Genomic DNA, 57,671 nt, shown 5'->3' on the forward strand with positions numbered 1-57,671 from the left:
TGTTTTAGGATAAACCGTTCTCAATTTAAAACAAGTATTTTTCATAAATCCATAGAAAGAATGGTGAATGCAAAACCGATTTATCAAAAAAACATAAAACAGATATTAAGTGTATAACTCAAAAAATATATTGTAAAAAATAACGACATATATTAGATTTGAGTTATGGACTAGTTATACCGAAATTACGCAGATAAAAACAATCAGAAAATAAACATTTATTTCCGCAGAAAATATACAAAAGAGAAGGTTGAAAGTTGGATTTTGCCAACAGAAGCGTAAAAACTTTACGGTTTAATTGTAATTTCGACAAAACAACCAGCCCATAACACACGTCTCTAGCCTTTTTAAAATTGCGACATATCCTAACTGACGGTTAAACAGAATTTAATTTTTTAGACAATAATAATACTAAAACAATTTTTTAATTTTATGATGCGTAAAATACTTCCTAACACTAAAATACACAAGTTTACTTTTTGGCTTTTAGTTTCTTTTTCGTCTTTGACCTTCGCCCAAACTCCTAATGAAATATATGTGTGTTCTCCTTGTGGTCTTGATTGTGATAAACTAGTTTTTGATAAGCCTGGTATATGTCCTAAATGTAATATGGCAATAGTAAAACAGACAGAAACCCTAAAAGAAAAGAAAACTGGAAAAGTCGCTATTTTGTTGTTTGAAGGAGTTCAAATAATTGATTTTACAGGACCTTTTGAGGTTCTAGGTCAAGCCGGATATGAAGTCATAACTGTTTCTGCTAATCTTTCAGTTAAGACAAATATGGGATTGAAAGTCAATTCTGATTTTACGTTTACGAATTGCCCAGAAGCGGGCATTTTTATTATACCAGGTGGAAATATTTCAAAAACAAGACAATCTGCTGAAGCTATAAAATGGATCAAACAATATTCTGAAAAATCAGATGTAGTTATGTCTGTTTGTAATGGAGCCCTTATTTTAGCAAAAACGGGATTGTTAGATGGATTAACGGCTACTACTTATTATAATGCTATTCCAGAACTTGAAAAAAATTTTCCTAAAATAAAGGTGGTTTCGGATCAACGATTTGTAGATAATGGAAAGTTTATTACAACTGCCGGTCTCTCTTCTGGAATAGATGGTGCATTGCATATTGTTGAAAAACTAAAAGGAAAACCCCAAGCTCAAACTGTTGCAATGAATCTGGAATACGATTGGAAACCAGAAGATAATTATGCTCGGGCTTCTTTGGCAGACAAGCATTTAAAAAAAATATTTGAGGGAAATGATGAACCTCATCCTTCTATATCTTCTGCAAAACTTTTAAATACAGAAGGCAATAAAGACAAATGGAAAGTACAATATGAATTGACTGCAACTACAACTGCTGAAGAGATTGAAAAAGTGATGGAAAAGATGATTATGCAAAAGGTGGATTGGAAGAAAGAGAAGAATATTCTCCCAACAAACAGCAGCTGGCAGTTCACTTCACCGGAAAAGGAAAACTGGAATGGATTTTTGGAAGTAAAGCAAGTTTCTTCAAACGCTAACAGTTTCATAGTGACATTGAGAATAGATAGAACAAAGAAAAACGGCTTATAACACAACCTTTGCAAAAATGGCGGGTGACGTGGTTCTCGAAATTTTCTACATTTAATTAACTTTTGCGTCAGGCGAAAATGAAGTGCTTTCTATCCGCCATCTTCGCAAAACCCTAAACGTTAATTGACTGCTAAGTATGACGAAAAATAACAACTCAAAAGATTAATTTAAACAAATAGTAATAGTATGAAAAAGTTACAATTCAAAGTAAGTATCAATGCAGCTGTGACCAAGATTTATGATTTTATGCTTGGCATCAACAGCAAATCAACTTATGAGCAATGGACTTCTTTGTTTAACCCAACATCTACATACGAAGGAAATTGGGATAAGGGAAGTAAAATTCTATTTATTGGAGTGGATGAGAAAGGAGAAAAGGGAGGTATGGTTTCCAGCATAGCTGAAAACATTCCCAACCAATTTGTTTCGATTCAACATTATGGTCTTCTTAAAGCTGATAAGGAAATCACAGAAGGATCAGAAGTGGAAAAATGGGCAAACGGATTTGAAAACTATACCTTCGAAGAAAACAATGAAACTACAACCGTTACGGTTGACTTAGACACCTCTGAAGATTTTTTAGATTATATGAACCAGAACTTCCCAAAAGCACTCGATAAGTTGAAAGAACTTTGTGAAAAATAATAATTTCAATCCCGATAGCCCTGTCTGCCGACAGGCAGGTATCGGGATTAAAAATACACAGCCTATAATATCGATTTGCTAATATGGTGGCTGAAGTGCTTCTATGAAATCCGCCACATCGCCAAGCCAAAAAAGGTTATGTCCCAGCTTAAAAAACCAAACTAACTAAAAACAACTCGAACTTTAGTTTCTAATTATAGAAACTTTATTTACCTTTGTAACGTTTAATAAGAGAGTATTGAATGAAATATTTTGAAACACGATTTTTAGAAGAAGCTGACAAGTTCATTTCAGAACTTGACCCTAAAACTATCAAAAAAATCTTTTACAATATTGATCTTGCTGAACAAACGAATGATCCAAAACTTTTAAAGAAACTGCAAAATGATATTTGGGAGTTTCGTACAAAATACGCAGGACTTCAAATTAGGCTTCTTGCATTTTGGGACAAAACAGATAACAAAGAAACTTTGGTAATTGCGACACACGGTTTTATAAAGAAGGTTGACAAAGTGCAAAAAAACGAAATCGACCGAGCAGTTAGACTAAAAGACAATTATTTCAATAGCAGACAAAAAAAATAATCCTATGGCAACTAAAGAAATCAAGACTTATTCGCTTGCTGAAATGAAGGATAAGTATATCGGCAAAGTTGGAACCACTGACCGTGACGAATACGAATATGAACTTCGCATGGATGTTTTGGGAAAAATGATTAAAGCAGCAAGACAAGAACGCAATTTGACACAAGAAGAACTTGGTAAACTTGTTGGCGTACAGAAAGCACAAATTTCCAAACTTGAAAGTAGTGCTAACAGTGCAACAATTGATACTATTTTGAAAGTGTTTAAAGCATTAAAAGCCGAGATAAACTTTAACGTAAAATTGGAAGACAACTTTATTAAACTCGCCTAACAAAAAAGAAAGCCGAACATACAGCATATCTGTTTTTGAACTAACGAGTGATTAGTCGAATTACATTTTTTTAATCCTCTTTTCGTTTAACCAAAAACACTCGTTTTCATAAGTTGCAAATGGCTTGTAGCCTCGGAACGTTACCGACAAGTGACAGCCAATATCGTAAAAATAAAACCATGACAAAAAAATATAGAATAAGTTTGAAAGTTTACAGTAGCTTCTTAATTTTTGCTATTCTATTTAATTTAATGCTTTTGTTTGCAAGTGGTCACAGAGTTAAACTTTCTATATTTTATTATTTAATTCCGATTTATGCAATTTTAAGTTTTTTACTTTTAACAATATATCCAAAAACATCAAATAACAGAAAGTTAATATTGATTTCTATATTGTTACTATTAGGTGTTAGTTTATATTTTGCCTTTGGAGGATTATATCTTATTTTTACTGGAGATTTAATTATTGAATTTGTCATTCCTGCGCTAATATTTATTGGAATATTTATAAGCTCAATTGGGGTATTATGCTCAGAAATTTTAAAATTAAATAAAAGCACCAGCCATTAATAGCATTTTTAAAATCACCTAAGTAGTCAATTAGAAACAGACAGCTTTTAAACTCTCAACAATCGAATATCTACTTCCCTATCTACATAATTCCATTCTTCTGTTTTTCGTAAAGAATACAATAACTCTTCGAAAGCGTATTCGTCTGCCGGAGCGTATTCGAACCAGGTTAAAAAATCAAAAGCTTCACCAATATCCCTGCTGTGAAATAATTTTCGGGCTATGGCTGGTAAATATTTTAGTCCTGTTTGTGTATGCTTAGAACTCTCTTCCATGATTTTTCTTCTTTCATCCTGAGCGAGATTCCACCATTCAGCCGATTTTCGCAAGGGAATAAATGCCGCATGAGTTGCCGATTGTCGTCCTAAATCTTCCTGAATAGCAATTAGTTTTTCTTTTTCGGCTTTCTCCGTATATCTAAGGTTACTGACAATACCTTTTAAAGTCCAAATGCCTTCATTACCCTTAATCAGTGAACTTGAAGTTTTATCAATATGACTTATCTCTGCCAGAGCATCTCCTTTTAAGGTGGTCATTTTTATTACTTCCCATTCTCCTGTTTTTCCGCCAACAAAGTCAAAAATTGTATTGCTCATATAGATTTAATTTTAAGTTATAAATTGGAAATTAAATATTTAAAAAGTACTGAAAAATCCCTATCGCACGACTACGATAGGGATTTAAAAACAAACAAAACAAATTAAACTAACTTTTGTATTCCATTCCAAAATCCTCGATAGAGCATTTTGAAAATATTTTTTATCCCGTTTTTTTCAAACCTTTATTGGTATTATATGGATAAGACGACTTCGTATAAAAATCAATTTTATTAAAAAGAGTCTCCGGATTGAATGGTTTACTGATATAATCATTCATTCCTGATTTTAACACATCAGCTTTCACATCACCTACCGCCGAAGCTGTAAGGGCAATAATGGGAAGTGCCTGGTATTTATTCCCTTTTAGTTTTCTGATTGCCCGCGTGGCATCATAACCATCCATTACAGGCATCTGCAAATCCATCAGAACTAAATCGTAATCTTTTTGCTTGACTTTTTCTACGGCAATTAATCCATTTTCGGCCTTATCGCTTTCAATATTCCATAATTTGAAAAACTGTTTGACCAATAACACATTAATCTTATTATCATCAACTATCAGTATACGCAATCCTTTCAGCGTTTTTTGAACAATTAGCTGATTAGATTCATTCGCTTCAACATAGGTAGGAGTAACTAGATAAGTGGCGCTGATACCCATATTTAAATGGAAAGAAAAGCTACTTCCTTTTCCGAGCTCACTATCCAGTTGAATACTACTTCCCTGAAGCTCTATTAACCGTTTAGATATTGCCAGTCCTAATCCTGTGCCTCCATATTTTCGGCTAGTCTCAGAACTTGCCTGAGTGAATGATTCAAAAATAAATTCCTGTTTATCTTTAGGGATACCAATACCGGTATCATTCACTTCAAAGACAATATTCATACTATTTGATTCTTTACTTTGAGAAACAACTGAAGCACTAATAATAACTTTACCAGTCTCGGTAAATTTAACTGCATTGCTGGCAAGGTTAGTTAAAATTTGCCCTAACCGAACTGAATCCCCCATGACCATTTCCGGAAGCTTATCATCTAAACGTACTTTTAACAAAATCCCTTTGTTTCTGGCTTTTTCAAGTAGTGCTCCCTGAATATTGTATATCAATTCTTTTATATTAAAATCTACTTTTTCAAAATCGATTTTGCCAGCTTCAATCTTGCTGAAATCTAAAATATCATTTATTAATACCAATAGATTATCTCCTGAATACTTAATCAATTTTAAATGTTCAATCTGGTCTTCCCTTGCATTTTGAAGCAATATCGTAGTAAAGCCAAGTACTGCATTCATGGGAGTCCGGATTTCATGACTCATAGTCGAAAGAAAATTAGCTTTTGCAATAGCGGATTGTTCCGCACGAATCAATTCCTCCTTAACTTCTTTTTGTTCAGTGATTATCTCCGTAAACATAACCAGACCGCCAATTTTTTCCTGATCTTCATACCAGGGTCGGATTTCCCATTTCAACCATTCAACACTTCCATCTGAACGGATAAAGGAATCTTCATCATTCCTAACTATTTCTCCCGCAAGACATCGCTGATAATGCGCCTTCCAATAGCCAGCTGTAATTTCAGGAAATAATTCATTATGACTTCTTCCAATGACATGCTCTTCTTCCAATTTATAGGTTGTTTTCCAAACCTTGCTGACTGAAATATACCTCATATCCATGTCCAGCATAGCAATAGCTACAGGTGTATATTCGATAAAAGTTTTAAGTTGATTTTTTTCATAAAGGATTTTCTCCCCTGCTCTTCTCTTTCTTTGTTTATTTTTTTCGTAAAGATTTCTTCGTTGTATAACCAACCAGGCATTTACAATTACTGCAGCTATTGATATGCAGCGATTAGCAATTACCATCCAACTAGTTTGACTCGTGTAAAAAATGGCTAGTTTTAAAAAAATTAAAAAAGAAACAACAATGGCAAAAGTGACAATGGTCTTTTTTGTTTCCCTACTGATTAATAAAAAATTAAACATGTACAAAACGCCAATAACTACACCAAGTGGAAGGGAAAGATCAATACAGAAAACAATTGCTGCACCAGCTGCTCCGTAGAGTTGAGCTTTGTTCATTTTAAAATTGATTCCCATTTTTTATAATTTCCTTTTAACAGAAACACTATTTTGTGTTTCTAAAAACTGATTTATAGAAATCAAGGGGGAAAAATTAAGTCTATAATGCCAAACTTAATTTTTCAGCCCTTGATTTGTATTATCCTTTATAGACCATTCCCATATCTTCGATAGAGAATTTATCTGTTAACAAATGCAACAATTTATCTCTAAGGTCAATATATTCAGGCATTTTTACAATTTCTATTTTATTTCTTGGTCTTGGCAAATGCACTTCGACAATTTCTCTGATAGTTGAAGATGGACCATTATTTAAAACAATAATTCTATCTGACAAGAATAAAGCTTCTTCGATATCGTGAGTAATCATTACGATGGTTTTTTCACGATTATCTAAATTCCACAATTTTAATACTTCTAATTGCATAGATCCTTTAGTCAAAGCATCCAATGCTCCAAAAGGCTCATCCATTAATAAAACTCCCGGATTGATGGCAAAGGCGCGAGCGATAGCCACTCTTTGTTTCATTCCTCCTGAAAGCTGTCCTGGTAATTTGTCTTTATGTTCGAATAAATTAACCATTTTAAGGTTTTTCTCTACAATTTCATGCTTTTCTGTAGCAGTACCTTCCATTACTGAATCTACTACTTGAAATATGTTTTGATATACGGTTAACCAAGGTAAAAGAGAATAGTTTTGAAAAACAATTCCTCTGTCAGGACCCGGTCCTTTGATGCTTTGATTGTTTAATACTACTGAACCTGCTGAAGGTGTTAACATTCCAGCAATAGCATTTAAGATAGTTGATTTTCCACAACCTGAATGTCCGATTATAGATATGATTTCGCCCTTTTGGATTGATAAATTAATATCTCTTACGGCTATATATTTTCCTTTTGGTGTTGGAAATGAAATTTCCAAATCTTTGATTTCTAAATAACTCATGATATTCAATTTTAGATATTAGACTATTGATTTTAGATTTCAGGCTGCACGTTTTTTAAAACTTAGAGTCTTAGCGACTCAGCACCTTAGTTTCTTTGTTTTACGCTTTGTAAGCCACTTTGTTTTCTATGTAAGTAAATAATTTATCAAAAAGTAATCCTACTACACCAATGATAATAATGGCTGATATTACTTTTTCAAGACTTAAGGCATTCCAGCTGTCCCAAACAAAAAATCCAATTCCAGCTCCTCCAGACAACATTTCGCCTGCTACAATTACCAACCAAGCCACACTAATACTTAAGCGTAAACCTGTAATGATATGAGGTAAACTAAATGGAATTAAAATTTTAGTTAAATATCTCATTTTAGAAAATCCAAATGCTTTGGCTACATTTTTATGATCTTGAGGTAAAGATGCAATACCAAAAGAAGTATTAATTAATGTTGACCATAATGACGTTATAAACACAATAAAAATCGTTGCTAAACCTGTGTCTTTGAACACTACTAAACCAATTGGGAACCAAGCTAATGGCGAAACCGGTTTTAAAAGTTGTACGATAGGATAAAAAATTTGTTTGCAAATAGTACTTGCTCCCATTAATATCCCTACAGGAATAGCTACTAATGAGCCTAAAAAGAAACCTAATAATACGGTTTTTATAGAGTTGAATAATTGTAATCCGATTCCCTTGTCGTTAGGGCCGTAATCGTAAAAAGGATCACTAATCATATCATATAAAACCGTTAATGTCGCAATTGGACCTGGTAAAGCATCTTTAGTAATGCTACTCAATAATTCCCACAGGCCTCCAAAAATAACCAATCCTAATGCTGCTAAAAGCAATGATTTTGATTTTGCTAAAAGCATTTCACCAAATACAATTAATTTTTCGTTTTTGGTTTCTTCACTTTGAGAAGTTGCTACTGAAGCTATTTTTACCTCCTCAAGAGTATCTATTGTTAATGTTTCTCTTTCTGACATGATTCAATCTGTTTTAGTTTAACTTTCTTGTAATGTTTTGTTTCAATTGTTTTTGTTTATTCTGGCAAAACTTTTTTAAATATCCCTCCCTTTCGAGAGGGATTATTTACTGCTTTATTTTATTATTTTCTTACTACTTTAAGGTAAGCTGCTGGATTTGAAGGATCAAAAACTGTTTTGTCCATTGTAAGTGAGAATGGTTTCATATCGTCATTTGGAACCTTCACTTTCATACTTGCAGCTACTTCTTTATACAAATCATCTAAAATCAATTTATCAGCAATTGCATTATAGTTTGGAGCTTCTTTTAAATATCCGAATCTTACATACTGTGCCATTGCCCAGATAGCATGCGATTTACGAGGGAAGTTTACAGCACCACCTTTGTAGAACAACATATAATCTTTATCATACACTTCAACACCTTGATTACATCCTAGGTTATAATCTCCCATTAAACGTCCTTCAATTACATCTGCAGGAGCATTAACATAAGGAGCTCTACCAATAATTGCTGCTGCTTTTTTACGATTTGCAGGTACATCTAGCCACATACAAGCTTCTAAAACCGCTTTCATCACTTTTTTAAGATCTTCTCTTCTTTTTACACTAAAATCTTTGTTTACTACCAATGCTTTTTCAGGATGATCTTTCCAAATATCTTGTGAAGCTATTTGAGTAAATCCAACTCCTTGCTTAACTGCAACACCACCCCAAGGTTCTCCTACACAGTATCCATCCATATTACCTACTTTCATGTTTGCTACCATTTGTGGAGGCGGAATAGTGATAATTTTAACCGCTTTTTGATTTAAACCTGCAATAGACATCCAGTTTCTCAACCATAAATCATGCGTTCCTCCAGGAAAAGTCATTGCAAAAGTTACTTCTTTCTCTGCTTTCAATTTAGCAGCAACTACTGGAGTTACTTTATTCATTTGTTTGAAACCTACTTTTCCACAAAAGTCATTTGATAATGTAATTGCCTGACCATTTACATTCAACATCATGGCAATTTTCATTTCAGAACCTGCCTTACCACCTACTCCTGTATAAACTGAGAAAGGCATTGTATACAAACAGTGTGCTCCATCTAATTCGCCTGTTAAAATTTTATCTCTAACATTAGCCCATGAAGACTCTTTAGTTACTTCTACATTCACTCCGTATTTTTTGAATAAGCCTAATTCTTTAGCCATTACAATTGGTGAACAATCTGTTAGAGGAATAAACCCTAATTTTATTGGTTCACCTGACTGTGCATTTGTTTTCATTGCAGTAAGAGAACACACTGTTACTGTAGCTGCCAGCATCATTTTTGAAAAGAGCTTTGCTATTTTTTGAGTTGATTTTTTCATCTTGATTATTTTAATTGTTTAACCTTGTTTGTTTTATTTTTTAGCTAAAAAGTCTGGCTTAATGTTCAACATTAGATAAGCAAATTGAGGAGATAAATTAGGAGTAGTTACATTTTTAACTGCTGCAGAAGCCATAGAATTTGTCGCTTTCATTATACAATATCCTGCTTCAACATTAATAATCTTAGTTACATTGTATTTAACTGTTAGGTCAAATTCTGTTCCTAAATACTTGCTTAAAGTTCCTCCAGCACCATCAGATAATTTATTTCCAGCTTCAAATCCGTGAACATCTAATAAGAAAGTCAAATTATCTTTAGCATTGTATTTTGCTTTAAAGAAATAGTTTAACAAACCTTGATTTCCAAATCCATTAGCTGCATAGAAGTAATCCATATATCCCCAGAATTTATGTGGTGTTCCGTATAATGGATCAAAACGATTGTTTTGTGTCGCTGCTTTAGTACCATTATTTCCTGATAAAAAGTCAATTCCAGGTCCTATAAATAATTTTCTACCAGCTTGATAAGTTGCTGTTATAGAAGCCATTTTAGAACTTATTGAATTTGCGTCTTTATCATGACCTCCTTGATAATAAGCACTACCTGTTAAGTTAATTTTTCTGGTAGGCATTACGTTAAAGTAAAGTCCTGTAGTATTTCTACTCCAAACGCCTTCTCCATAAGTTTTAACCCCGGCTATAGTACTATATTGGTTGAAATCGTCTTTGAAAAATAAGAAAGAAACATCTCCAAAGAAGAATTTTTTACCTAAATAAGCATATTGAAAAGACTTATACATAGTTCCAATTCCGTTGGTTCCTGCAGCGTAAGTTGTAGTTGTGGCTGGAGCTGTACCCGCAGTATTTGAACCATTGTAAACTGTTCCTACGTTTTGCATTTTATTTTGGTTAAAAGCTAAACCTGCATCAAAAATCCATCCTTTGTTAGAATATTTGAAGACAATCGCATCATGTCTTCTTCCTTGTTGTAACCAATCTAATCCTCCTAAAACTTTTTGATCATCATAAGCAATTTCCTGACGACCAATTTTTAACGAAATATTTTGTGCTTTATTGATAGTATCTTTAAGAGATAAATCTAACCAAGCTTCATTTAACATGATACCGTCATTAGCATCTACAGTAACTTGATTAATAGAAGAAGCATCTTGTCCAAATACACGAACATCTTGTAAGGATACAAAAGTTTTAAATCTATAACCTGCATAACCAATATTTAATCTTGTTCTTTGAGAATTAAATAGTCCTGCTTTTTGACCATCTTTAGACAATGTACCTTGCCCATCTCTTACCTCAGTTCTTTCTCTTAATTGTCCAGTTGCAGTTAATTGAGCCTGAGACTCATTATAACCAAATACTGTAAGAGCAATACCTAAAAAGATAGATTTTGAAAAGTTTACCTTTGTAACATTCACTTTTTGGATTCCTTGAAAAAAAAGTGCTTTTGCTTTGATCAATTCCATAATTATTTATTATTAAGTTTTGTATGAAGCAAATTTACGTAAGTACTAATACGTAAAAACCATCTAAAAACCAGTCCAAAACAGCTTTTTAACACAACTAATCAAATCATAAAAATCACATTAAACCTTGCTAAAACGCAGCAAACAATAAAAAAAACCCGTAAACACTGGGGTTAACTAGACTTAAATACGTAGTTTAAAAAACTAAGTTGCCTTTTTCAAAGCATAAAAAGCATACTTATTCTTAAAAAAAAGAAATACAAAAGAGAATAATTCCAGTAAATAGTACCGAAAAAAATAATTCAGATACTATACTATATTAATGTATAAGTAGAAACACAGGAAACTTAAAAACTCATTTTTTGTTTAGGCTTAAAATTTACTGTCTTTTATTTATCCAATAAAAAAATCAAAACTTCTTTTAGGTAATTAAATAGCTCCGTCCTAAAAAATAGAGACATCTCTTTCAATCCTAATTAATAGTATATAGAATGGTATAATCTACTGCATAGATTACAAAACAGTGTTGTATTGCTTTGTCTCAAAGGGATGAGAAACAGTAACAATAAGAAATTACATAAGAAGTATTATTAAGGAATTTATTTAAATTCTGCAACGATCTTAACTTCTACTCCATTACTATTTTCTTCAATAAAATCAAAAATTAACACTGAGCTAAATGTTATTTTTTTGAATTAATAATTGTTTTTTGAGCCAAAAAAAAAATAAAAAGCATTATTTTAGACTTCTTTTATCTATTTGTCAAACTTGAAAAATAAATTAAAAAAAATACGTATTTTTACTTAATTAATACGTATTTTTACATTTTAAAACTTTTGTTAAACAGTTTGAAAAAAGATTTCGCAATTAAAAAATACAGAGGATAATGCAAAATTCAGAAATCAAAACTACGTGTTCATATTGTGGAGTAGGATGCGGAATCATTGTAAGCAAAGATTCTAGTAATGGAGTTACTGTAAAAGGAGATATTGATCATCCTGTAAACAGAGGAATGCTCTGTTCTAAAGGAATGAATCTACATTATGTAGCTAACGACATTTCTGACAGAATTCTTTATCCTGAAATGCGTTGGAGTAAATCGCACCCTATGGAACGTGTAAGCTGGGACGATGGTTTAGATCGTGCTGCAGCTGTATTTTCTTCAATAATAAAAAAACATGGCCCTGATAGTGTGGGCTTTTATATCTCTGGACAATGTCTTACTGAGGAATATTATTTGGTAAACAAACTGGTAAAAGGTTTTCTAAAAACAAATAATATCGATACTAATTCGCGTCTTTGCATGAGTTCAGCTGTAGCTGGCTACAAGAAAACTTTCGGAGAAGATTCAGTTCCGATAGCTTATGACGACATTGAATTAGCAGATACTTTCTTAATCACAGGAGCAAATCCAGCTTGGTGCCACCCTATTCTATTCAGACGTTTAGAACAACACCGTGAAAAAAATCCAAAAGTAAAAGTAATTGTAATTGATCCTAGAAAAACAGATACTGCCTTAACTGCCGATTTGCATTTACAAATTCTGCCTGGAAGTGATATTATATTATACCATGCTCTGGCCAAAAGAATTATCGAAAAAGGCTATGCCGATACTAATTTTGTAAAAAAACATACTGAAAACTTCGAGGCTTACAAGGATTTAGTACTATCTACTTCATTAGAAAGAGCATCTCAACTCTGCGGAATCTCCATCAAAGAAATTGATTTGGCAGCTGATTTAATTGGTAAAGCCGAAGGATTTCTTTCACTTTGGGCTATGGGATTGAATCAAAGTGCTGTTGGTGTGGATAAAAATACAGCCTTGCTTAATATCTCATTATTAACCGGGCATGTAGGAAAACCAGGTTCAGGACCTTTTTCTCTAACAGGACAACCTAACGCCATGGGCGGAAGAGAAGTAGGTGGAATGGCTAATTTACTAGCTGTCCACAGAGAATTAGCGAATCCTGAACACCGTCAGGAAGTAGCCGATTTTTGGGGAGTAGACGGTATTTCTGAAAAACCAGGTTTGACCGCTACAGAAATGTTTGACGCCTTAGAATCCGGAAAAATGAAAGCGATTTGGATTATCTGTACCAATCCAATGGTAAGCTTACCCGATTCCAGAAGAGTGGAAAAAGCCTTGCAAAATGCCAAATTTGTAGTCGTTCAAGAAATATCACATAAATCCGATACTGCTAAATTTGCCGACTTACTGCTTCCAGCAGCGGCATGGTTAGAAAAAGAAGGTACGATGACCAATTCGGAAAGACGAATTTCCTATTTACCTAAAGGAATTAATGCTCCTGGTGAAGCGCTACCTGACGTTGAAATCCTAACTCGATTTGCAAAAAAAATGGGATTCAGTGGCTTTAATTTCAATACTGCCGAAGAAGTCTATAAGGAATATTGTCAAATGACAAAAAACACCAACATTGATATTTCTTATCTTAATTACAACCGATTAAAACACGAAGGTACTTTTCAATGGCCTGTACCAGATTATGGACATCCTGGGACACCACGTCTTTTTGCCGATAAAAAATTTTATACGCCTTCCCAAAAAGCAATTTTCAATCTGCCAACTTCGATCGAAAATACTTCGGAACAACCTAGCGATAAATACCCATTTATCCTTACCACTGGTCGAATTAGAGATCAATGGCATACGATGACTAAAACTGGAAAAGTATCCCGATTACTATCACACATACCTAATCCATTTTTAGAAATCAATCCTATTGATGCCTTTAAATCAGGAATAGAAAATGGTGATATTGTTGTTGTTAATAGTAAAAATGGTGAAGTTCGTGTCAAAGCTACTGTGACTGACTCTATAAAAGAAGGTGTTGTTTTTCTACCAATGCATTGGGGGAAACAATTAGATAACGACTTAAACAGAACTAACAATCTAACCAATACACTTGTTGACCCTGTTTCGAAAGAACCTGATTTTAAATATACTGCTGTTGCTGTAAAAAAATACGAAAAGCCATTCGAAAAAATAGCCATTGTAGGTGCTGGAGCGGCTTCTTTTAGATTCATACAAAATTATAGAGAACTTAATGCAACAGATGAAATTATTGTTTTCTCTAATGAACCCAATCCATTTTACAATCGCGTTCTTTTACCTGAATATGTTACCAATGAATTATCATGGGAGAATTTATTAAAAATAAGAGATAAGGACGGTTTAAGCAAACTGAATATCACTTTAAAATCATCGGTAGGTATTGAAAACATAGATACTACCAATAAAACTATCAAAGATAGTCGTGGCGACACACATACTTTTGACCGCTTGATTCTTGCTACTGGAAGCCGTCCTTTTATTCCTGAAAATGCACAATTGCATCTTCCCGGACGTTTTACTATGCGTAGAAAAGAAGATGCTGATAAATTAAAAAACTATTTAGACAATACTAATTTAGCTCCCGAAGACCAACATGTGGTAATTGTAGGTGGTGGCTTATTAGGTCTCGAATTGGCAGCAGCCTTAAAGCATAAAAAAGTAAAAATTACTATCATACAAAGGGCTTCCCGATTAATGGAACGCCAATTAGATCGTATTTCTTGTAAATTATTAGCCGAAGAAGTACAGCTTCGTGATATTCAAATTTATTTTGATAATGAAGTAAGTACTGTTTTCGAATCTGATAATGACAATGAACTGGAAATTGCACTAAAAAGTGGTAGAATACTAACTGCAAACGCCGTTGTTTACGCCATTGGAACAGTACCAAATATAGAAATTGCCAAAGAATCTGGAGTTGCTTGTGGTCGCGGAGTGAAAGTAAATCAATATTTACAATCTTCAAATCCTGATGTTTTTGCCATTGGCGAAATTGCGGAATTCAACGGAAAATTATTCGGAATTACCTCTGCTGCTGAAGAACAAGCCGATGTTTTAGCCAACTATTTTGCTGGAGACATTAGTAGTTTTTACAAAGGATCCGTATTGATGAACATCCTAAAACTAGAAGATATTAATCTTTGTAGTATTGGCGAAGTTGAAATTCCTGAAAACGACGACAGTTATGAAGAAATTGTCTTTGCCGATTTGAAAAAACGCTATTACAAAAAATGTATCGTTAAAGACGATTTGTTAGTAGGCGCTATTTTGATGGGAGATAAAAATGAATTTGCCGAATTCAAAACCATGATTGAAAGCAAAATCGAATTATCAGACAAACGCAATCAACTTTTAAGAGGAAGCGGTGCTGCTGCCAAACCAGTTGTAGGTAAATTAGTTTGCTCTTGTAGCCAGGTAGGAAGCGGAAATATCGAAGAAGCAGTCAAAGCAGGAACAACTAATTTCACTGAATTATGTAAATCTACCGGAGCTGGGTTAGGCTGCGGAAGTTGTAAAACCGAAGTGAAAGAGATTTTAGCTAAATGCAAATAAGTTTGTTGTTGTTCGTTTATAGTCAATTGTTCAAAAACTATAAACATCAAACTACAAACCATAAACTTTAAGAACATGGAATTAACACGATTAATAGTAAAAGGAGGCGTTATTTCGCCAGGCGAATTACGCAGTATTGTTAACATGAGTTTAGCACAAGGACTAAAAGACATTTCCTTTGGTTCCAGACAAGATATTATTTTTCCAAATGGATTTAAATATTCAGAAACGGAGAATAGTGGCAAACTACACATCGTTTATCCTAATGAACAAAGCGGAAATAATATTGTTTCTTCTTATGTTTCAACCGATATTTTCAGAAATACATCTTGGCTTACAGGTAATAAATTCTTGTATATTTTAGAGCAATTTAAAGAGCAACCTGTTTTAAAAGTCAATATTACCGACCCAAAACAGCAATTGGTTCCTTTATTTACAGGACACATCAATTTTATTGCTTCTGAGCATGAAGATTATTGGTACTTATACATTCGTTTACCAAATTGGCAACGTATGGAAGTATATCCTGTATTAATTTACAGCTGGGATATTTCCAAAATTTATTACGAAATCGAACGTATTGTTAGCGAAGAATCAATTGGAATAGACATGATTTTTAATCTTGTCAGCGAAAATTTGGACACTAACAACCGAACGATGGACAAAGCCCTGAATGTTCCGTTTTATCCTTTTCCATATTACGAAGGAATGAATCGTTTAGGAATTGACCAATATTGGCTTGGCTTGTATTGGAGAAATAATCTTTACGATTTAGAGTTTCTAAAAGAAATGTGCGATTTGTGTTTTGATTGCAAAATTGGAAAAATAAGCATCACGCCTTGGAAATCCTTCATCATAAAAGGAATTCCGAAAGACCGAAAATTAGACTGGGAAAAATTCCTTGGGAAAAAAGGAATTAATGTGCGTCATTCGCTTTTAGAATTAAACTGGCATTTGCCTGTAGCAACCGATTGGTCTTTGAACCTTAAAACATTTTTGGTTAGAACCTTAGATCAATTTGATATTAGTACCTACGGACTTACTTTTGGAATTTCCGATTACAATCGTGAGGGACATTATTTTACTTCGATTGTCATCGAAAAAAATAAATTACCAAAAGACTTGGAATCCATCAAAATTAGAGATACTTACAACGTTTTGTATGCCAGGCATTTTGACCCCAACACCCGTGAATACATCATTCATACTCAAGATATTGACAAACTGGAATTGCCAAGTATTTTAATCGAATTAAGTAAAAAATACTTTAACGAATTAGGGAGCAATACTGCAGTTGAAAATAATGATGCTACCACTACAAAGAAAGAAAAACAAGAACATGATGTTTACCAATGTTCTGAATGTCTTACTATTTATAATTCTGAATACGGTGATGCTGTCCAAGGAATAGAAAAAGGAGTTTTGTTTAATGATTTACCCGTTGATTATTGCTGTTCTTTATGCGAATCGCCAAAATCTAATTTTGTACTTTTGACGGCTGAAAAACAAGACATTTAAAACCCTAATTATCAATAAAACTACAGCTATGAATACCGAATATAAAACCGTCGATTCTTCAAAAATAACAATCTCGGAATTAATGTTGCCTTCGCACACTAATTTCAGTGGAAAAATTCATGGTGGTTATATTTTATCCCTAATGGACCAAATTGCCTTTGCTTGTGGTTCTAAATTTTCAGGAAACTATTGTGTAACAGCTTCGGTCGACACTGTAAACTTTTTGAAACCTATTGAAGTTGGTGAATTAGTTACGATGAAAGCCAGCGTAAATTACGTTGGAAATAGCTCTATGGTTGTGGGTATTCGCGTAGAAGCCGAAAACATTCAAACAGGAGTGATTAAACATTGTAATTCCTCTTATTTTACGATGGTTGCGAAAGATAAATTAGGACAAAACGTTTCGGTTCCAGGTTTAATTTTGACCACGCTTAAAGAAGTAAGTCGTTTTCAAAATGCATTGAAACAAATTGCATTGAAAAAAGAGAAAGAATATCAAAAAACAATAGCTTCATTTGGATCTATTGAAACCATTTTAAAATCTAATAATTACAAAGTTAAAGTAGACTTTGAAAAATAGATGTCATTATAAACTCGACCGTTTTTTAAAACGGCCGAATCTATAAACAACATCTAAAAACGCAAAAAGCACAGTGTAATACTGTGCTTTTTGTATTTACAACAAATTGAAATTGAGTTTTTTATAAATTAAGATTGTAAACTTTGTTAAAAAGTATCAAACGCTTTTATATTACGTGATTATTTTATAATTTTACACGTAAACTATTTGTTATGAATACGAAATTAACTTTAAATATCGACCAAAATATAATTGAAGAAGCCAAGTCTTATGCTAAAAACAATAGTGTTAGTCTTTCAAAGCTTATTGAAAATTATCTGCTATCCATAACTGCAAAAGAGTCTAAAAAAACAAAAATAAGTCCTCTTGTTGAAAGTCTTACGGGAGTTATTTCTCTTGAAGATACAGATTACAAAAAAGAATATACCGATTACTTATCTAAAAAATACTCTTAATGGATAAAATACTTGTTGACACCAATATCGTTTTAGATTTACTTTCTAAACGGGAAGAGTTTTATCAGGAAGCACAAGAGTTATTTACATTATCAGATTATAACAATGTAAAACTCTATGTTTCATCCTTAAGTATTGCAAACGTTCATTATATATTATCAAGAAATCTAAAATTAGATGAAGCGAGGAGAATTTTAATTAAATTCAAAGTACTAGTTGAAGTCTTGCCAATGGATGACAAGATTTTAGAACTTGCATTAGTATCTGATTTCAAAGATTTTGAAGATGCTATTCAATATCATACAGCGCTAGAAAATGAGTTGGATTTGATTTTAACCCGTAATAAAAAAGATTTTAAAAAATCAGTTCTTCCTGTATTTACTGCTAAAGAATATTTAAAAAAATAAACCTATCCCCCAATCGCAATCATAGAACGATTGTCTTGATTTAAAAGAGGATTATCAACATCTTCAATAGTTGTCATTCCTGCTCTTACTTTCTTTTTATTTTTAATCGCTGAGGCAATAATACTTTCAACAGCTTCTCCGTTTCTGTAAGGAGTCAATAAATCGGTTTCTGAATTGGAAAACAAGCAATTCTTGATTTTTCCATTTGCAGTAAGGCGAATTCTATTGCAGCCATCACAAAACGGATTCGTAATTGAACTAATGATTCCAAAGCTTCCCAAATAGTTTTTTATCTTGAATTCTCTGGCTGTTAAGTTTTTTTCATCTTCTAGTTTCTCCAAATTAGATTCTGAAAAATGAGAAGAAAGTTGGTCCAAAATCTCCGCTTGAGAAACCATTTTGCTCCTGTCCCACTGGTTTCCGGCAAAAGGCATGAATTCGATAAAACGAATCGAAATAGGTAGAGATTCTGTTAGATTAATAAAATCAATGATTTCGTTATCATTAAAACCTTTAATCAAAACCACATTTACTTTGACCTTAAAATCATTATTAAGCAGCAAATGTAAATTATCAATTACCTTTTCAAACTGATTGCGAAGTGTAATGGTATTGAATTTAGAAGCAACTAAAGTATCCAAACTCAAATTGATTTTTTTGACTTTAAATTGCTTTAAAACATCGATATGTCTGTCAATTAAAATTCCGTTTGTAGTTATCGAAATTTCGGTTTCTAATTGAGATAGTTTTTCTATAATTTCAGGAAAATCTTTTCGCAATAGCGGCTCTCCTCCTGTTAATCTTATTTTGTTAACTCCATTATTTACAAATGTTTGGGCAATAGCAAAAACCTCGTCAGCGGTCATCAACTCTTTTTTAGGAGTCAATGCAATTCCCTCTGCCGGCATGCAATACGTACAACGCAAATTGCATTTCTCTATTAAAGAAATACGTAAATAGTTGTGTTTACGACCAAAATCATCCGTCAATATGGTGTTATTTGGTATCATGATTACTCCCTTTTAGGATGTGAAAAACATGCAAAACATGCGGAAAAACAGCATCCATAGATTCTCTTGCTCCATTAACAGAACCTGGCAAAGCCAAAACTAAGCTATTACCAATAGTTCCAGCCACAGAACGTGAAAGCATCGCATACGGCATTCGGTCTTGTCCATAATTACGAATGGCTTCTTCAATTCCTGGAATTCTATTTTCCAATAATGGTTCTAATGCTTCAGGAGTAACATCTCTTGGCGAAAGCCCTGTTCCTCCAGTAAAAATAACCAATTGGTTGTCCTGAACGTATTTTTTAGTTCTGTCTTGGATAAAATCAACTTCATCAGGAATAATTTCGTAATGAGTAGTTTCTACACCGTAAGATTCTAATTTTTCAACTATAACTTTTCCTGAACTATCTTCTTTATCTCCCGCATAAATAGAATCGGAACAAACAAAAACAGCCGCTTTTAAAACATCACGGAATCTATTTTTATAAGACGATTTTCCGCCTTTTTTCTCCACTAATTTAATAGTCGAAATTTCGATGTTTTTGTCAATGGGTTTCAACATATCATACATCGTCAACGCCACAATAGACGCGCCGTGCATGGCTTCCACCTCTACTCCAGTTTTATAAACGGTTTTTACCGTAAAAAGAATATCAATCGTTAAATCCTTAATTTCATAAGCCACAGCCGTATATTCAATCGGCAATGGATGACAATCAGGAATGGATAAATGCGTGTTTTTTACAGCAAATAAACCCGCTGTTTTAGCCATTTCAAGCACATTGCCTTTGGGAACCAAATTTTTCTCAATAGCTTCAATCGTTTCCGGCAAACTTACTTTTACAGTTGCCATGGCTGTTGCCGAACGTAACGTACTTATTTTATGGGTAATATCAACCATTATTATTTATTTTGCTTCCAAATGAAATCTTCATTTTCAAATATTTCTTTACCAAAGATAGGCACATCGGTCTTAATCCAATTCACAATAGCTTCTGTAGCTTCATAAACCTGCGTTCTATGTCCCGCTGAAACAAAGACAAACAAACAAATTTCGCCTGCTTTAACCACGCCTAAACTGTGGTAGATGTGCATGCAAACCAAATCAAATTCGGCGAAAGCCTTCTCTCTAACTGCTGTTAAAGCTTCGTTTGCCATTTCTTCATAAGCGGTATATTCTATTGCTTTTACCACATTTTCGTCATGAACATCGGCACGAACCTGACCTAAAAAAATATTGTGTGCCCCAATCGTATGCTTCCCTTGGTGTTTAGCTATCGATTCGGCTATGAATTCAGGAGAAATTGCTCCTTCTATAAAAACTTTTTTGCTCATGATTTTTATTTTTTAAGAAACAGAAACAGCATTAGTAGCTATAATTCCTTGCAGTTTTAAAGCACCGCCTGCAATACTTTGTACTTTTAAAAATTGATGTTTTTTTAGTATTTCCGCTGCTTTTTTACTTCTGATACCCGATTGGCAATACACTAATATCGTTTTATTCGAATCCAACTGATCTAAATTTTCTTCTAACTCAGAAAGTGGAATTTGGATTGTATTTGGCAAACTTATTTTAGGTAATTCCTCTTCATTTCTAACATCCAGAAATAGAACATCAGGATTTTCCATTTGTTCCAAAGCTTCATTAGCTGTTATTTCTAAAACTGTATTTTCGACTACATTGTATTTTTTTTCGAAATCCAATCGATTTAATGCAATCGCATTGGTTCGAACCAAATCAAATTTTTGCTGGTCGTTATTGAGCATATTGTAAATCAACAATTCTCCCGAAAGAACATTACCAATTTCTAAAACCATTTTCAAAACTTCATTGGCTTGAAACATCCCGATAATTCCTACAGAAATTCCCATTACTCCTGAATCAACACAATTTTTACTGTTTGAAGATTCGTCCGGAAAAAGGCAACGGTACGTAGGTCCGTTTTGGTAATTAAACACCGAAACCTGACCTTGAAATTTATAAATAGAACCATAAACAAAAGGTTTATTGGTTACAACACAGGCATCGTTAATCAAATATTTGGTATGTAAATTATCAGTCGCATCGACCATAACGTCATAATATTCAAATAAAGGAATGGCATTTTTAGCATTCAAAGTATCCGTAATGGCATTAACTTGTATGGAAGGATTCAAAGACAAAGCCATTTCTTTAGCTTCTAATGCTTTGGATTTCCCTATAGCATCACTTTTATAGATTACCTGGCGTTGTAGATTGCTGATTTCAATGGAATCATCGTCAATAATTCCTATTTCTCCAATTCCGGCTGCTGCCAAATACGGCAAAATGGCCGCACCCAAACCACCGGCACCAATAATCAATACCTTAGCATGGCTTAGTTTTTCTTGACCTTTTTCGCCAACTTCAGGAAGTATAATTTGTCGATTGTATCGCATAATTGCTACCGAATTAGAAAATTATTGTTTTTTAACCTCCAGCAAATGGAGGCAATAAAGCAACAACATCATTACTTATTAACATGTAATTATTTGTGTCTTGCACAATTTTTTGATTGACTGCAATGCTGTAAGATAGTGAACTTAAATCGTATTTTTGCTCTAATGCATCCACTAATTCCTGTAGAGATGAATTAGAAAAAGGAATATTTTCTTCCTGTACTTTTATTTTCTCGGCTACAGCACCAAAATATTTTAATTTTAACATTATTCGATTACGTTTAAATTTTGAAAAATAAATTCGTCCTCAGTGTAAGCTGCTTTAGTAAAAACAGCTAATTCAGAAGCATGCTTAACCACCTCTCCTATCACAATAATTGCTGGCGAAGCCAATTTATGTTCGACCACTAATTTACTAATAGAACTTACCGTTCCTATTACTTTTTTCTGTGTGTCTTTGGTTCCGTTCTGAATGATGGCAACCGGTAAATCATCGGTTCTATTGTTTTGATAAATAGATACAATTTCGTCCAGTTTATTCATTCCCATCAAAATCACTACAGTAGCCGACGATTGCGCTGCCAAACTAACATCCATAGATAATTTATGTGCCGAAGTGGTTCCTGTAATTACCCAAAAACTTTCTGAAATTCCGCGTTGTGTTAAACTGATTCCATTAGAAGCCGGAACTCCTAAAGCTGAAGATATTCCCGGAACGATAGCCGTTTGTAAACCATGTTGCTGAGCAAATTCAATTTCTTCACTTCCTCTACCAAAAACAAATGGATCTCCACCTTTTAATCTAACCACATGACCGTGTTTTTTAGCCATAACCACAATCAATTCGTTTATTTGATCCTGAGTATAGGCGTGACAACCAAAACGCTTCCCTACAAAAACAATCTCAGTTCCTGCAGCAGCATATTGCAATAAGTCCTCATTCACAAGTGCATCATAAAGCACTACATCAGCATCTCCTAAAGCTTTTATGGCTTTTATGGTAATTAATTCCACATCGCCAGGTCCAGCCCCTACAATTGTCAACTTTGGTGTGTTAGCATTTTTCATAATCTTCAATATTTGGTATTCAGTTCATTTAATTCGGTAAGTGAATTGACATTTCTAAATTGTTCACTTCGCTCTCCTGCAACTTCAATTATTTGGTGATTCACTTTTTCTAACAAGCGCATCATTTTTAAATCATTTTCATCAATAGCCTTTTTCAAAATCGGAATTATTTTCTTCGAATAAATTCCTATCAAAGGATGAATTTTATTGGCTTCTGAAAAAACAGAAACTTCAAAATCTGTCTTGTGTTTTGCAATTAATTCCGATAATAATTCGGTCGAAATTAAAGGAATATCACAACTTAATATCACATTGATTTCAGACTCTGAATGAACCAAAGCCGAATAAATTCCGCCAATAGGTCCTTTATCTAATTCAATATCTTTTATTTTTTTATAGGACAAATAATCGTAATCGAATGTATTAGTCACTAATTGTATTTCATTACTAATGGGTAAAGCCGCTGCAATAATATGCTCAATAAATGGTTTCCCCTGAAAAAGCACCAATCCTTTCTCCGACTGCATTCGGCTACTTTTGCCTCCACAAAGAATTGATATGCTTACTTTTTTCATTTTTATTTCAATTAAAAGGCAAAACTACAACTTCTTCATTTGCTTTTATAGCTGTAACATCATGAGGCACAACAATAAAACCATTTGCAATCGAAAAAGTATTCAACATTGCCGAACTCTGACTCTCTAAAACAGTCACCTTTTCATCCTCATACAAGGCTTTTAAAAACAAGGTCTTTCCAGATGTATTCTTAAAAGCAGTACTTATTTTTCGCTTCATTTCCGGCAAATGTATCGCTTCAAATCCCATTAATTTTTTCAAAGCAGGTAAAGCATATACATAAAAGCAAGTCAGTGACGAAGCAGGATTTCCCGGTAAGGCAAAAACAATTTTATTTTCTTTTCGTCCAAAAAACAAAGGCTTACCCGGTTTTTGATTAATCTTATAAAACAACTCCGTCACTCCGTTTTTCAATAAAGCTTCTTTGACATAATCATAATCACCAACAGAAATTCCGCCTGAAATCAACACTACATCAAAATTAGCAAGACAGCTTTCTACCGCTTTTGTTGTCTTTTTTAAACTATCTTTTACCTTAAAAACTGTCGGTTTATTTATCCCAATTGTTTTCAAAGCTGCTTCCAGCATCAATGAATTACTCTCGTAAATCTTTCCTTTTGGTAATTTATTTCCGCCAGCAACCAATTCGTTTCCAGTAACCAAAATAGCTACTTTTGGTTTTTCATACACTTTGATTTTTGTAATTCCCAAACAAGCTAAAAAACCGACAGCCGCTGGAGTAATTACTGTATTTACATCAAAAACCAATTCGCCTTTTTTAATTTGCTCTCCTTTTGCTCTTACATTGGCACAAGCCTCAGGCATTTTTTCTATTTGAAGCAAATTATCAGTTACAGTTGTGTGCTCTTGCATCACCACAGTATCGGTATCATCAGGAACAAAAGCACCTGTAAAAATGCGAACTGCTTGATTTTTTTTGATTTCATCATCTAAAAAATCTCCCGCCTGAGCAATTTTCACCACTTCAAATTGTGTCAATTCGCCGTGAGTAAAAGCGTATCCATCCATCGCCGACTGACGGAAAGGAGGCATATTTATTGGAGAATAAATAGCTTCTGCCAAAACATATCCCAGTGATTTACTCACTTTGATTTTCGCAATTGGCATTTTAGAACTATTCTCAGCTATAATATTTAAAGCTTCGGCTACTTGAATCATAAAATCATTTTTTAAAACTAAGTATAAATACTTATGCAAATATACGTAATTTTGATTTGTATTGTTATAAATTAACGGTTTTAAAGAGCGAAATGCAATAAAAAAAAATTACTCTGTATAAATTGCGAAAAAACAAATAATTAGTTGTTTTTTGTTATAAATTCTTAAAGTAAAATATTCGAATAACAAACAAAATTTAACATTTCACTTCACAAACAACCCTAAAACGCTACTCAAAAGGCAAAACTAAGGTGGATGTAACTTGCTCTAAAATCTCAAAAGCAGTTTCAGCCATTTTATTTCCTTTAGTATCTACAAGCGGATTGATTTCGCAAAATTCGATGCAAATTACCTTTCGTGACATAATGATTTGATTAATCATCGCAATCACCTCGTATTGATCAAAACCTTTTGAAACCGGAGTTCCTGTCCCGTTAGAAATCAAATCACAATCTAAAGAATCCACATCAAAAGAAATATAAATCATATCGCAATTAGCCAATTGTGACAAGGCTTTTTCAACACAATTTTCTAAACCTTTGTAACGCACTTCCTCTACTCTGAAATTTTTAATACCCAATTCAGCCATTTGCTTATCTTCTGCCTCTTCAGTATCGCGAACACCAAAATAGATTAAATGCTCCGGATCAATTTTAGCAGCTTCCAAACCTATGTGTTTCATCTCCTCCCAATGCTGTTGGGTTTCGGGAATCACTTCATTAATTTGGCATTTCAAATTATCCAAAGCTAAGGCTGCAGCCAATGGCATTCCGTGAATATTTCCCGATGGAGAAGTATAAGGCGAATGCAAATCGGCGTGAGCGTCAATCCAAATCACACCTAAGGTTTTATGCGGATAAACGGCTTTAATTCCGCTTATAGTCCCCAATGCCGAAGAATGATCCCCTGATAAAACGATAGGTAAAAAATCTGCCTCTAAATTTCGTTTAATGGTAAAAGAAACCCTGGTACATTGCTCTAAAACAAATTCGATTCGCTTTGCAAAAGTGTTCCTGTTCTTATCATAAATACTTTCGTTATGCGTTTTTACATCTTCAAAAGTAAATTGGTTAAAATACTCACTCCCGCGATTAATGGCAGCCACTTCTAATGCATCAACCCCCAAATCAGAACCACGGGTTCCACCACCAATATCCGATCGATTTTTAATTAATTTAACAACCCGATCCATAGTGTTTTATTTAAAATCGTTTAACGCTTTTTCGATAATAGAAAGACAATCCTGAATTTGATCTTCGGTGATTACCAATGGTGGTGCCAAACGAATTTTGTTTCCATGAGTTGGCTTGGCAAGCAAACCATAGTCTCTGAATTTCAAACAAATTTCCCAGGCTAAATCCGATTCTTCATCACAATCAATCACAATGGCATTCAATAATCCTTTTCCTCTTACTAGAGAAATTAAAGGATTTCTTGTAGCAATAGCATTCAATCCGTCTCTTAAAACTACTCCTAAACGCTCTGCGTTTTTGGCTAATTTTTCTTCTCTTACCACTTCAAGCGCAGCGATAGCAACAGCTGCTGCCACAGGATTTCCGCCAAAAGTAGAACCGTGTTGTCCCGGTTTAATCACATTCATAATGGCATTATTAGCCAAAACTGCCGAAACAGGATAAACACCTCCCGAGATTGCTTTTCCTAAAATCAAAATATCGGGTTGCACATTTTCATGGTTTACAGCCAATAATTTTCCGGTACGCGCAATTCCGGTTTGTACTTCATCAGCAATAAATAACACATTGTGCTTTTCGCATAATGCTTTGGCTTTCGCCAAATAACCTTCGCTTGGAACATAAACTCCTGCTTCGCCTTGAATAGGTTCTACCAGGAATCCCGCTATATTTTTAGATGATTCCAGTACTTTTTCCAAAGCATCCAGATTATCGTACTCTATTTTAATAAAACCTTCGGTAAAAGGACCAAAACTCTTACGAGCCGTTTCGTCATTAGAAAACGAAATAATAGTAGTCGTTCTTCCGTGGAAATTGTTTTCGCAAACAATAATTTGCGCTTGATTTTCATGAATTTTTTTTACTTCATACGCCCATTTTCTACATAATTTCAAAGCGGTTTCCACTGCTTCGGCACCTGTATTCATTGGTAATACTTTGTCAAAACCAAAATATTTAGTCACATACTCTTCATAAACACCCAATTGGTCATTATAAAAAGCACGAGAAGTTAAGGTCAGTTTTTGCGCTTGTTGCACCATTGCACCCACAATTTTAGGATGACAATGTCCCTGATTTACTGCTGAATAAGCGGATAAAAAATCATAATATTTCTTTCCATCAACATCCCAAACAAATACTCCTTCGCCTCTATCAAGAACTACAGGTAACGGATGATAATTATGCGCCCCATAATTGTTTTCTTTATTAATTAAGGCTTCTGATTTTGAAGAGAGAATTTGTTGTATTTGTTCCATGGTATCTATATTATATTCTAAGATTACAAAATTACGTATATTTTATTGCCTATCAAAACCTTAGTCGAAGAGTTCGAACACCAATAAAAGAAGACAATTGCACTGTTTTTCAGTCGATAAAAAAGAAGTTTTACTAAGAAATAGTTAATTCTTATTTATTAAATTAATTTTCAGATATTTGTAAATATGCCCTTATTTAATTGTTAGCATTTATAAGATGAAAAAAATAATTTACTTCCTTGCCTTTAACTGTATGGCATCTTGCCAAAGTATCAAAGAAACCGCTACTAAAAACCTGTTTTTACCAACAAAATATAGCAATACCATTACTGCCAATGAACTAAAAACACATCTGTACATTGTAGCCAGCGATTCCATGGAAGGAAGAGAAACGGGTTCTATTGGACAAAAAAAAGCGGGTAAATACCTCATTAGTCAATATCAAAAAGACAAAATCCCTTTTCCTAAAGGAACTCAAAATTATTACCAGCACATTCCTGCGGCATATCTGAATGCTAAAAATAATGAAAACTTACCCGATTCTGAAAACATTTGGTCCTACATAGAGGGTACTGAAAAACCAGACGAAGTGATTGTTATTTCTGCACATTATGATCATGTAGGTAAAAAAGACAATAGTATATTTTATGGCGCCGATGATGATGGTTCCGGAACTGTGGCTTTGCTCGAAATTGCTGAAGCTTTCCAATTAGCTAAAAAAGAAGGACACGGTCCAAAACGTTCTATTTTATTTTTGCATGTTACCGGCGAAGAACACGGCCTGCATGGTTCGCGATATTATAGCGAAAATCCATTATTCCCTTTAAAAAATACTGTTGCCGATATTAATATTGACATGATAGGTCGTCGTGACGACGCTCATCCAAATTCTAACAACTATGTTTATTTAATTGGAGCCGATAGACTATCGACTGAATTGGATCAAATATGTACCACCGTTAATGAAAAATATGTTCATTTGAATTTAGATTATAAGTACAATGCGTTAAACGACCCTAATAATTTCTATCGCCGTTCAGACCATTATAATTTTGCAAAAAACGGCATTCCGTCTGTTTTTATTTTCAACGGCGTACATGCTGATTATCACCGAAAAACAGATACTCCTGATAAAATAGAATATGATGCTTTGGCAAAAAGAGCCCAACTTGCATTTAACATTGCCTGGGAATTAGCCAATAGAGAAAACAGAATTGTGGTTAATAAAAAATAATAGAGTTTTAGTTGTTACACAAAGATGCACTAAGAAGACACAAAGATTCGCTAAGTTTTTTTTTAAAAAATTTAAGATAGCCCACAGATTATAACGACAATACAGATAAATACTGATTCTTCAATATTAACTTCTTTGAGATTCTCTGTGTTTACTTTGTGAATCTTAGCGAAAGTTTAAAAAATCTGTGTAATTAAAGTTTGGCTACATTCAAATTTGTGATAATTAGTAAAATCTGTGTAAAACTTTTTTTATTTTAAACTTTGTGAACTTAGCGAAAAACTTAGCGAACTTTGCGGTTAAAATTATTACGCAATATCAACATAAAAAAATGAAATTTAAAGCAGTACTATTCGACCTAGATGGAACTCTGGTTAACTCACTTATAGACATCGCCGATTCGATTAATAAGGTGCTTCAAGAACGCCACTTCCCTACTCATAGCTATGCCGTTATCAATGATTTTATAGGCAGCGGACTTCGGAATTTGGTTACCAAAGCACTACCTGAAACCCATAAAGACGAAGCAACTATCGAAAGTGTTTTTCAAGCCATGATGGTAAATTATCGTGAGAATTGCACCAACAAAACCATAGCTTACGACGGAATTATAGAACTTTTAGATGAGCTAAAATCCAGAAATATTAAACTGGCCGTATTATCCAATAAAGCCGATGAGCTGACCAAGAAAATTGGACTTACATTATTTCCTGATTATTTCGAAATTGTAATGGGTTTAAAAAGCGAGGCAACAAAAAAACCAAATCCTGCAGCTGCAATTGAAATAAGTAGTGATTTAGGATTTTCTTCTGAAGAAGTTCTCTATGTTGGTGATTCCGGTATTGATATGCAAACAGCAAAAAATGCCAATATGCATGCAGTGGGTGTGCTTTGGGGTTACAGACCAGAAGAAGAATTAAAAGCTGAAGGCGCTCAATCAATCATCAATCATCCGTTGGAATTATTGGAACTTTTATAACTTGAAAGAAACTATGAAATACAAATGCATCATTTTTGATTGTGATGGCGTACTGGTAGATAGCGAAGAAATTTCTATTGGTACCTTAGTCAGCATGGCAAAATCACATGGAGCAATCATCGATGAAAACCATGCGCATCAATTATTTTTAGGAAAATCACTCAAATTTTGTTTCGCCTACATTGCTGATTTGGCTAACAAAAAATTGCCAGCAAATTTTGAAGAGGAATTCAGAGAACGCACTTTCGAAGCCTTTCAAAAACATTTGAAACCGATAAAAGGAATTCATGAATTATTAGCCAAAATCAACGTTCCAATTGGCGTAGCTTCCAATGGTCCTGCCGATAAAATAAGACTCAATCTAACCACCACTCAATTAATTGATAAATTTGAAGGAAATATTTTTAGTGCTTACGACATCAACAGTTGGAAACCCAATCCCGAATTATACCTACATACTGCCAAAACTATGGGATTTGAAGTCCAGGATTGTGTTGTTATCGAAGACAGTCCAGCAGGCGTTCAAGCAGCTTTAGCTGGAGGTTTTGACGTTTTTGGTTTTACAAATCACGCTAATTTTGACGCTTTACAGCAAATGAATATTCCTTTATTTGATGATATGGCGCAACTCAATTTACTTTTACAATAATTCAATTATGACTACACACCTAGCTTTACTTCGCGGTATCAACGTTTCAGGACACAACATGATGAAAATGGATGCTTTGCAAAAAACGTTGGAAAACATTGGTTTTACTAACGTAACAACTTACATCCAAACCGGAAATGTATTTGTAACAACCGAAGAAGAAAATCCAGCCGCAGTAGGTTTTAAAATCAAACAGGAAATTTTTAAAGCCTTTGGTCATGATGTTCCTGTAGTGGTAATTAATAAAGCCGATTTAGTATCTTGCCTGAACAACAATCTCTTTCTAAAAGAAAAAGAAGTTGATACTAAAAAACTGTATGTGGCTTTTGTATCGATGGAATTACATAAAGACCGAATTCACGATCTGAAAATGAGTGCTGTAAAACCTGATGAAGTACATATTGATAAAAACAGAATTTTTATTAAATATGCTGTTTCTGCTGGCAAAACCAGATTAGATCAAAAATATATCGAAAAAAGATTGAATCTCATAGCTACAATTCGCAACTGGAATACCGTAAATCAGTTGTTAAAAATGTATGAAGAATTCGAATAAGAATAAACAGCAATAACAATCTCACATATTTTTAATCTAAAAATCCGAATTCTGCAAAAAGTAGAACTCCTATTTCTAAATCGATAAAAAACACTTGAATCTAAGTAATTTTGATTTAAAAATACGTATTTATACTTATTTTAATCTTACATTTGTTCTATTCAAAACTTGAGTTCAACTCATCAATCAAAGAACAAATGAGAGGAATTACTACTGACTGTACTAGCTGTATCAATGCTAATTGTTTTATCAAAAAACATTTGCATCTGGAAAAGATGCAGGATTTTGTTTTAGAAAAAACCAATTATACCTGCAAGAAAGGGCAACAATTCATGATTGAAGGTGCTCCTATTCAAGGACTTTACTTTATATACAAAGGAAAAGTAAAGGTTCTAAAAACAGGTATTTACGGCAAAGAGCAAATCGTTCGTCTTACCACTGATGGAGATACACTGGGTTTCAGGGGGTTTGGAACCAGCAATCGTTACTTGATTGCTGCTTCAGCTATTGAAGATACCGTTTTATGTAATTTTAGTAATGATGTTATGCATTCCATTCTAAAATCGATTCCTGAATTCACTTATGACATGATGCTTTTTTATGCTGAAGAATTGAATAAGAGTGAAAACAGAGTGAAAAAAATCGCCCAAATGAATGTGCGTGAAAGAGTTATCGACATCTTATTGTACTTGCTTAAAAAGTTTGGACATACTAACAACTTACTGAATATCAACCTTTCTCGAAAAGAAATCGCCGATTTTGCCGGAACTACAGATGAGCAAGTAACCCGTATTCTTTCGAGTCTAAAGAAAGAAGGTGCTATCAAAATAATCAATAAAAAAATAGGCTTACTACAAGTAGATAAATTGAATGCTGAAATTATAGAGCACAAATAATAATTATTCTAAAGCCTTCAAAATGGCTTTTCGCTTTATTTTTCCGCTTTCGGTTGTGTCAAATTCCGGAATAAAAAATATTGCTTTGGGTTTTTCGTATTTGTCCAAAATAGTAAAAATAGATTCGTCCAGTTCTTGTTTTGCTCCTTCAATAAGCAAAACTAATTTTTCGCCTAAATCGGTATCCGGAATTCCTCCTACAAAAAAACGAGCTGGAATTGCATCGGCTAATTTTTCTTCTATTTTTTCAGGAATCAGTTTGATACCACCGCTATTCACCACATTATCAATACGTCCCAAAAGCACAAATTGATTATCATTGATTATTTGTACCAAATCATTGGTAAACAAACGTTCCTCGCTCACTTGTGGCGCATCAATAACCAAACAATCATTTTCATTTTGAGAAATGCTTACATTGGGCAAAATAGAAAAAGCCTGCTCTCCTATTCTCTTAGCCGCAATATGCGTAATCGTTTCAGTCATTCCATAAGTTTCATAAACTTTTGTATTAATCCCTAAAAGCTTTTCCTCTAATGAACTATCCGTTTTTGCACCGCCAATAATGAGTTTTTTAACCTTATACAATTCGTTCAATGAATTTTGAACCTGCAAAGGAACCATGGCAACAAAATCATATTCTTTATCAATATTAGCCAAAGGATATGAATTTGGCGAAACAAAATCAACTGCCAAACCTAAAATCAAACTTCTTACCAGCATCATCTTTCCGGCAATAAACTGAACAGGTAAACAACACAAAGCGCTGTCTCCAGGTTTTAATTCGAAAAAATCTCCCGTTGCTAATGCCGAATTAACTAAAGCCTGTTTGCTTTTTCGAATTATCTTAGGCGATCCTGTAGTTCCAGAAGTTTGCAAATCGATATAAGCATTGGCATCAAACCAATCGAGCAAAAAATCGCCTATGGCTTTTTCGTGCTCATCACCTTCTTTTATCAAATAATAAGCGGCAATTCGCAATCCATTACTATCAAAATGAACGCCATTGAATTTAAAAAAATTGTGAATGTTTTTATACGTAACTTTTTTCATGAATTAATTCTTTACATCGATTCTTCCAGTCAATTTTTCTTTCCAATCAGTCCATTGGTATTTTCTACTAAAAATAAATAAAAGTACAGGATAAACCAGCACTACCGGCATAATAATATCAAATCCTGCCTGAGGTTCGGATAGATCTTTAAAAACAGAATGGGTTTGAAAAGCCGACCAATCGGAAGTAATCAATAAAGCGCCAATGAGATTATTAGCAGCATGAAAACCTAAAGCTAATTCGAGACCTTCGTCCATCAAAGTAATGATTCCTAAAAACAATCCTGTCCCAATATAATAGACAAAGATGATATTCCCCATTTTTTCCACTTCGGGATTAAAAAGATGCATCGCTCCAAAAATCAACGAAGTCATCAACAAAGGGAACCATTTATTCCGTGCCAAATTCCCAAAACCCTGCATCAAATAACTTCTAAATACATATTCTTCGGTACTGGTTTGAATAGGAACCAGCGCCACAGCAATAACAAACAAAACAGCAAAAGGAATGGGTTTGAAATCAAAAACATATAAGTTGGGATTTGAAAAATAAAATACCAAAGTAGACCCAATCGAAAATACAGACCAAAGTCCAAATGAAAACAAAATCCTGTTCCAATCGACTTTTTTTCTGGAAGTGGTAACCGAAAGAAATGTTTGTTGATGCAAATACCTCACTACAAAATAAATACTGGCTAAAGCAAATACAAATGAAATTAAGAGCAGGAAAAAAGTCAAATTAGACTCAAAAAAGTGCATGATTCCGTCAGTAGTTGACGGATAAGTTGCTCCTGTTAGAATTGTTTTTCCAATTACAGCTATTAACAAAGGAAGCTGTCCCACAAAAGAAGCAGTAATAATGAATACTGACCCCAGTAAATATTTCCAAAATTTATTCTCCGGACGAATCCCTTGTTCTATAAACATCTATTTTATGAATTAAAGTAGTACTATTCAACTTTCAAAAGCTATTTTTGCCTCTTCGAAAATACTTATTTTATTTTAAACTAGTTTCAAACTTTAAAAATAGTACTCATGATTGAAGTATATCATAATCCGCGTTGTGGAAAATCAAGAAATTGTCTGGCTTTTTTAGAAAATTCAAATCAAGAATATAAAATCATTAAATATCTGGAAGATATTCCTAATCAGGACGAACTGATCAATTTATTAAAAAAATTAGCCATCAAACCCATTGAATTAGTTCGTCAAAAAGAGAAAATTTGGATTGACAATTTTAAAAATCAGGAAATGACAGATGAAGCAATAATCCAAGCCCTTATTGCAAATCCTATTTTAATTGAAAGACCTATTATCATCAAAGGAGACAAAGCCATTATAGCCCGTGAAGCCGATAAAATAGAAGCTTTTTTTAAAGCGAAATAATCAATTTAACATTTATTTAATATATCGCTGTTAAACCAAATTCCGTTTTTCGATTCCTAACACAAACATTAAAATAAAAAAAATGCGACAACCATTAAGATTCATTTTAAGTCTCACCTTACTTTTTACTTGCCTGAGCAGTTTTGCTAAAATAGGAGATCCTGTAATTGATCCAACCAAAGAAAGAGTAAAGATTTCAGGGACTGTAATTGAAAAAGTAAGCAAACAACCCTTAGAATACGCTACAATAACCATTACTGATACTAAAAACCCAAAAGCTATTGCTGGTGGAATTACCAATGCTAAAGGTAATTTTTCTATCGAAGTGGCTCCTGGAATCTACAATATAAAAATTGAATTTATTTCTTTCAAGTCAATTCAATTTAGCCAACGCAGTCTGGAAAAAAACACCGATTTAGGAACTATTGCACTGGCTGAAGATGTTGCGCAATTAAACGAAGTTGTGGTTCGTGCCGAGAAATCGACTGTCGAAATTAAATTAGACAAAAAAGTGTACAATGTAGGTCAGGACATGATTGTAAAAGGAGGAACAGTAAGCGATGTACTGGAAAATGTTCCTTCGGTTACGGTAGATGTTGAAGGAAATGTAAGTTTGCGTGGAAACGAAAACGTGCGTATTTTTATCGATGGTCGTCCTTCAAACTCTTTGAACATGGCTGAAGCTTTACGTCAAATTCCTGCAGATGCTATTGATAAAGTAGAAGTAATAACGAATCCGTCAGCACGTTATGATGCCGAAGGTGGAGCCGGAATTCTAAATATTATTTTGAAAAAAGGAAAAAACTTAGGTTTCAACGGAAGTTTTATCGCCTCAACTGGAATTCCTGAAACCTATGGTATCAGTGGTGATTTGAATTTTAAAACTAAAAAATTAAACTTCTTTACTTCTACCGGATACAATTACAGAACTAATGAAGGTGCTGGTTTAACAAACTCTAAATTATTAGACAGTAATAAAAACATCATTGGTTACACTGATGAAGACAAAAGTACAGAACGTATCCGAAAAGGACTTTCTAGTAAAACTGGAGTAGAATGGACTATTGCTCCTAATACTTTTTGGACAAACTCTATAAGTTATAGAGACAATAGCGGTACTAACTATGATAACGTAAGATACCTTTCTTATGATCAAAACCACAACTACACTTCTACTCGTTACCGTAATGGTGAAGGAGATGATATAGGCAAGGATTTAGAACTCAGTTCTAATTTCTTAAAAAACTTCAATGATAAAGGACATAAATGGACAGTTGACCTTTCTTATGCTACTAATAAAGATGCCGATAATTCGTTAATCACAGACCAAACCGTTGGAAGTAGTGACCCGATAAAAATTAATGAAACTTCAAATAATCAAAAGCAATATCAATTTCAGGCTCAAACAGACTATGTTTTACCTTTTGAAAACGGAAGCCAATTTGAAGCAGGTTACAAAGGAAACTTCAATAATTTAAGAAACCCTTATGAAGTTATAGCAGATGGTTCAGTCAATAACTATCTTTCAAACACCTTAGAATACAAAGAACGTATCAATGCTTTGTACACTCAGTATGGATTTAAACTGAATAAATTCTCTTATTTATTTGGTCTACGTTGGGAAGATACTAATATTGAAATCAATTCTTTGCGTGAACCCAATATAAGTTACAATACAAAAAAATACAACAACTTTTTCCCTAGTGCGTTTATTAACTATGAGCTTTCAGACGAAAGTAGTTTATCTTTAAGCTATAGTAAACGTTTGTCAAGACCTAGAGGACGTTTCTTAAATCCAGCTACTAACTATTCAAGTAACATTAACCTGTTTAGAGGTAATCCTGATTTGAATCCTTCTTTTACTGATAAATTTGATATTGGTTATTTAATGCGTTGGGACAAATTAACTTTCAGTACTTCGATGTATTTTGAAAACACTAAAAATGTATTTTCATTCGTTCGTACTGAAACAGGAGATTATGTGGGTAATAACCCAGTTGTCTTAAGCAGTCCTATAAACATTGGTAAAGAACAACAATTTGGGATGGAATTCACTTTGAACTACAGTCCACTTAAAATTTGGAAATTAAACAGTAGTTTCAACCTTTCCAATGCCAAAACAACAGGAAGTTATACATACAAAAATGTAAACAATGAAGAAAAAACACAAGACCTTAACAACGAAGCTTTCTCTTGGTTTTCTAGATTAAATTCTCGTTTGACATTGCCATACAAAATCGATTGGCAAATCAACGGAATGTATTTTGGACCTAAAAAAACAGCTCAAGGAAAGAGTTTAGGTAATTATGTTATTAATACCGCTTTAAGCAAAGATGTCTTAAAAGACAAGGGAACAATTGCTTTCAATATAAGTGACATTTTCAATTCCAGAAAAATGAAATCGGAAACTAATTTACCAAGCGTTATTTCTTATAGTGAATTTCAGTTCAGAAGAAGACAATTCAACCTGTCATTCACTTACCGTTTGAACATGAAAAAAACGGATAAAAATAAAAACAACCAGAAAAACAACAATGACGGCGGCGGAGACGGAGGAGGAGATTTCCCTGGATAATACAACAAAAAGACTCGTAAAAACGGGTCTTTTTTATTTTAGATAAAACATATAATTAATCCTTTGTCAGTTTGAGACTCATTTTTGTATTCAACTATAAATCAAAATGATTTTATTTCCGAGATCCAAGTGTCCTTAGCTTCCGCAGTCGAGTGTCAAATGTTTGAAGAATACGTAAAAAGAAAATCTGTTTGATCCGCCGCGGCGGAGAGTTATTTTCTTTTAGTATTCGAAAACTAATTTGACCGATGAGGAAGCGTAAGACTTGATTTTTTTGTTTCTTTTTTGATCAAGCAAAAAAGAAAATTAATTGGTAATATTTTTACTTTCAATAAAACTTCAATGGTAGAAAAGTCAAGAACATCACTAATATAACAGCCCGATGTGACAAAATACTAATCAGAAAGAGATAAAAAAATTCAAAAAGAGTATCATAACAATAAGATATAAAAAAAAGGATTCGTTTTCACGAATCCTTTTTTATGAACAATCAATAATTTATAGTGATTGTTGTTTTTTTGCTCTCTTTTCTTTGAATCTTTCCCAAGTTGCGCCTCCTACCCAGTAAGATACGAAACTAACTAGAAAAAACATTAACCAAAACCCCATTGTAAGGATGGTTAAGAAAAGTAAAAAGCCTAAATACTGTGAAAATTCAAACATGTTTTCCGGAATTTTGAATGTAGCCACAAATGTAGCAGTTAATTTTTTTCTTAGCAATAAAAACCACACTCAATTTTCATAAAAATACATTTATGCGTACATTTAAGCTGCATTTTGTTTTTAGGAGCTTCTTCCTGCTGTCCACTCTATCTTTTATGTCTTAAAGAAAGACATAAAAGGATGCCGTTTACATCAGGGCTATGGCAGTAGTTTTCATCAAGAACTTATTTTCTAAAAATAATTAAACTATCAACAACTATGAAATACAGAATCGAAAAAGACACCATGGGCGAAGTACAAGTCCCAGCCGATAAATACTGGGGCGCTCAAACCGAACGTTCTCGGAATAATTTTAAAATAGGTCTATCGGCGTCGATGCCAAAAGAAATCATTGCTGGTTTTACTTATTTGAAAAAAGCAGCTGCTTTCGCTAATTGTGATTTGGGTGTTTTATCCATTGAAAAAAGAGATGCCATTGCCACAGTTTGCGATGAAATCCTTGCTGGACAATTAGACGACCAATTTCCATTGGTCATTTGGCAAACAGGTTCCGGAACACAAAGCAATATGAACTTAAACGAAGTCATTGCTAACCGTGCACAAGTACTAAAAGGATTTGAAATTGGTCAGGGAGAACAATTTATCAAGGCCAACGACGATGTCAATAAATCACAGTCGTCTAATGACACCTTCCCTACTGCCATGCACATTGCGTCTTACAAATCCATTATTGACATCACAATTCCCGGAGTTGAAAAATTGCGTGATACATTAGATGCTAAAGCAAAAGAATTCGCAACTGTGGTAAAAATTGGCCGTACCCATTTGATGGATGCTACTCCGCTGACATTAGGACAGGAACTTTCAGGTTATGTAGCCCAATTAAATTATGGATTAAAAGCACTAAAAAACACCTTAGCCCATTTATCCGAAATTGCTTTAGGCGGAACAGCCGTAGGAACTGGATTAAATACGCCAAAAGGTTATGATGTAAAAGTGGCTGAATACATTGCTGAATTTACAGCACTTCCATTTGTAACCGCCGAAAATAAATTTGAAGCCTTGGCCGCACATGATGCCATTGTGGAATCGCATGGAGCTTTGAAACAACTGGCAGTTTCTTTAAATAAAATTGCCAATGATATCCGAATGCTGGCTTCGGGTCCACGCTCGGGAATTGGAGAAATCCTGATCCCTGAAAACGAACCCGGTTCATCCATTATGCCAGGAAAAGTAAATCCTACCCAATGCGAAGCCTTGACTATGGTTTGTGCCCAAATAATGGGAAATGATGTTGCCATTAGCGTTGGCGGAATGCAAGGTCATTATGAATTGAATGTTTTTAAACCTTTGATGGCTGCCAATTTCCTTCAATCGGCTCGATTACTTGGAGATGCCTGCATTTCCTTTGATGAACATTGTGCTCAAGGCATTGAACCGAATTACAAACGTATCAAAGAATTAGTCGATAATTCGTTGATGTTAGTTACCGCATTAAACACTAAAATTGGTTATTATAAAGCGGCAGAAATTGCCCAAACCGCTCATAAAAACGGAACAACGCTAAAAGAAGAAGCGATTCGTTTGGGTTATGTAACTGCGGAAGATTTTGATGATTGGGTAAAACCGGAAGAGATGGTGTAGTTAATGGTAAATTATTAATTGTTAATTATAAATTTTCAGTGATGTTTCTATTGAAAAGAGCTTTCTATAAAATTTAGAAAGCTCTTTTCATTTATAATTTATAACTAACCATTCATAATTATTCTCTCTCTACATAATCCTGCAAATAACTAAATCTAGTCGTTAATTTACCGTTTTCAGTAATTTTAGCTCTTTGCAAAATCCCATCTTTGTCTCCATTAAAAAAAGCGGGAATTACATGTTCCAGAAACATCGCACCGAAACCTTCGCTGGCATCTTTTGGTAAGGTACATGGTAAATTATCAACAGCCATCACCACAATAGCAGCAGGATGAAACACATCAACTTCCTTGTTTTCTATTGGTAAATACCCATAAAAAGGTTCTTCAATAGTAGAAGAACGCAACATGCAAGCTATTGGACCATTAATATCACAGGAAATATCAGCAACTATTTTTATTTTGCAATCTTTAGATTGTAACATTTCTTTGGTCAGAATTTGAGGAGCTTCATTGGCATGAAAATGTGCCGTAATTACCACATCAGAAACTTTGGTAAAACGATCAAAATTGCTTTCGTATTCCTGCGGATTCTTAAAAAAATCATGTTTTTCTAAGACCGCCGTTCCATCTTTTCTTTGATTGTAATCTAAAACATCTATTTGAGTGTAAACGGACTGAGTATAATTCTTAGTCAAATAATTATCCACCGTAACCGATTTCACTTTAATAGCGTCTAATATTTCTTTTACACCACTACCCACTTTTCCAGTTCCTGTAACCACAAATTTTATAGGAGGCAAAACGATTCTTTTTAAATGACGAATTAAATCTTCTTTTCCAGAAAGTGTTTCGGCTTTTGGCAATTTAAACAATTCAAATTTTAATCCGAAAGCACGAATACTGTTATAAGCTCCAACCATTCCTGCATAGTATCCAAAACCAATTAGACGATGATTATCCGCATTCACAATAGTTTCATGATCATAGAAATCAATATTTTTGGCTAATAGTCCTTGCAATAAAGCTTTGTTGTGCGGTTGTTTTTTTATCGTATGCGAAAAAAAGAAATAAGACTTATTAGGAATCATATCTTCCACCGGAACTTCTTTCACTCCAAAAAACACATCAGAATCACTAATATCATCAACTACCTCGATACCCAGATTTTGATATTCTGCATCACTAAAAGCTCTACTAACTGAACTTTCAACTTTAACATTAACTTCTGGATAAAGTGTTTTTAATTTTACTAATTCATTAGGCGAAAACACCACTCTTTTATCAGTTGGGCTTTTACGTTCTTTTAATATTCCAAATTTCATATTTTGATATTCCTTTAATTTCAAGCTGTTACGGCAGTATTTTACTACATCAACAACAAGAATTTTAATTATTTTTTTTCTTCTTTTTTATAAAAAAAATGCAATCAAAATCATTAAAAGCTGAAAGACAAAAACATAGAAAAAAGTCCCTTAAAAACTTTCAAAAAATTCTGTTAACATTCAAAAAAACAAGAAACAAAAGCGTTTGATTCTATATATTTGCCAATATAGCCCCGTGAAAATGATTTTTATAAAAAAGACAAATATACTACAATTACTCCTGCTTCTTTTAATTTTGAGTTCTTGTAACCAAAAGAATACAGAAGGAGAACTTTCTGATAGCGAATTTCCAAAAGACACCATGCCACACATGGAGCCGCCAACAAAGAAATTACCCAAATTAACAGCACAATACATCAACTCTAAAAGAAATGCTATCGAGCATTTTTACAATAGAAACTGGCCAAACAACAGTATGAACGGAAGTTTTCTTGTGGCTCAAAATGGTCAAATTATCTTTGAAAAATATGAAGGTATGGCTAATTTCAGAGACGAAAGACCTATTACCGCTACTACTCCACTGCATTTGGCATCGGTAACTAAGGTGTTAACGGCAACGGCTGTTTTAAAACTGATAGACGCTAAGAAAATTGGTTTAGACCAAAAAGTAAATACCATTTTACCTACTTTCCCTTTTCCTGAAGTAACCGTTAAAATGCTTTTAAATCACCGTAGCGGAATGCGTAATTACGCCTATTTTACCGATAAAAAAGATGGAGTTTGGGATCGTCATGATATTTTGTCGAACAAAGACATTGTAAATTTAATGGCTACAAAAAACATTGGTCTTGAATGTAGAACTGGTACTCGTTTTGCCTATTGCAATACTAATTATGCCGTTTTGGCACTTATTATCGAAAAAGCAACTGGTCTTAGTTACAAAAAAGCAATGGAACGTATGATTTTCAAACCATTGGGCATGAATCATACTTTTGTTTTTGATTACGAAAAAAATAAGGATACAATAGTTCCTTCTTATAAAGGTAACAAGGTCGAAATAGGCAAAGATTATCTAGATGCCATTTATGGAGACAAAAATATCTATTCAACACCAAGAGATTTATTAAAATTTGATTTAGCTCGAAATTCATCTGGTTTTTTAAGTCCTAAATTATTAAAACTGGTATATACTCCTTTTAGTAACGAACGTAAAGGCGAAAAAAATTACGGTCTTGGAATACGAATGATCAATTGGGAAACAGGACAAAATTTCTATTTCCACAACGGATGGTGGCATGGCAATACCTCTTCTTATGTCACATTACAAAAAGAGCATGTCACAATTATTGCCTTATCAAATAAGTTTACTACAAAAACCTATCAGGTTCGAAAATTGGCTCCGCTTTTTGGTGATTATCCATTCAAATTAGGCAAAGACGAAAAAGAGGAATAATTTTTGCTCTAACAATAGGCAATCAAATAGCGGAATTAAAGTAGAAAATTGTATATTCGCGCACTCAAAAAAAGTTATTTGAGTACATATTAAAACTGGGGTCGACTGGTTTTGACAGCAAGTCGAATTGAACAGTAAGCACGTCGAGCATTGAGACCTTGCTCGTAAATATAAGATCTCACACTTTTACACGGCGAAAATACTTACGCTTTAGCTGCATAATCCGAATTATAGTACGATTAAGCCACGTTCCTATCAGATAGGAAAGCTGGATTCTCCTTGAAAGCCTTGGTTTGTGGCGTTCAGTTTAGGGGAACCGTAAAAATAAACCTAGATTTCCATGAGCTTCGGGTGGTTTTCGAAAATTAAGAAGATAAGTAGTATGTGGCTGTTTCTGGCCTAGCATACTATCGAAAACTCAATCAGAAAATAAGCGTGTAGAAAGCTCTTTAATTGCTTGTTTGGACCCGGGTTCGATTCCCGGCGACTCCACATAAAAGCCTGTAATCAACTGATTTACAGGCTTTTTAATTTACAGTTGACGATTTGGTTGATAAAAATCCTTGTTAATATTTTTTTTGAATTTATTACAACTTAATATATAAAGAGAGTTGTTAAAATCCTCAATTTATAATTTAACAAACCTAACACTTGGTTTTAACAAGTAGTACGTTTTAGTTAATGAGTAATAACAGTAAAAGACTATATTTTTTTTAGTAATTAATTTGATTATTAAGTTATATAATAGCTACAAATTTTAAAGCTGAACGTTTCATTTTATGGTGTAACAAATCTAAACATATACAAAGATTTCCAGTTTCATTTGTTCTTTATAAATCTGTTTACTCCAATAAAAAATCTAAAGATTAGGCGAAAATAAAAGATAAGCAGTATTATTAACAAAAGACTATTTTTAATTACTACTATCCGAAAGTCTAAAATAAAAAGAGCCTGAGAATCCCGTATTTTTGATTTTGCGAAACAAATAATACTTTATGGGACTCTTCAGGCGAAACAAAAATATCAAAAAACCAGTTATACGACAAATTATTGACCTAGTTCCTCGATGGATGATTGAATCTTGTGTTAAAAAACACACATCAGACAAAGGCTGTAGTAAATATAAGACTTAGGACCAATTTGTAGCATTAACTTACGGACAGCTAAATAAGTGCTACACTTTAAATGATATTTCCACTGGAATTGGGGTTAGCGAGACTTTTATTGGCGACTTAGGACTGACTCAAAGTCCAGCAAGATCCACGATGAGTGATGGCAATAAAAAGCGTGATTGGAAAGTGTTTGAGTCTTTGTATTACAGAGTCTTGAAACATTATGAAAGAGTTTTGAAAAACGAATCTCACCGTAGTATTATCAAAGAAATTAAAGACCAAAACATAAAATTGATCGACAGTACTACAATTAGTCTGTGTTTAAATATGTTTGACTGGGCAAAGTTTCGGACAGCAAAAGGTGGTTTGAAAATACACACCTGCTGGGATGACAATTTACAAATTCCGGACTTGGTAAATATAACAGAAGCAAAAACACACGATCGGTACGGCATAGGTCAGTTAGTTTTCTCAAAAGGAACAATTGTTGTGGAGGATAGGGCTTATTTTGATTTTACATTGATGCTGCATCGGATTCAAGCTGAAAATGTTTTTGTTACTCGGATTAAGACAAACACATTGTTCGAATCCATCCAAGAATTGGACTTGCCCGATGAAGAAGATCAAGATATTATTAAGGACGAAATAGTTGTTTTAAACAGCAATAAAGCCATAGAAACAGGCATTAATGAACAAAAGCTAAGATTAGTTCATGTTTATAAACAAGACGAAAATAAGGTTATCGAAATAATAACTAATAATTTAGAATGGTCGGCTAGAACAATAGCCGATTTATATAAAAAGAGATGGGATATCAAATTGTTTTTCAAGGCAATGAAACAAAACCTACAGATAAAAACATTCCTAGGCACAAGCGAAAAAGCGGCCAAATTAGCTGAATTTGAAGTTTTTGGTTCTATTTCCAAATAATGAATTTTAAATTTTTGGAGCCTTTTAACGGCTAAAATGAGTAAAAAGAGTAATCGTTTTTTAGATAATTTAGAGAGGCTGTCCAAAAAAGGCAGCCTCATTCAGTTTTAAAAGATTCTTCTAAAAAGGTTTATAAAGCCAAAAATATTTCTAAAATTGAAAAAACAGGCATTAGCTACCCATTTGGCAAAATTGTGAGCACCTCTTTTTATAAAAGTGGTAGTTAATAATCACTCAAAACTGTCATAAACATTTTCTCACATGAAAGAAAAAAAAATGTCGCTAATAGAATAATTTGCACTTTCATCATTCTCCTAAATTAATATTCGTACTACATATTGGGTATATGCTTTCTAAATCAATTGTATATAACTTTTTATATTTTGAATCATAGAAAATTTCATAAAAACTTTTATTTAAAATGACCCTAGACATTGGTTTACCATCGTAAGAAAATTGATGTACTTCTGATTTCTTTTTATCACCTACGTACAAGAGCAAAAAAGAATTTTTCAAACAAACCAAACTTTTGAAATAATGCGTGTTTTTTTCGTCGAAAAAATCTCGTGATTTTGGCATTAAAAGTTTATCCCCAAATACTAATTGTTTTTTAATTTTAAAATCAAAATCCATTATATTTATAATATTAAAAAGTAAAAAACCTGAAACAATTTTATTATTTTCTTTTGAATATGATAAATAATTTCGATTTACATTTTTCTTATCTTCCATTGGCATCTTATCTATGTAATCATTATCTAATATTTGTCCTTTAAAATTGTATTTATTGTATTTAATATCAAATAAATAATATGTAGAATCTGTTGCGGTTTCAAAATTTTCACCATATAATTTTTCATCATCTAAAAATAAATTTCCGGACACATGAAGTTTTGTTGGTAATTCAAATTTAAAAACATCTTTATCAATAAACTTATTATTCAAAATGTCATCCAATTTAATTTTGTAAATATTTTTTGTTCCAAAATCATTAATATAAAGGAAGTTTTTATCAAAAGGGGATAAGATTATTTTAGGATTTAGATATTCATTAGGACCCCTTCCAATTCTGCCATAACCAGCTATATGTTTATATGTTTTTCTGTTAAAAAAATTGATTCGAGTATCCAAACTATAATCCTCTGTAATTAATAGAGAGTCCATGAAAATAATTTTCCCTGGTGTTATGTTTTCAAACTGTTTTAACTCTTGTAAATTTATATTTATGATTTTGGGAAATGATTTTAAATTATAAGTTATTTGTTTTTCATCTTTGCTACAAGATATTAACATCATAAATATAGAAACTAAGAATATATATTGTTTTTTTATTTTCATATTTAATATTTTTTGGTTCATGAGCTATAGTTTAAGTTTAATTTTAGTAGGATAATTAAACTGCATATTGTGTATTATATACCAATAACCTGAGTTCGATTAATAAGATTGCAAGTATACCAAATCAGAAGTATTGTTTTTGGAAACACTTTGCAACTGGTCTGCTAATTGGTCTGTAACTGTTACATTGTTTTGGGCATAGGCGGGAAACATCCACAACAGCAGGAATAAATATAAAAAACTTGAAAAGCAGTATTCTTTTGGATTCATTGGTTTTGAATTGATGTATTCTTTATTTTTTTCAAGATTTAGTCTGCCTTTTTTCTAACTTTAAATTCGAAATTCTCGACTCCCAACAAACCAGTGCCACTTACGCCTTCGATGTTTCCTAAAAACAAGCTATTAATATCCGAACAGAAAAAATCTACTGTAGCCTCTCCTTTTTCATCTGTAATAATATCCGGTTTCCAAAACAAGGTATTGCGGTAATCGGGAAGAGAATCAGTTATCGTTACCTCATCATACACCGCTTCATAAAAGACTTTCTTGCCATAATAACCCTCAATCATAGCAATATTAAAAAGGGCTAAAAGCTCAGCTTCGGTTAAGTCTGGATAATGGTAGATAACTTCATTCCTATCATTATTTTTGTACGAATGACATTGAACAATCCAAACATAACTAGAAGCATTAATATAAATTCCACCTTCAACGGGCTTTAATCTAGGAGGAGAATGGCAACCATCTCTACAAACTGGACAATTTAGATAATTAGTTAGGGGACAAAAAAAGTCACCTGTTGGACACTGGGCTCTATACAAACTATCCAGTTTTCCGATATACTTATCTCGAAACACGAGTCCTTTCTTTTTTGAGGTAATCACAACTTCGTTTAATTTGTTTATGGATTCACGTCCTATAAAAGGGGGAACTTCTGTGGAATTTGTTTTTTCTCCCTCAGCTAAAGGATAAATTGCGGTTTTAGTTTTGCGTTCGTTATTAATTGCTTCAAACGAAGAATCCTTAATATCTATTGTGTATTTTGGTCTTGAAGGAGTCATTAGTTTGATATAGGTATAGCCTCCTTCTCCTTTTTTTAAATCATTTGGACCAATAGTAAAAACGCCTGTTGAATCTGTCAACATAAAATTACTTCCTTTGCTTTCATCAGCTGAAAACACCGTGATTCCTTTTTGTCCAATGGCAGCAGTTGCTTTTTTATCAGGTTTTGCTAACTGGATTTTTCCTTTTATCTCATCAAAAACGATAGGTTTTAGCGTATTGCCTAATTCTTTTAGATTACTTTCATTCCACACATAATTTCTCCATCCCTGGGTAAGCATCAATACATCTAATGCCTGCTTGCGGTCTTGGTTTTGCTCGTTAAAATAATAAGCAGGATTGTAGATATTGCCTTTTAACTGTGTCGATAATAGAAAGTGACTTTGAATATTTTTGGAATCTAATTTGTTTTGATAGATTGCGTCATAAACACTTAATCCTAAATGAGCGACTGCGGGTTGACCGTTTTCGTCCGTCACTTTTATTTTTAAGTTTGCTTTCTCTCGTGTTGTAAATCCGCTTTTGTTGAGTTCGGTGGTAATCGTTAATTTTTGGTCTTGGTTAACAAAAACTAATCGCTCGGCAACTGGCAATGCGTTTTCATTAAAAAGAGTCACTTCGGCAATTCCTTGCGGAACTTCTTTTAACGGAATTTTGATAAGCAATTCTTTCTTTAACAGCCCCTTTGCAATACTGTAAACAACGCCACGCATTTGTAATCGCAGGTACACCATTTCTGCTTTTAACGCATCACTTTGCGTGATTTTAAAAACCAATGCGTCTTTGGTATTGCTTACTAAACGCAATACTTTTCCACCGGCTTCTATAGCTGCTATGTCATAATTTTTATCCGACGCCGGTTCGCTGAGTTGAATATGGTATTTTTTGTTGCTATCAGGAGTAAAAGCAAGCACTCCCATACCCGTATGACTGCTTTTAAAATGAAGTAAAGGAGTATTGTTTTCAAATAAAGTACCCGAAACCTCCACAGGAAATCCCTTTGAATTTATTGCTTTAAAAGCTACATTACTATTGATTCCCGAAATGAGTTGACCACCTTCGGCGAAAGTAGAAAAATGTACGATACTGTCTTTTGGAGCTGGAGTTACAGCAGTTTTCTGAGTGATGGTTTTTACAATAGTTATTTTTTTTAGGGCATAAAATGCTGCAGGCTCTTTAGTAAAAGAATATGAGCTATAGGCTGCCAAAGTATAGGTTCCTTCTGCCAATGCATTTTCTAAAAAAAGATGCCCGTTGGCAAAACCATTTTCTATTTCGTATTTTTTCTCCCAAACCACTTTGTCGGTTTTGTCTTCCATCAATTGTACAAACAAGGTTTTACTGCGAACCGAAGGCGTGAAATACTGCCCATCCAAGACATAGCCTTTAAACCAAAGGTCTTCCTCGGTTTCATAAATACCTTTGCTGGTTTGCAAGTACACTACATCAGAAGCATTGTTCTTGGAAACACTTTGTATCTGCGCTGCTAATTGGTCTGTAATTGCGGCATTGTTTTGGGCAAACAAATGCAAGGAGCATAATAGAAAAAAGAGAATGAGTGTTTTTTTCATGGTGGGTTGTTATTATTTCTCGGTTATATCAATACTATAATCTTCTGAGACCAATTCAAATATTTTATTTAGGACATCATTATAAATTCTATTTAGCATCCAGTTCGTTTTTTAAATTACTGAAGGCTTCACTATTAGCTAGTGACTGAAAACCATAAGACTCAACAACTGTATTATGTATCCTAGCTATACAAGGATAAATGGTGTTTGATGTTGAAATTGCGACCTCTCTAGTGTCTATTGAAACTGTGAGTAAAATGCTTGGCTACAGAAGTTCAAATGAACTAATGAAAGCAAATCCTAATTAAACATCTTTACTCCTTTTTATTGTCTTCAACAATAAACACGGGCAAATAAATAAATATCCCTAATAAAGAAAATAACAATCCTCCAATTGAGCCAGCAGCGAATGAAAACCAAAAAGCCTCATTTTGCCCTCCCCATACAAAAGGAATTAAACCTACCATAGTAGATAAAATAGTCAGCATTACCGGAATTATTTTATAATTAAACGCCTTGAAATACATCAATTGGGAATTCCTTAATGGATATTGCCTTTTGAAATTGTTATAATCATTTATAATGTATAAGGCCGCATTTACACTTATTCCGCATAATAATATAAAAGAAGCATAACCTCCCTGATCAAAATTAAATTCAAAAAGATAGAATGTTAGAAAAACTCCAATAAACGAAATAGGAATCATGCTTATTATTACAAAGGGTTGTTTTAATGATTCGAGTAGAATGGAACAAATAAAGAAAATAATTAAAATGACCACAAATATGAAATAATATTGCTGTTTGTCTTTCTTGTCCCATCCTTCATTCGAATTTTCAAATACCCTATAACCTATTGGTAGTTTACTTTCTAATTCTATTATATTGTCTTCTCTTACTTTTTTAGCCAAGGGTTCTGTGCCTATAAAGTTATATTCAACGGTTAAATGGTATTGTTGATTATTTTTGGCAATTGAGTTTCCTGAATTTTTTTTCTCAATACTTGCCATTTGGTCTAATTTATATTGATTGTTTCCAATAACAATCGGAATATGTTTCAAATCCCAAACATTCATTTTTTGATATTGATCAGACACCAATTTAACTTGTTGCAATTCATTATTATGAACAAAAGATGTTACTCCACCAGAATGTGTTTGTTTTTTTAAATAATCATAAAGACTCCCTTGGGAAACGGCTGCCAATGCCATTTTTTTGGCATCAAAGTCCAAATAATACTCTTGGGAGTTACTATTCCCCCATGATCCGCCGCTGGTTATATCTACTTCCTTTATTCTTGACGAAGAGTTTTCAATCAATTGCGATTTTAGGAGTTCAGCATAAGCGTATAATTGGTCATAATTATACCCCTCCAATTCAATTCGATTGCTTTTATAATCTGATCCTAATGCATTTGAAAAACCCTGGCCAACACCACTCACGGACCAATCCAATCCTCCTAAACTTATGGCTTTCGATTCCAACAAGCTTTTTAATTTAAACGGAAAACCACCGAATTCGTTCTCTTTTTTAAAATATATGGAGATATTTGAATTATTGTAACTTGTTATTCTGGTTTCAAACATTTCAACTTCTTTAAAACTACTAATGTAGTTTTCCATCTTTATTATCACTTCATTTAATTGCTCAATAGTACATCCTTCAGGCATACTCCCAGTGACTCTCAAAGTTGTTCTCTCCGGATCAGTATAATGTGAATTCTCGTAGACATTTTCAGTAAATAATCGAAGTGAACCACCCACTATTTTTTCTAAAAGAGGTTTTATTTCATTATAAAACCATTCATCACCTATAGTACTATTATACGTTTTTTCTAAAAAACCATCACCATCCATTGTTTTGGGTAAAAGATGTAAAGGCAATCCAAATCCTAACAACAGTACTACAACAAATATCCATTTGAAACGTGGTTTTTTAAATGCAAAAATCAATTTATAATAATAGTCTGTAAATTTGATTATCCTTCTTTTTCTTTTTCTTGAAAATTGTTTCTTTTTGTGATTGATACGCATTTTTTCCAAAAGTGCAGGAACAAAAAATAATGCCAGAAATAATGAGACAACTATATTTATTGCGATGACTAAAGTAAAATCCCTTAAATTGGCTTGCAGAGATTCATCTAATAAAAAGGTTGATAATAATGCACCTGTGGTAGTTAAAGTTGTTGCTAAAATAGCTAAAAACACTTTTTTATCCCCTTTATTTCTAAGATGATCAATCATAATAATACAATTGTCGATAATAATTCCAAAAGAGATGGTAATTCCCGCAAAGGAATACAATTGTAATTCTACTTTGAATATGTAATAGAAGATTACAGCAATGAGAAGATTTGCAATAATGCTCAAAAATAAAATTAAAATGTATTTGAAACTTCTACTTGTAACTAAAATAAGAAAAAATAATATTAGTAAGGAAAACAACATTTTTTCTTCTATTTTTTGTAGCTCTTCAGTAATATATTGAGAGCTATCATTAGTCAGTTTCAAAGAGTATTCCCCTTTTATTTCTTTCTTTAAAAGATCAATTTCTCCCTTTACTTCATTAGATATATCAATGGTATTGCCTCCTTTTTCGGCATACACAACCATGTTTATAGAATTTTGCCCATTTATTCTAAAATAAGCTTGCATGGGAGCTTCCATGAATTGAACTTTAGCAATACTCTTTAAATAAATAATTCTATTTCCTATTTTTTTTATCGGGATGTTTTCCCAATCAATATCCTTTTCTGATTTATAGGTTAAAATCATTGAAATTTCCAAGCTTCCCTCATTGTTTTTAGAAATTAAATTTCCATTTCCCAACTGCTGTTTTTGAAAATATTCCCTAATCGCACCTTCTATTTCATCTACTGATATAGAAAGTTGTACCAGTTTGTCTGAATTATACTTTATAACCCAATCAAAAGGATCTGCACCATACACATACACTTTGTTAACTCCTTTTATTGTTGCTAATTTTGGAAGTATCTGGTTTTCGGCATATTTTTTAATAAGATACGGGCTTTCATTGGCATTGATGCTATAAGTCAAAATCGGGGAAGAATTCTCGTTCGCACCACTGATTGATAATTGGGGATAGCTTACTCCCTCAGGGAGTTCTGAATAGGTTTGACGAATTAGGTTTGCAATTTCAAATCGAACGGCATCCAAATCTGTATTTTTTTTGAATTTAATGTTGATTGACCCGTTTTCTTTGTTTGTAGTAGAATTTATCTCTTTGATCCCTTTTACTGTATTGAAAACACCTTCCAATTTAGAGGTCACTTCTTGTTCTATAACCTTTGCTGAAACATCATGCCAACTGAAACTAACACTTAAGGAAGGAAGCGACTTTGAGGGATTTAATTGAACACTCAATAAGGGAATCATGCTTGCGCCAATAATACAAAGACAAACAAAGCACGTCAATATGGTAAATGAGGAAAACTTGGATTTCATGTAAATTTATTTTAAAGCATTTTGAACAACCTGTCCCATTGAAATTCCCCATATTTATTCGAAAATAAAACACATTGCACTTTGCCTATAATATTGGTTTCGGGCAAGAATCCCCAACATCTGGAATCTGAAGTTCCTTTTCTATTATCTCCCATCATAAAATAATAATTCAGTTTGAATCTATAGGTAGTAGCCCTTTTACCATTGATAAAATAAGCACCATTTTTCTCTGTGACTGTACTTTTTTCGAATAGGCGTATTACTTTCTCATACAACATGAAAGTAGTAGGATTCAAATTTATTTCCATATTTTTTTTAGGTATAATAATAGGTCCCATGTCGTCTAAGGTCCATTGACTCGTTGGAGTTTTTAATAATTTCTCCTGAGAGACACCATATACATCTATATTTTTATTTATCGAATCGATACAATTCCTCTTTTGGAGGAGTTCAAACTCTTGCTTTGAAAACATTGCACTACCAAAATTCCGTTTTTTATAATCATTGTTTATGTATCCTTCTATAGGCAAGGAATCTATAATTTTGTATAGTAGTTTTCTATTTTTAATATGGAAGCTACAATTATTTTTAACCGTTTCTGGGGAATTAAAGAATATGGAATTCGTGTAAATCTCTCCTTTTTTTATTCTAAAAGTATCACCAGGAAGCCCTGCACAACGTTTTACCAGAATAAAATCTTTATTCCAAGTAGAGTTAAACACAAACACATCTCCTTGCGTAATTTTTGTGGTACCTTCCCATCTTACATAATCCCACCAAGTTTCTTTCATTCTGGCTCTGGCATTTTTATTCATATAAAAGCCCAGATTTACCCAAGGGATCTCAAAAGGAGAACGGGGTAGTTTAGGGCCATATTGGAATTTATTGACTACAATTACATCACCCGGATACAGCATATTTTCCATGGAGGAACTGGGTATTTTATAAATATCAAATGCTAATAGTTTTATGCAAATGGTTGACGATAGCAGCAACAGAAACAAAAAAACTCCCGTAACTATTTTTTTTAAAAAAACATACGGTATTAAACAAATATAACGTAATGTTATACTATAAGTTAGTACAAATAGTATAAGGATAATAGCGAACCAAACCAATCCTAGCAGTACTAAAAGTAGTGCTAGGATGATTAATAATGCTTTTTTTTGAGTTTTGGTCATTTAAAGTTTTTACTTTTTATACTTATTTTGAAAGTATTATTCTTGACAGTAAAATGATGTTGTTTTTAAACATCTGTTAAAACTGTTTACAAGAGCATATTTACCGTGCTTTTAAAGTAATAACTTTATCTCTATCATTAATTGATGGCATATATTTACGTGAGTTAATCATCTCATCTGCTTTTTCTTTGGTCAACACCTTACCCTGTTCATTCTTAAAAATATAATTTCCAATTACGTTTGTAGTAGAGCTATTTGCATTTTGGGTTACAATTGTTCCTTTTACAGCATTTTTTTGCATTTTATATATTTGGCTTCTATAAAGTTCATACATTTTGCCAGTATTTGGCTTTCCTATCAAAACCACATTCTCGTTGCTGTCTAATAGAAAAGTCTGGTGTAATTTATTCTGTGAAAAATTATTTTTTTTAGAAATTTTATTTAATTTATCGTAATAATAGGGATATTTAAGCTTTATTATTAAACTGTCATTCTTCTTAAAATTTCTTATATCCGAAGTATTTACTAAAAAGACAAATCCAACGTAGGCTGTGTCTATTCCTTTCATAAATAATTTCCATTCTTGCAATTCTTCTACACATGGCCCGCAGTCTCCGTTGACTAGTGTTATAATTTTTACTTTTTTTGAGAGAGGATTGGTCTTAGCTGTTTTATTATTAAAAATTTGGTTTTCATTTGGTAAAACCACATATTTTCCTTTCCACTGATCAATATCGTTCTTAATTTGAGAGTTTGACTGGCATCCCGTTAAAAGCAGAAATAAAGTTATAGCCTTAAAATTAAATTCTATGTTTTTTAAATTCATTTTTAGTTTGTTAAATTATATTGGATTAAATGTGGTTCATTATTTTTATAAGTAGCTGCATATAGTATACTGTCTTTTTGATCTACTGCTACGGATCTAACTTCTTGATCTAATTCATATCGTTTTACAGGATTTCCTTTCCAATCAAAGACATAAACATATTTAGACAAATAAGTTTGCGTTAAATCTTCCACTGTATTTACATTTAATGATTTCCCGCTGTAAAGAACATAGATATATCTGTCACTTGCAGCAGCTGAAATAAATCCATTTACTTGGTTTTTCTTATGTTCGATCTTTCTTTGAGTACTGCTTACAATTTCTTCGTTATCTGTTTTCCAATATATCTTTTCTTTTACTTCCAAGTCATTATTGCCCAAAGTAATTATTCCAAAAATAGCGGACTTATAATAAAAATAAGCCACTAAATTTTTATTGGGATGATTTAAAAAAAATGCCTGATTGTTTAAAGCTCCTTTGGGTAAATCTTTATTATAAGCAACTTTTTTCACCATACTTTTTGTTTCTAAGTTGTAAAGCCCAAAACGTTTTTCATGCAGTCCACCAATAATGTATCCATTGTAATATGTACTTTCCATAAATCGATCCTCATTTACATCCACAGAAAATTTAGATATTAAGGTATCTTTTTTGTCTTTAATTCCATTAGCGTTGTAAACTAAATAAGTAGGACCATCAATTAAATAAAGATTATTTTTTTTGACATCAATTGAGAAATTACTTCCTTGATATTTAATTTCGTCAGGCCCCTCGCCTTTTTTTGCAAAATTTCTAACGGATCCTGTTTTTAAATCGACAATTTTCATCTCATAATCAGGATCCTTTATTTCAGAGATAAACAATAAATCATTTAAATATGACATTTTAAACATCGATGAGAATACCAATTCGGACTTCAATGGCACAGTTTTAGAACTTATAGAATAAGTTTTTGTTTGATTGAAAGTGCTAATAAACTTATCTTCATTTGTTTTTTTGCATGAAGAAAAAATTATTATTAGCATCATTAATATTTTTGCTTTTATTTTCATAATTAGATTTTAGATATTTATAATAATTTATTGACAAAGGAGGTGTTTTTCAACCTCCTTTATTTGTAATTCTCATAATATTAGTTACAAGTCCATGTTGCACTCACGAAGTAGCCAATATGTTTTTGGTAATAAGGATATTCGTCTTCATAACAAGTTTCAAGACTTACATATCCACACACATATACATAGCCACATTCAGCCTGGGCTTCACTAAGGGCCATTATGTTTGCTAATGTCACATCGTTTTGATTTAATTTATTATAATTTAAATTAAATGTTAAAGTGATTACAGCTAATACGACGAGACCAAATAAAAGTTTTAATTTATTTTTCATTTTTATAATTTTAATTGTTATTAAGGGCAATTAACCCTTTTATAATTATTGTTTTTGCAAAGTGGTACAGGAATGTTACTTTTGCAGAACATTACAACGGCTTAGACGAAAGCAGTTGTACGAAATTATAAAGTTATTTTCGTTTATAAATTCTTCCTCTGGGATCTTGGTCTATGTCGTAGGCTACATTTTTTATAATTAATTAATGTGAGAGTTTTTTAGTTTTTAAAAACCCGGAGGATTTTTTTTATTTTTATTTATCAAGTATTTCATCAAAGTTTTTGCTGATGGTGCTGTTGTTCTGAAAATCATAAAGCGTGAGTTGCTGTACCTCGTAATAAAACTTCCAATAATTATACAAACTCGTAATATAATTTTCAGATGCCGATTGCCATGCTTTTCTGGCACTGGTCAGTCTTAACAAATCGATGCTTCCGGATAAAAACCGTTTTTCGGTTATTTCATAAGAAGATTTTGAGATTTCACTGGTTCGTAAAGCGCCTGCAACCAATTGTTTCTGAAGGTTAAAATCGATAATTTTTAAGGCTAGTTGTTGGTTTAGTTTATCGCTTTCCTGCTGAACGGCAATTTCGCTCACTTCGGTATTCATTTTCGCAGTCTTGATATTTCCCTTGCGCTCTCCCCAATCCAGAATAGGAATACTCAACTGGATAGCAATCATTTGCTGTTCCAATAATCTGCCGTAGGCTTCTTTGGCGGTATTGGCATTTTGGTTTAAACCATAACTTCCCCTCAAGGACAAATCAAAACGGTTTTCCTTGATTACTTTATCCAAATCCCTTTGTGCTTCTATCTTTTTTATTTTTAAATTAAAAATTTCAGGGTTATTTGCTTCTGCTAATGCAGTGGCTTCTTTAGCGTCAATTTGCAAGTCTGAAATAAGCTCAGGCAATTCTGGTGCGGAATACAAAGGGCTGTCGTCTCTTAAAAACAATTTTAATTCGGATTCAGCTTTTTCTAATTCTCTCTCATTCTGCGTTAGGTTAGTTTCAGCATTATACACATCTAGTTCTAGATTAAGTACATCATCTTTTTCAATAGAACCTAACTCGTATCTTTTTTTTCCAATTTTGAAAAGTTTTTGAGTGCTTAACACATTCTCTTGAGCCAGTTCTACTTTTTTACTCACAGAAGCCCAATTGAAGAAATAATTAACAGCTTTTAGTTTTATGTCCTGCAATTCATGTAGATATTCTTTTTTGGCGTATTCAAATTGAAGCGGGGCAATTTTATGGGCCCATTTGAAACGATTAAAAGCCATGATGGGTTGGATTACTCCAATACGGATAGGTGTGGCGGTAAAATACTTTGATTCAGTCTCTCCATAATTAGCCAACCTGTTGAAACTTGAATTTATAAACATAGTGGCTCCAGTAGCTTCAATGTTTTGATTAATAGCAATATTCCCGTAGGAATTTAGATTTTGTTGCGGTCTGTAAACATCAATATTATTTTCCGAATCGTATCTTTTTAATACGGACTTATTATAGGATAGCGGTTCTAATTCTAAATTTACTTTTGGCAACACACTCGCTTTAAACGATCTAAATTGCCAATAACTCGCCCCATATTGCTGCTTGGCTTTGAAAGCATCTAATGAATTTTTGCCGGCAATTGCCAAAATATCATTCAATGTAATTTTTTGTTTTGTGTCTTCAGTTGTTTTTTTTTGTTGTGCATTACTTTTTATAATACATAAAATAAATGTAACTAGTAGTACTATTTGTGTGATTTTGATTATTCTCATGATATACTGTAAATAGAAAAAAGATGTTGTCATTAGAGATATTTGATTCCACTATGGCTATTAAACAACTTTTCGGAGTGGGTTTAACTTTATTTGTTTTTTAGTTCTATTCTCTATTCTTTTGGCAAAATAGTAATAGCATAGTGGGGTAAAAAATAAACTTATGATAGTTCCCAATATCATTCCTCCTGTTAATACCGTCGCCAACGGTGCTTGAAGTTCTGCCCCTAAACCACCTGAGAACAGTAATGGAATTACGGCTAATATAGTAGCCAAACTGGTCATCAATATGGGTTTAAGCCTTCGTTGCCCCGCAAATAATAAGGCTCTCAATATAGAATATCCCTGGCGTTGTAACTGAATAATGGTGTCTATTTTTAAGATGGAATCGTTTATAACAATACCGCTCATAACTACAATCCCTATCATGGACATCAAATTAATGCTCATACCAAAGATTTTTAGAAACAAAAAAGCTCCCGCCAGATCCAGCGGGATTTCAATTAAAATAATTAAAGGCAATACGAGGGATTCAAATTGCGATGCCAAAATGAAGTAAAGCAGGATTAAAGAGATTAATAAGACTGTTATTAACTCTCCCATTAATTCCTGATTGCTAAAAAAGCTTCCTGCAAAAGAAACATTATATAATTTGTTATCCTTTACCACTTTTTTCACATTAGCAATCGTGGGGTTTACATTGTCTTCATTTGTATTCAACTCTATTGGGTAATATTCCCCTTCTATGCCTCCCACAATGGTTTTCATATCTTGGGAATTTACCGCTTTAATAAAATCACTGGCGTGAAATACCGCACTGTCTTTAGATTGTACGGTCGTTTCACTTAAGACTTCCTCTATAGGCTTAGTTTCACCTCCCAGTATGACAGGCACAAAATTTTGGTTATCAATTATAGACATTATTTTACGTTCATTGAAAGCACTTTTTAAAGCATCAAACAGTACGTTTGTAGAGATGCCATAGGTCATCATTTTTTCTTGGTTGGCCACCAGATTGATATGCTCTTGCCATGCGATGGGTTTCAATTCTAAATCCCCAACATTTCGTTGTACTTGACCCCAAACTTTTTTTAGCTGTTCGTTTTGTGCACTTCCCAAATTTTCTACATTTCGTAATCGAGCCACCAATGGAGCCTGTTCATCAGAGAAAATCATATTAAATACATTGTCAACTTCCCCGTAGGAAACAATTGCGTGAGCATAATTTTTATGGATAAAAAAAGCGATGTTTTTTTGAAGTTTCTCTAATTTTTCAGGAGAATCACAACTGATATAAATAGCACTTTCTGAAGCTAATGACTCCGATTCTTTGTCCAATATAAATTGCTGGGTTCCCACTAGGGCAGTATAGTTCAACAAATC

At 33.2% G+C, this 57,671-nt stretch carries 48 protein-coding genes, 1 other RNA gene and 2 pseudogenes (1 of these 51 running past the window's edge); 22 read left to right on the forward strand and 29 right to left on the reverse strand.

What is annotated here, in order from left to right:
* The 6 genes and pseudogenes from GTZ96_RS14290 to GTZ96_RS14315 form a co-directional block, all read left to right on the forward strand.
* Positions 1-117, forward strand: a pseudogene (locus GTZ96_RS14290) (IS1595 family transposase); the annotation flags it as partial.
* Between the two features lie 315 nt (positions 118-432).
* The gene (locus tag GTZ96_RS14295) at positions 433-1,581 is read left to right on the forward strand and encodes a DJ-1/PfpI family protein (protein ID WP_161644593.1); all 1,149 of its coding nucleotides are present in this window, start codon (positions 433-435) and stop codon (positions 1,579-1,581) included.
* 186 nt (positions 1,582-1,767) lie between these two features.
* Positions 1,768-2,226 (forward strand): SRPBCC domain-containing protein, encoded by a 459-nt coding sequence (locus tag GTZ96_RS14300; RefSeq protein ID WP_161644594.1) that lies wholly within the window; start codon positions 1,768-1,770, stop codon positions 2,224-2,226.
* Positions 2,227-2,468: 242 nt separating this feature from the next.
* A complete protein-coding gene (locus GTZ96_RS14305) occupies positions 2,469-2,810 on the forward strand; it encodes a type II toxin-antitoxin system RelE/ParE family toxin (RefSeq protein ID WP_161644595.1) in 342 nt (113 codons plus the stop codon).
* Positions 2,811-2,814: 4 nt separating this feature from the next.
* On the forward strand, positions 2,815-3,141 hold the full coding sequence (locus tag GTZ96_RS14310) for a helix-turn-helix domain-containing protein (RefSeq protein ID WP_161644596.1): 327 nt from the start codon (positions 2,815-2,817) through the stop codon (positions 3,139-3,141).
* A gap of 119 nt (positions 3,142-3,260) precedes the next feature.
* Positions 3,261-3,710, forward strand: coding sequence for a hypothetical protein (locus GTZ96_RS14315; protein WP_181033203.1), 450 nt, complete (start codon positions 3,261-3,263; stop codon positions 3,708-3,710).
* Positions 3,711-3,757: 47 nt separating this feature from the next.
* Here GTZ96_RS14315 and GTZ96_RS14320 read toward each other — a convergent pair whose 3' ends face one another.
* The 6 genes from GTZ96_RS14320 to GTZ96_RS14345 form a co-directional block, all read right to left on the reverse strand.
* The gene (locus GTZ96_RS14320) at positions 3,758-4,306 is read right to left on the reverse strand and encodes a chlorite dismutase family protein (RefSeq protein ID WP_161644598.1); all 549 of its coding nucleotides are present in this window, start codon (positions 4,304-4,306) and stop codon (positions 3,758-3,760) included.
* A gap of 163 nt (positions 4,307-4,469) precedes the next feature.
* Entirely contained in the window at positions 4,470-6,410 is a 1,941-nt protein-coding gene (locus tag GTZ96_RS14325) for a PAS domain-containing hybrid sensor histidine kinase/response regulator (protein WP_161644599.1), read from the reverse strand.
* 121 nt (positions 6,411-6,531) lie between these two features.
* Positions 6,532-7,338 carry an ABC transporter ATP-binding protein gene (locus GTZ96_RS14330; RefSeq protein ID WP_161644600.1) on the reverse strand — a complete coding sequence of 269 codons (807 nt, stop codon included), beginning with the start codon at positions 7,336-7,338 and terminating at the stop codon, positions 6,532-6,534.
* A 100-nt stretch (positions 7,339-7,438) separates the two neighbouring features.
* Positions 7,439-8,326, reverse strand: coding sequence for a nitrate ABC transporter permease (gene ntrB, locus GTZ96_RS14335; protein ID WP_161644601.1), 888 nt, complete (start codon positions 8,324-8,326; stop codon positions 7,439-7,441).
* A gap of 122 nt (positions 8,327-8,448) precedes the next feature.
* Entirely contained in the window at positions 8,449-9,684 is a 1,236-nt protein-coding gene (locus GTZ96_RS14340) for a CmpA/NrtA family ABC transporter substrate-binding protein (RefSeq protein ID WP_235972995.1), read from the reverse strand.
* 33 nt (positions 9,685-9,717) lie between these two features.
* Entirely contained in the window at positions 9,718-11,169 is a 1,452-nt protein-coding gene (locus GTZ96_RS14345; protein ID WP_161644602.1) for an alginate export family protein, read from the reverse strand.
* A gap of 886 nt (positions 11,170-12,055) precedes the next feature.
* On the opposite strand from GTZ96_RS14345, the gene GTZ96_RS14350 reads away from it, so the two are divergent.
* From GTZ96_RS14350 to GTZ96_RS14370, 5 genes are all read left to right on the forward strand, one after another.
* Positions 12,056-15,574 carry a nitrate reductase gene (locus tag GTZ96_RS14350; RefSeq protein ID WP_161644603.1) on the forward strand — a complete coding sequence of 1,173 codons (3,519 nt, stop codon included), beginning with the start codon at positions 12,056-12,058 and terminating at the stop codon, positions 15,572-15,574.
* 75 nt (positions 15,575-15,649) lie between these two features.
* Positions 15,650-17,092 carry a rubredoxin gene (locus GTZ96_RS14355; protein ID WP_161644604.1) on the forward strand — a complete coding sequence of 481 codons (1,443 nt, stop codon included), beginning with the start codon at positions 15,650-15,652 and terminating at the stop codon, positions 17,090-17,092.
* 28 nt (positions 17,093-17,120) lie between these two features.
* Positions 17,121-17,672 carry an acyl-CoA thioesterase gene (locus GTZ96_RS14360; protein ID WP_161644605.1) on the forward strand — a complete coding sequence of 184 codons (552 nt, stop codon included), beginning with the start codon at positions 17,121-17,123 and terminating at the stop codon, positions 17,670-17,672.
* 212 nt (positions 17,673-17,884) lie between these two features.
* Positions 17,885-18,127 (forward strand): DUF6364 family protein, encoded by a 243-nt coding sequence (locus tag GTZ96_RS14365; RefSeq protein ID WP_161644606.1) that lies wholly within the window; start codon positions 17,885-17,887, stop codon positions 18,125-18,127.
* A complete protein-coding gene (locus GTZ96_RS14370) occupies positions 18,127-18,534 on the forward strand; it encodes a type II toxin-antitoxin system VapC family toxin (protein ID WP_161644607.1) in 408 nt (135 codons plus the stop codon). Before GTZ96_RS14365 ends, GTZ96_RS14370 begins: the two co-directional genes overlap by 1 nt.
* A gap of 2 nt (positions 18,535-18,536) precedes the next feature.
* Here the strand turns inward: GTZ96_RS14370 and moaA are convergent, their stop codons facing one another.
* The 10 genes from moaA to rocD all read right to left on the reverse strand — a co-directional run bounded on the left by moaA (position 18,537) and on the right by rocD (position 27,234).
* Positions 18,537-19,544 (reverse strand): GTP 3',8-cyclase MoaA, encoded by a 1,008-nt coding sequence (gene moaA / locus GTZ96_RS14375; protein WP_161644608.1) that lies wholly within the window; start codon positions 19,542-19,544, stop codon positions 18,537-18,539.
* A complete protein-coding gene (gene moaCB, locus GTZ96_RS14380) occupies positions 19,531-20,445 on the reverse strand; it encodes a bifunctional molybdenum cofactor biosynthesis protein MoaC/MoaB (protein ID WP_161644609.1) in 915 nt (304 codons plus the stop codon). The genes moaA and moaCB overlap by 14 nt, the downstream gene beginning before the upstream one ends.
* A gap of 2 nt (positions 20,446-20,447) precedes the next feature.
* Positions 20,448-20,879: a molybdenum cofactor biosynthesis protein MoaE gene (locus GTZ96_RS14385; RefSeq protein WP_161644610.1), complete on the reverse strand. Its 432-nt coding sequence runs from the start codon at positions 20,877-20,879 to the stop codon at positions 20,448-20,450.
* 12 nt (positions 20,880-20,891) lie between these two features.
* Positions 20,892-21,962, reverse strand: coding sequence for a HesA/MoeB/ThiF family protein (locus GTZ96_RS14390; protein WP_161644611.1), 1,071 nt, complete (start codon positions 21,960-21,962; stop codon positions 20,892-20,894).
* Positions 21,963-21,993: 31 nt separating this feature from the next.
* Positions 21,994-22,230, reverse strand: a complete 237-nt coding sequence (locus tag GTZ96_RS14395) for a MoaD/ThiS family protein (RefSeq protein ID WP_161644612.1) — start codon at positions 22,228-22,230, stop codon at positions 21,994-21,996.
* A complete protein-coding gene (cobA, locus tag GTZ96_RS14400) occupies positions 22,230-23,030 on the reverse strand; it encodes a uroporphyrinogen-III C-methyltransferase (protein WP_161644613.1) in 801 nt (266 codons plus the stop codon). Before cobA ends, GTZ96_RS14395 begins: the two co-directional genes overlap by 1 nt.
* A gap of 5 nt (positions 23,031-23,035) precedes the next feature.
* Positions 23,036-23,605: a molybdenum cofactor guanylyltransferase gene (locus GTZ96_RS14405; protein WP_161644614.1), complete on the reverse strand. Its 570-nt coding sequence runs from the start codon at positions 23,603-23,605 to the stop codon at positions 23,036-23,038.
* A 7-nt stretch (positions 23,606-23,612) separates the two neighbouring features.
* Positions 23,613-24,785 carry a molybdopterin molybdotransferase MoeA gene (locus GTZ96_RS14410; RefSeq protein ID WP_161644615.1) on the reverse strand — a complete coding sequence of 391 codons (1,173 nt, stop codon included), beginning with the start codon at positions 24,783-24,785 and terminating at the stop codon, positions 23,613-23,615.
* A gap of 229 nt (positions 24,786-25,014) precedes the next feature.
* The gene (locus tag GTZ96_RS14415) at positions 25,015-25,977 is read right to left on the reverse strand and encodes an arginase (protein WP_161644616.1); all 963 of its coding nucleotides are present in this window, start codon (positions 25,975-25,977) and stop codon (positions 25,015-25,017) included.
* A 6-nt stretch (positions 25,978-25,983) separates the two neighbouring features.
* Complete coding sequence (gene rocD / locus GTZ96_RS14420; protein ID WP_161644617.1) at positions 25,984-27,234, reverse strand: ornithine--oxo-acid transaminase; 1,251 nt, start codon at positions 27,232-27,234, stop codon at positions 25,984-25,986.
* Between the two features lie 217 nt (positions 27,235-27,451).
* Here rocD and GTZ96_RS14425 point away from each other — a divergent pair, with 217 nt between their 5' ends.
* From GTZ96_RS14425 to GTZ96_RS14445, 5 genes are all read left to right on the forward strand, one after another.
* Complete coding sequence (locus GTZ96_RS14425) at positions 27,452-28,468, forward strand: M28 family peptidase (protein WP_161644618.1); 1,017 nt, start codon at positions 27,452-27,454, stop codon at positions 28,466-28,468.
* A 331-nt stretch (positions 28,469-28,799) separates the two neighbouring features.
* Positions 28,800-29,447 carry an HAD family hydrolase gene (locus tag GTZ96_RS14430; RefSeq protein ID WP_161644619.1) on the forward strand — a complete coding sequence of 216 codons (648 nt, stop codon included), beginning with the start codon at positions 28,800-28,802 and terminating at the stop codon, positions 29,445-29,447.
* A 13-nt stretch (positions 29,448-29,460) separates the two neighbouring features.
* A complete protein-coding gene (locus GTZ96_RS14435) occupies positions 29,461-30,096 on the forward strand; it encodes an HAD family hydrolase (RefSeq protein WP_161644620.1) in 636 nt (211 codons plus the stop codon).
* Between the two features lie 7 nt (positions 30,097-30,103).
* Positions 30,104-30,652, forward strand: a complete 549-nt coding sequence (locus GTZ96_RS14440; protein ID WP_161644621.1) for a DUF1697 domain-containing protein — start codon at positions 30,104-30,106, stop codon at positions 30,650-30,652.
* Positions 30,653-30,849: 197 nt separating this feature from the next.
* Complete coding sequence (locus GTZ96_RS14445) at positions 30,850-31,548, forward strand: Crp/Fnr family transcriptional regulator (protein WP_235972997.1); 699 nt, start codon at positions 30,850-30,852, stop codon at positions 31,546-31,548.
* 3 nt (positions 31,549-31,551) lie between these two features.
* Here the strand turns inward: GTZ96_RS14445 and GTZ96_RS14450 are convergent, their stop codons facing one another.
* Positions 31,552-32,601: an AMP-binding protein gene (locus GTZ96_RS14450; RefSeq protein WP_161644622.1), complete on the reverse strand. Its 1,050-nt coding sequence runs from the start codon at positions 32,599-32,601 to the stop codon at positions 31,552-31,554.
* Between the two features lie 3 nt (positions 32,602-32,604).
* Positions 32,605-33,528, reverse strand: a complete 924-nt coding sequence (locus GTZ96_RS14455; RefSeq protein WP_161644623.1) for a CPBP family intramembrane glutamic endopeptidase — start codon at positions 33,526-33,528, stop codon at positions 32,605-32,607.
* A 108-nt stretch (positions 33,529-33,636) separates the two neighbouring features.
* On the opposite strand from GTZ96_RS14455, the gene arsC reads away from it, so the two are divergent.
* The 3 genes from arsC (at position 33,637) to fumC (ending at position 38,869) form a co-directional block, all read left to right on the forward strand.
* Positions 33,637-33,987, forward strand: a complete 351-nt coding sequence (arsC, locus tag GTZ96_RS14460) for an arsenate reductase (glutaredoxin) (RefSeq protein ID WP_161644624.1) — start codon at positions 33,637-33,639, stop codon at positions 33,985-33,987.
* Positions 33,988-34,069: 82 nt separating this feature from the next.
* Positions 34,070-36,562: a TonB-dependent receptor domain-containing protein gene (locus GTZ96_RS14465; RefSeq protein WP_161644625.1), complete on the forward strand. Its 2,493-nt coding sequence runs from the start codon at positions 34,070-34,072 to the stop codon at positions 36,560-36,562.
* A 921-nt stretch (positions 36,563-37,483) separates the two neighbouring features.
* Positions 37,484-38,869, forward strand: a complete 1,386-nt coding sequence (fumC, locus tag GTZ96_RS14470; RefSeq protein WP_161644626.1) for a class II fumarate hydratase — start codon at positions 37,484-37,486, stop codon at positions 38,867-38,869.
* Positions 38,870-38,987: 118 nt separating this feature from the next.
* Here the strand turns inward: fumC and GTZ96_RS14475 are convergent, their stop codons facing one another.
* Positions 38,988-40,193 (reverse strand): NAD(P)-dependent oxidoreductase, encoded by a 1,206-nt coding sequence (locus tag GTZ96_RS14475; RefSeq protein ID WP_161644627.1) that lies wholly within the window; start codon positions 40,191-40,193, stop codon positions 38,988-38,990.
* Between the two features lie 241 nt (positions 40,194-40,434).
* On the opposite strand from GTZ96_RS14475, the gene GTZ96_RS14480 reads away from it, so the two are divergent.
* The 3 genes and pseudogenes from GTZ96_RS14480 to GTZ96_RS14490 all read left to right on the forward strand — a co-directional run.
* The gene (locus GTZ96_RS14480; protein WP_161644642.1) at positions 40,435-41,646 is read left to right on the forward strand and encodes a serine hydrolase domain-containing protein; all 1,212 of its coding nucleotides are present in this window, start codon (positions 40,435-40,437) and stop codon (positions 41,644-41,646) included.
* A gap of 97 nt (positions 41,647-41,743) precedes the next feature.
* Positions 41,744-42,141: a transfer-messenger RNA gene (gene ssrA / locus GTZ96_RS14485) on the forward strand.
* A 500-nt stretch (positions 42,142-42,641) separates the two neighbouring features.
* Positions 42,642-43,649: pseudogene (locus GTZ96_RS14490) on the forward strand (IS4 family transposase); the annotation flags it as partial.
* A gap of 345 nt (positions 43,650-43,994) precedes the next feature.
* On the opposite strand, the gene GTZ96_RS14495 reads toward GTZ96_RS14490, so the two are convergent.
* The 10 genes from GTZ96_RS14495 to GTZ96_RS14540 all read right to left on the reverse strand — a co-directional run.
* The gene (locus GTZ96_RS14495; RefSeq protein ID WP_161644628.1) at positions 43,995-45,047 is read right to left on the reverse strand and encodes a hypothetical protein; all 1,053 of its coding nucleotides are present in this window, start codon (positions 45,045-45,047) and stop codon (positions 43,995-43,997) included.
* Positions 45,048-45,125: 78 nt separating this feature from the next.
* Positions 45,126-45,296 (reverse strand): hypothetical protein, encoded by a 171-nt coding sequence (locus GTZ96_RS14500; protein WP_181033204.1) that lies wholly within the window; start codon positions 45,294-45,296, stop codon positions 45,126-45,128.
* 38 nt (positions 45,297-45,334) lie between these two features.
* Entirely contained in the window at positions 45,335-47,659 is a 2,325-nt protein-coding gene (locus GTZ96_RS14505) for a hypothetical protein (protein ID WP_161644629.1), read from the reverse strand.
* 314 nt (positions 47,660-47,973) lie between these two features.
* Positions 47,974-51,123, reverse strand: coding sequence for an efflux RND transporter permease subunit (locus GTZ96_RS14510; RefSeq protein ID WP_161644630.1), 3,150 nt, complete (start codon positions 51,121-51,123; stop codon positions 47,974-47,976).
* A gap of 11 nt (positions 51,124-51,134) precedes the next feature.
* A complete protein-coding gene (lepB, locus tag GTZ96_RS14515; protein ID WP_161644631.1) occupies positions 51,135-52,304 on the reverse strand; it encodes a signal peptidase I in 1,170 nt (389 codons plus the stop codon).
* A 100-nt stretch (positions 52,305-52,404) separates the two neighbouring features.
* Positions 52,405-53,130, reverse strand: a complete 726-nt coding sequence (locus tag GTZ96_RS14520) for a hypothetical protein (RefSeq protein ID WP_161644632.1) — start codon at positions 53,128-53,130, stop codon at positions 52,405-52,407.
* Between the two features lie 2 nt (positions 53,131-53,132).
* Positions 53,133-54,182 carry a BF3164 family lipoprotein gene (locus GTZ96_RS14525; protein WP_161644633.1) on the reverse strand — a complete coding sequence of 350 codons (1,050 nt, stop codon included), beginning with the start codon at positions 54,180-54,182 and terminating at the stop codon, positions 53,133-53,135.
* Positions 54,183-54,262: 80 nt separating this feature from the next.
* On the reverse strand, positions 54,263-54,520 hold the full coding sequence (locus tag GTZ96_RS14530) for a hypothetical protein (protein ID WP_161644634.1): 258 nt from the start codon (positions 54,518-54,520) through the stop codon (positions 54,263-54,265).
* A gap of 253 nt (positions 54,521-54,773) precedes the next feature.
* Positions 54,774-56,288 (reverse strand): TolC family protein, encoded by a 1,515-nt coding sequence (locus GTZ96_RS14535; RefSeq protein ID WP_161644635.1) that lies wholly within the window; start codon positions 56,286-56,288, stop codon positions 54,774-54,776.
* Between the two features lie 60 nt (positions 56,289-56,348).
* Positions 56,349-57,671, reverse strand: partial view of an efflux RND transporter permease subunit gene (locus GTZ96_RS14540; protein WP_161644636.1) — the end only. Its footprint extends 1,809 nt past the window's final position; 1,323 of the gene's 3,132 nt are visible here — the last part of the coding sequence; its start codon lies off the right edge, out of view; it ends in the stop codon at positions 56,349-56,351.

Source organism: Flavobacterium undicola (genome assembly GCF_009909155.2).
GTDB lineage: Bacteria > Bacteroidota > Bacteroidia > Flavobacteriales > Flavobacteriaceae > Flavobacterium > Flavobacterium undicola.

Excerpts from the sequence above, each read along its gene's own strand:
- GTZ96_RS14365 (WP_161644606.1), top strand. The coding sequence starts at position 17,885 with ATGAATACGAAATTAACTTTAAATATCGACCAAAATATAATTGAAGAA.
- cobA (WP_161644613.1), bottom strand. The coding sequence starts at position 23,030 with ATGAAAAATGCTAACACACCAAAGTTGACAATTGTAGGGGCTGGACCT.
- ntrB (WP_161644601.1), bottom strand. The coding sequence starts at position 8,326 with ATGTCAGAAAGAGAAACATTAACAATAGATACTCTTGAGGAGGTAAAA.
- GTZ96_RS14345 (WP_161644602.1), bottom strand. The coding sequence starts at position 11,169 with ATGGAATTGATCAAAGCAAAAGCACTTTTTTTTCAAGGAATCCAAAAA.
- GTZ96_RS14330 (WP_161644600.1), bottom strand. The coding sequence starts at position 7,338 with ATGAGTTATTTAGAAATCAAAGATTTGGAAATTTCATTTCCAACACCA.
- GTZ96_RS14455 (WP_161644623.1), bottom strand. The coding sequence starts at position 33,528 with ATGTTTATAGAACAAGGGATTCGTCCGGAGAATAAATTTTGGAAATAT.
- GTZ96_RS14445 (WP_235972997.1), top strand. The coding sequence starts at position 30,850 with ATGAGAGGAATTACTACTGACTGTACTAGCTGTATCAATGCTAATTGT.
- GTZ96_RS14535 (WP_161644635.1), bottom strand. The coding sequence starts at position 56,288 with ATGAGAATAATCAAAATCACACAAATAGTACTACTAGTTACATTTATT.
- fumC (WP_161644626.1), top strand. The coding sequence starts at position 37,484 with ATGAAATACAGAATCGAAAAAGACACCATGGGCGAAGTACAAGTCCCA.
- GTZ96_RS14465 (WP_161644625.1), top strand. The coding sequence starts at position 34,070 with ATGCGACAACCATTAAGATTCATTTTAAGTCTCACCTTACTTTTTACT.
- GTZ96_RS14520 (WP_161644632.1), bottom strand. The coding sequence starts at position 53,130 with ATGAATTTAAAAAACATAGAATTTAATTTTAAGGCTATAACTTTATTT.
- GTZ96_RS14510 (WP_161644630.1), bottom strand. The coding sequence starts at position 51,123 with ATGAAATCCAAGTTTTCCTCATTTACCATATTGACGTGCTTTGTTTGT.
- GTZ96_RS14360 (WP_161644605.1), top strand. The coding sequence starts at position 17,121 with ATGAATACCGAATATAAAACCGTCGATTCTTCAAAAATAACAATCTCG.
- GTZ96_RS14305 (WP_161644595.1), top strand. The coding sequence starts at position 2,469 with ATGAAATATTTTGAAACACGATTTTTAGAAGAAGCTGACAAGTTCATT.
- GTZ96_RS14300 (WP_161644594.1), top strand. The coding sequence starts at position 1,768 with ATGAAAAAGTTACAATTCAAAGTAAGTATCAATGCAGCTGTGACCAAG.
- GTZ96_RS14430 (WP_161644619.1), top strand. The coding sequence starts at position 28,800 with ATGAAATTTAAAGCAGTACTATTCGACCTAGATGGAACTCTGGTTAAC.
- GTZ96_RS14405 (WP_161644614.1), bottom strand. The coding sequence starts at position 23,605 with ATGAAAAAAGTAAGCATATCAATTCTTTGTGGAGGCAAAAGTAGCCGA.
- GTZ96_RS14315 (WP_181033203.1), top strand. The coding sequence starts at position 3,261 with ATGGCTTGTAGCCTCGGAACGTTACCGACAAGTGACAGCCAATATCGT.
- GTZ96_RS14355 (WP_161644604.1), top strand. The coding sequence starts at position 15,650 with ATGGAATTAACACGATTAATAGTAAAAGGAGGCGTTATTTCGCCAGGC.
- GTZ96_RS14370 (WP_161644607.1), top strand. The coding sequence starts at position 18,127 with ATGGATAAAATACTTGTTGACACCAATATCGTTTTAGATTTACTTTCT.
- GTZ96_RS14320 (WP_161644598.1), bottom strand. The coding sequence starts at position 4,306 with ATGAGCAATACAATTTTTGACTTTGTTGGCGGAAAAACAGGAGAATGG.
- GTZ96_RS14500 (WP_181033204.1), bottom strand. The coding sequence starts at position 45,296 with ATGAATCCAAAAGAATACTGCTTTTCAAGTTTTTTATATTTATTCCTG.
- GTZ96_RS14530 (WP_161644634.1), bottom strand. The coding sequence starts at position 54,520 with ATGAAAAATAAATTAAAACTTTTATTTGGTCTCGTCGTATTAGCTGTA.
- GTZ96_RS14340 (WP_235972995.1), bottom strand. The coding sequence starts at position 9,684 with ATGAAAAAATCAACTCAAAAAATAGCAAAGCTCTTTTCAAAAATGATG.
- GTZ96_RS14435 (WP_161644620.1), top strand. The coding sequence starts at position 29,461 with ATGAAATACAAATGCATCATTTTTGATTGTGATGGCGTACTGGTAGAT.
- moaCB (WP_161644609.1), bottom strand. The coding sequence starts at position 20,445 with ATGGTTGATATTACCCATAAAATAAGTACGTTACGTTCGGCAACAGCC.
- GTZ96_RS14440 (WP_161644621.1), top strand. The coding sequence starts at position 30,104 with ATGACTACACACCTAGCTTTACTTCGCGGTATCAACGTTTCAGGACAC.
- GTZ96_RS14505 (WP_161644629.1), bottom strand. The coding sequence starts at position 47,659 with ATGAAAAAAACACTCATTCTCTTTTTTCTATTATGCTCCTTGCATTTG.
- rocD (WP_161644617.1), bottom strand. The coding sequence starts at position 27,234 with ATGGAACAAATACAACAAATTCTCTCTTCAAAATCAGAAGCCTTAATT.
- moaA (WP_161644608.1), bottom strand. The coding sequence starts at position 19,544 with ATGATACCAAATAACACCATATTGACGGATGATTTTGGTCGTAAACAC.
- arsC (WP_161644624.1), top strand. The coding sequence starts at position 33,637 with ATGATTGAAGTATATCATAATCCGCGTTGTGGAAAATCAAGAAATTGT.
- GTZ96_RS14310 (WP_161644596.1), top strand. The coding sequence starts at position 2,815 with ATGGCAACTAAAGAAATCAAGACTTATTCGCTTGCTGAAATGAAGGAT.
- GTZ96_RS14425 (WP_161644618.1), top strand. The coding sequence starts at position 27,452 with ATGAAAAAAATAATTTACTTCCTTGCCTTTAACTGTATGGCATCTTGC.
- GTZ96_RS14325 (WP_161644599.1), bottom strand. The coding sequence starts at position 6,410 with ATGGGAATCAATTTTAAAATGAACAAAGCTCAACTCTACGGAGCAGCT.
- GTZ96_RS14295 (WP_161644593.1), top strand. The coding sequence starts at position 433 with ATGATGCGTAAAATACTTCCTAACACTAAAATACACAAGTTTACTTTT.
- GTZ96_RS14385 (WP_161644610.1), bottom strand. The coding sequence starts at position 20,879 with ATGAGCAAAAAAGTTTTTATAGAAGGAGCAATTTCTCCTGAATTCATA.
- GTZ96_RS14395 (WP_161644612.1), bottom strand. The coding sequence starts at position 22,230 with ATGTTAAAATTAAAATATTTTGGTGCTGTAGCCGAGAAAATAAAAGTA.
- GTZ96_RS14525 (WP_161644633.1), bottom strand. The coding sequence starts at position 54,182 with ATGAAAATAAAAGCAAAAATATTAATGATGCTAATAATAATTTTTTCT.
- GTZ96_RS14475 (WP_161644627.1), bottom strand. The coding sequence starts at position 40,193 with ATGAAATTTGGAATATTAAAAGAACGTAAAAGCCCAACTGATAAAAGA.
- GTZ96_RS14480 (WP_161644642.1), top strand. The coding sequence starts at position 40,435 with ATGATTTTTATAAAAAAGACAAATATACTACAATTACTCCTGCTTCTT.
- GTZ96_RS14415 (WP_161644616.1), bottom strand. The coding sequence starts at position 25,977 with ATGGATCGGGTTGTTAAATTAATTAAAAATCGATCGGATATTGGTGGT.
- GTZ96_RS14450 (WP_161644622.1), bottom strand. The coding sequence starts at position 32,601 with ATGAAAAAAGTTACGTATAAAAACATTCACAATTTTTTTAAATTCAAT.
- GTZ96_RS14495 (WP_161644628.1), bottom strand. The coding sequence starts at position 45,047 with ATGAACCAAAAAATATTAAATATGAAAATAAAAAAACAATATATATTC.
- GTZ96_RS14350 (WP_161644603.1), top strand. The coding sequence starts at position 12,056 with ATGCAAAATTCAGAAATCAAAACTACGTGTTCATATTGTGGAGTAGGA.
- GTZ96_RS14410 (WP_161644615.1), bottom strand. The coding sequence starts at position 24,785 with ATGATTCAAGTAGCCGAAGCTTTAAATATTATAGCTGAGAATAGTTCT.
- lepB (WP_161644631.1), bottom strand. The coding sequence starts at position 52,304 with ATGACCAAAACTCAAAAAAAAGCATTATTAATCATCCTAGCACTACTT.
- GTZ96_RS14390 (WP_161644611.1), bottom strand. The coding sequence starts at position 21,962 with ATGCGATACAATCGACAAATTATACTTCCTGAAGTTGGCGAAAAAGGT.